Origin of the sequence: Kitasatospora sp. LaBMicrA B282 (assembly GCF_050325825.1) — a bacterium.
Taxonomy (GTDB): domain Bacteria; phylum Actinomycetota; class Actinomycetes; order Streptomycetales; family Streptomycetaceae; genus Kitasatospora.
Window position 1 is genome coordinate 1 of sequence record NZ_JBNQTI010000010.1, and the last position, 56031, is coordinate 56031.

General features: G+C 72.7%; 51 protein-coding genes and 1 riboswitch (1 of these 52 only partly in view). Of the genes, 15 read left to right on the top strand and 36 right to left on the bottom strand.

Going from position 1 to position 56031, the window contains the following annotated elements; genetic code table 11:
- Window positions 1-397: 397 nt before the first annotated feature.
- On the bottom strand, window positions 398-634 hold the full coding sequence (locus ACQRUO_RS05115) for a DUF397 domain-containing protein (RefSeq protein ID WP_428314502.1): 237 nt from the start codon (window positions 632-634) through the stop codon (window positions 398-400).
- Between the two features lie 504 nt (window positions 635-1138).
- Between ACQRUO_RS05115 and ACQRUO_RS05120 the strand changes: the two genes are divergently transcribed.
- The 3 genes from ACQRUO_RS05120 to ACQRUO_RS05130 all read left to right on the top strand — a co-directional run bounded on the left by ACQRUO_RS05120 (window position 1139) and on the right by ACQRUO_RS05130 (window position 4431).
- Window positions 1139-2119, top strand: a complete 981-nt coding sequence (locus ACQRUO_RS05120) for a hypothetical protein (protein WP_428314503.1) — start codon at window positions 1139-1141, stop codon at window positions 2117-2119.
- Between the two features lie 615 nt (window positions 2120-2734).
- Window positions 2735-2899, top strand: a riboswitch (cyclic di-AMP (ydaO/yuaA leader).
- Window positions 2900-2906: 7 nt separating this feature from the next.
- Window positions 2907-4061, top strand: a complete 1155-nt coding sequence (locus tag ACQRUO_RS05125; protein WP_428314504.1) for a transglycosylase family protein — start codon at window positions 2907-2909, stop codon at window positions 4059-4061.
- 169 nt (window positions 4062-4230) lie between these two features.
- Window positions 4231-4431: a hypothetical protein gene (locus ACQRUO_RS05130; protein WP_428314505.1), complete on the top strand. Its 201-nt coding sequence runs from the start codon at window positions 4231-4233 to the stop codon at window positions 4429-4431.
- Window positions 4432-4447: 16 nt separating this feature from the next.
- Here the strand turns inward: ACQRUO_RS05130 and ACQRUO_RS05135 are convergent, their stop codons facing one another.
- The 6 genes from ACQRUO_RS05135 to ACQRUO_RS05160 all read right to left on the bottom strand — a co-directional run bounded on the left by ACQRUO_RS05135 (window position 4448) and on the right by ACQRUO_RS05160 (window position 11161).
- Window positions 4448-4885: a hypothetical protein gene (locus tag ACQRUO_RS05135; protein ID WP_428314506.1), complete on the bottom strand. Its 438-nt coding sequence runs from the start codon at window positions 4883-4885 to the stop codon at window positions 4448-4450.
- A 139-nt stretch (window positions 4886-5024) separates the two neighbouring features.
- Window positions 5025-6068: a LacI family DNA-binding transcriptional regulator gene (locus tag ACQRUO_RS05140; RefSeq protein ID WP_428314507.1), complete on the bottom strand. Its 1044-nt coding sequence runs from the start codon at window positions 6066-6068 to the stop codon at window positions 5025-5027.
- Window position 6069: 1 nt separating this feature from the next.
- The gene (locus ACQRUO_RS05145) at window positions 6070-7749 is read right to left on the bottom strand and encodes a glycoside hydrolase family 13 protein (protein ID WP_428314508.1); all 1680 of its coding nucleotides are present in this window, start codon (window positions 7747-7749) and stop codon (window positions 6070-6072) included.
- 126 nt (window positions 7750-7875) lie between these two features.
- Window positions 7876-8787, bottom strand: a complete 912-nt coding sequence (locus tag ACQRUO_RS05150; RefSeq protein WP_428314509.1) for a sugar ABC transporter permease — start codon at window positions 8785-8787, stop codon at window positions 7876-7878.
- Between the two features lie 49 nt (window positions 8788-8836).
- Window positions 8837-9787 (bottom strand): carbohydrate ABC transporter permease, encoded by a 951-nt coding sequence (locus tag ACQRUO_RS05155; protein ID WP_428314510.1) that lies wholly within the window; start codon window positions 9785-9787, stop codon window positions 8837-8839.
- Window positions 9788-9883: 96 nt separating this feature from the next.
- Window positions 9884-11161, bottom strand: a complete 1278-nt coding sequence (locus ACQRUO_RS05160; RefSeq protein ID WP_428314511.1) for an extracellular solute-binding protein — start codon at window positions 11159-11161, stop codon at window positions 9884-9886.
- 366 nt (window positions 11162-11527) lie between these two features.
- Between ACQRUO_RS05160 and ACQRUO_RS05165 the strand changes: the two genes are divergently transcribed.
- The 3 genes from ACQRUO_RS05165 to ACQRUO_RS05175 all read left to right on the top strand — a co-directional run bounded on the left by ACQRUO_RS05165 (window position 11528) and on the right by ACQRUO_RS05175 (window position 14968).
- On the top strand, window positions 11528-12760 hold the full coding sequence (locus tag ACQRUO_RS05165; protein ID WP_428314512.1) for a homogentisate 1,2-dioxygenase: 1233 nt from the start codon (window positions 11528-11530) through the stop codon (window positions 12758-12760).
- Complete coding sequence (gene fahA, locus ACQRUO_RS05170; protein WP_428314513.1) at window positions 12757-13980, top strand: fumarylacetoacetase; 1224 nt, start codon at window positions 12757-12759, stop codon at window positions 13978-13980. The genes ACQRUO_RS05165 and fahA overlap by 4 nt, the downstream gene beginning before the upstream one ends.
- 217 nt (window positions 13981-14197) lie before the next feature.
- Entirely contained in the window at window positions 14198-14968 is a 771-nt protein-coding gene (locus tag ACQRUO_RS05175) for a G1 family glutamic endopeptidase (RefSeq protein ID WP_428314514.1), read from the top strand.
- A 65-nt stretch (window positions 14969-15033) separates the two neighbouring features.
- Here the strand turns inward: ACQRUO_RS05175 and ACQRUO_RS05180 are convergent, their stop codons facing one another.
- The 6 genes from ACQRUO_RS05180 to ACQRUO_RS05205 form a co-directional block, all read right to left on the bottom strand.
- Window positions 15034-15618 (bottom strand): GTP-binding protein, encoded by a 585-nt coding sequence (locus ACQRUO_RS05180; RefSeq protein WP_428314515.1) that lies wholly within the window; start codon window positions 15616-15618, stop codon window positions 15034-15036.
- Window positions 15619-16017: a DUF742 domain-containing protein gene (locus tag ACQRUO_RS05185; protein ID WP_428314516.1), complete on the bottom strand. Its 399-nt coding sequence runs from the start codon at window positions 16015-16017 to the stop codon at window positions 15619-15621.
- Complete coding sequence (locus ACQRUO_RS05190; RefSeq protein WP_428314517.1) at window positions 16014-16418, bottom strand: roadblock/LC7 domain-containing protein; 405 nt, start codon at window positions 16416-16418, stop codon at window positions 16014-16016. The genes ACQRUO_RS05185 and ACQRUO_RS05190 overlap by 4 nt, the downstream gene beginning before the upstream one ends.
- Window positions 16415-18799, bottom strand: coding sequence for a sensor histidine kinase (locus ACQRUO_RS05195; protein ID WP_428314518.1), 2385 nt, complete (start codon window positions 18797-18799; stop codon window positions 16415-16417). The genes ACQRUO_RS05190 and ACQRUO_RS05195 overlap by 4 nt, the downstream gene beginning before the upstream one ends.
- Before the next feature lie 127 nt (window positions 18800-18926).
- Entirely contained in the window at window positions 18927-20048 is a 1122-nt protein-coding gene (locus ACQRUO_RS05200) for an aldose epimerase family protein (RefSeq protein ID WP_428314519.1), read from the bottom strand.
- Between the two features lie 52 nt (window positions 20049-20100).
- Window positions 20101-22998 (bottom strand): ATP-binding protein, encoded by a 2898-nt coding sequence (locus ACQRUO_RS05205; protein WP_428314520.1) that lies wholly within the window; start codon window positions 22996-22998, stop codon window positions 20101-20103.
- Window positions 22999-23246: 248 nt separating this feature from the next.
- Here ACQRUO_RS05205 and ACQRUO_RS05210 point away from each other — a divergent pair, with 248 nt between their 5' ends.
- The 3 genes from ACQRUO_RS05210 to ACQRUO_RS05220 all read left to right on the top strand — a co-directional run bounded on the left by ACQRUO_RS05210 (window position 23247) and on the right by ACQRUO_RS05220 (window position 26193).
- Complete coding sequence (locus ACQRUO_RS05210; RefSeq protein WP_428314521.1) at window positions 23247-24197, top strand: terpene synthase family protein; 951 nt, start codon at window positions 23247-23249, stop codon at window positions 24195-24197.
- A gap of 110 nt (window positions 24198-24307) precedes the next feature.
- Window positions 24308-25813, top strand: coding sequence for an aldehyde dehydrogenase (gene adh / locus ACQRUO_RS05215; protein ID WP_428314522.1), 1506 nt, complete (start codon window positions 24308-24310; stop codon window positions 25811-25813).
- Entirely contained in the window at window positions 25813-26193 is a 381-nt protein-coding gene (locus tag ACQRUO_RS05220; RefSeq protein ID WP_428314523.1) for a DUF779 domain-containing protein, read from the top strand. Before adh ends, ACQRUO_RS05220 begins: the two co-directional genes overlap by 1 nt.
- 53 nt (window positions 26194-26246) lie before the next feature.
- On the opposite strand, the gene ACQRUO_RS05225 is transcribed toward ACQRUO_RS05220, so the two are convergent.
- Window positions 26247-27467, bottom strand: coding sequence for a serine hydrolase domain-containing protein (locus ACQRUO_RS05225; protein WP_428314524.1), 1221 nt, complete (start codon window positions 27465-27467; stop codon window positions 26247-26249).
- Between the two features lie 63 nt (window positions 27468-27530).
- Here ACQRUO_RS05225 and ACQRUO_RS05230 point away from each other — a divergent pair, with 63 nt between their 5' ends.
- Entirely contained in the window at window positions 27531-28052 is a 522-nt protein-coding gene (locus tag ACQRUO_RS05230) for an NUDIX hydrolase (RefSeq protein WP_428314525.1), read from the top strand.
- Window positions 28053-28060: 8 nt separating this feature from the next.
- On the opposite strand, the gene ACQRUO_RS05235 is transcribed toward ACQRUO_RS05230, so the two are convergent.
- Window positions 28061-28777, bottom strand: coding sequence for a cytochrome b/b6 domain-containing protein (locus tag ACQRUO_RS05235; RefSeq protein ID WP_428314526.1), 717 nt, complete (start codon window positions 28775-28777; stop codon window positions 28061-28063).
- Window positions 28761-29483: a molybdopterin-dependent oxidoreductase gene (locus tag ACQRUO_RS05240; RefSeq protein WP_428314527.1), complete on the bottom strand. Its 723-nt coding sequence runs from the start codon at window positions 29481-29483 to the stop codon at window positions 28761-28763. The genes ACQRUO_RS05235 and ACQRUO_RS05240 overlap by 17 nt, the downstream gene beginning before the upstream one ends.
- Before the next feature lie 93 nt (window positions 29484-29576).
- On the opposite strand from ACQRUO_RS05240, the gene ACQRUO_RS05245 reads away from it, so the two are divergent.
- Together ACQRUO_RS05245 and ACQRUO_RS05250 are read left to right on the top strand one after the other, a co-directional pair.
- Entirely contained in the window at window positions 29577-30506 is a 930-nt protein-coding gene (locus ACQRUO_RS05245) for a TetR/AcrR family transcriptional regulator (RefSeq protein ID WP_428314528.1), read from the top strand.
- 164 nt (window positions 30507-30670) lie between these two features.
- The gene (locus tag ACQRUO_RS05250) at window positions 30671-32506 is read left to right on the top strand and encodes a hypothetical protein (RefSeq protein WP_428314529.1); all 1836 of its coding nucleotides are present in this window, start codon (window positions 30671-30673) and stop codon (window positions 32504-32506) included.
- 91 nt (window positions 32507-32597) lie between these two features.
- Here ACQRUO_RS05250 and ACQRUO_RS05255 read toward each other — a convergent pair whose 3' ends face one another.
- The 4 genes from ACQRUO_RS05255 to ACQRUO_RS05270 all read right to left on the bottom strand — a co-directional run bounded on the left by ACQRUO_RS05255 (window position 32598) and on the right by ACQRUO_RS05270 (window position 35630).
- Window positions 32598-33656, bottom strand: coding sequence for a YeiH family protein (locus ACQRUO_RS05255; RefSeq protein ID WP_428314530.1), 1059 nt, complete (start codon window positions 33654-33656; stop codon window positions 32598-32600).
- Complete coding sequence (locus tag ACQRUO_RS05260) at window positions 33656-34228, bottom strand: cysteine dioxygenase (RefSeq protein ID WP_428314531.1); 573 nt, start codon at window positions 34226-34228, stop codon at window positions 33656-33658. Before ACQRUO_RS05260 ends, ACQRUO_RS05255 begins: the two co-directional genes overlap by 1 nt.
- A gap of 151 nt (window positions 34229-34379) precedes the next feature.
- Complete coding sequence (locus ACQRUO_RS05265) at window positions 34380-35285, bottom strand: LysR family transcriptional regulator (RefSeq protein WP_428314532.1); 906 nt, start codon at window positions 35283-35285, stop codon at window positions 34380-34382.
- Window positions 35286-35372: 87 nt separating this feature from the next.
- Window positions 35373-35630, bottom strand: a complete 258-nt coding sequence (locus ACQRUO_RS05270) for a LapA family protein (protein ID WP_428314533.1) — start codon at window positions 35628-35630, stop codon at window positions 35373-35375.
- 197 nt (window positions 35631-35827) lie between these two features.
- Here ACQRUO_RS05270 and ACQRUO_RS05275 point away from each other — a divergent pair, with 197 nt between their 5' ends.
- Entirely contained in the window at window positions 35828-36700 is an 873-nt protein-coding gene (locus ACQRUO_RS05275) for an aldo/keto reductase (protein WP_428314534.1), read from the top strand.
- Window positions 36701-36940: 240 nt separating this feature from the next.
- On the opposite strand, the gene ACQRUO_RS05280 is transcribed toward ACQRUO_RS05275, so the two are convergent.
- Entirely contained in the window at window positions 36941-37738 is a 798-nt protein-coding gene (locus ACQRUO_RS05280; RefSeq protein ID WP_428314535.1) for a MarR family winged helix-turn-helix transcriptional regulator, read from the bottom strand.
- Between the two features lie 472 nt (window positions 37739-38210).
- On the opposite strand from ACQRUO_RS05280, the gene fabG reads away from it, so the two are divergent.
- On the top strand, window positions 38211-38978 hold the full coding sequence (gene fabG / locus ACQRUO_RS05285; protein WP_428314536.1) for a 3-oxoacyl-ACP reductase FabG: 768 nt from the start codon (window positions 38211-38213) through the stop codon (window positions 38976-38978).
- Between the two features lie 201 nt (window positions 38979-39179).
- Here fabG and ACQRUO_RS05290 read toward each other — a convergent pair whose 3' ends face one another.
- Window positions 39180-39386, bottom strand: a complete 207-nt coding sequence (locus ACQRUO_RS05290) for a hypothetical protein (protein WP_428314537.1) — start codon at window positions 39384-39386, stop codon at window positions 39180-39182.
- An 83-nt stretch (window positions 39387-39469) separates the two neighbouring features.
- On the bottom strand, window positions 39470-39718 hold the full coding sequence (locus ACQRUO_RS05295) for a hypothetical protein (RefSeq protein ID WP_428314538.1): 249 nt from the start codon (window positions 39716-39718) through the stop codon (window positions 39470-39472).
- A gap of 123 nt (window positions 39719-39841) precedes the next feature.
- Between ACQRUO_RS05295 and ACQRUO_RS05300 the strand changes: the two genes are divergently transcribed.
- Window positions 39842-40063, top strand: coding sequence for a DUF6343 family protein (locus ACQRUO_RS05300; protein WP_428314539.1), 222 nt, complete (start codon window positions 39842-39844; stop codon window positions 40061-40063).
- Between the two features lie 34 nt (window positions 40064-40097).
- On the opposite strand, the gene ACQRUO_RS05305 is transcribed toward ACQRUO_RS05300, so the two are convergent.
- From ACQRUO_RS05305 to ACQRUO_RS05365, 13 genes are all read right to left on the bottom strand, one after another.
- A complete protein-coding gene (locus ACQRUO_RS05305; protein WP_428314540.1) occupies window positions 40098-41504 on the bottom strand; it encodes an aspartate aminotransferase family protein in 1407 nt (468 codons plus the stop codon).
- Window positions 41494-43416, bottom strand: coding sequence for a 1-deoxy-D-xylulose-5-phosphate synthase (dxs, locus tag ACQRUO_RS05310; protein ID WP_428314541.1), 1923 nt, complete (start codon window positions 43414-43416; stop codon window positions 41494-41496). The genes ACQRUO_RS05305 and dxs overlap by 11 nt, the downstream gene beginning before the upstream one ends.
- 47 nt (window positions 43417-43463) lie before the next feature.
- Window positions 43464-44624 carry a flavodoxin-dependent (E)-4-hydroxy-3-methylbut-2-enyl-diphosphate synthase gene (ispG, locus tag ACQRUO_RS05315; protein ID WP_428314581.1) on the bottom strand — a complete coding sequence of 387 codons (1161 nt, stop codon included), beginning with the start codon at window positions 44622-44624 and terminating at the stop codon, window positions 43464-43466.
- Window positions 44625-44712: 88 nt separating this feature from the next.
- Window positions 44713-45735 carry an adenosyl-hopene transferase HpnH gene (gene hpnH, locus ACQRUO_RS05320; protein WP_428314542.1) on the bottom strand — a complete coding sequence of 341 codons (1023 nt, stop codon included), beginning with the start codon at window positions 45733-45735 and terminating at the stop codon, window positions 44713-44715.
- Window positions 45736-45737: 2 nt separating this feature from the next.
- Window positions 45738-46436 (bottom strand): 1-hydroxy-2-methyl-2-butenyl 4-diphosphate reductase, encoded by a 699-nt coding sequence (locus ACQRUO_RS05325; protein ID WP_428314543.1) that lies wholly within the window; start codon window positions 46434-46436, stop codon window positions 45738-45740.
- Entirely contained in the window at window positions 46433-48379 is a 1947-nt protein-coding gene (gene shc / locus ACQRUO_RS05330; RefSeq protein WP_428314582.1) for a squalene--hopene cyclase, read from the bottom strand. Before shc ends, ACQRUO_RS05325 begins: the two co-directional genes overlap by 4 nt.
- Window positions 48380-48575: 196 nt before the next feature.
- Window positions 48576-49664 (bottom strand): polyprenyl synthetase family protein, encoded by a 1089-nt coding sequence (locus tag ACQRUO_RS05335; protein WP_428314544.1) that lies wholly within the window; start codon window positions 49662-49664, stop codon window positions 48576-48578.
- A 119-nt stretch (window positions 49665-49783) separates the two neighbouring features.
- Window positions 49784-51214 carry a hydroxysqualene dehydroxylase HpnE gene (hpnE, locus tag ACQRUO_RS05340; RefSeq protein ID WP_428314545.1) on the bottom strand — a complete coding sequence of 477 codons (1431 nt, stop codon included), beginning with the start codon at window positions 51212-51214 and terminating at the stop codon, window positions 49784-49786.
- A gap of 268 nt (window positions 51215-51482) precedes the next feature.
- Window positions 51483-52340: a presqualene diphosphate synthase HpnD gene (hpnD, locus tag ACQRUO_RS05345; protein ID WP_428314583.1), complete on the bottom strand. Its 858-nt coding sequence runs from the start codon at window positions 52338-52340 to the stop codon at window positions 51483-51485.
- Between the two features lie 41 nt (window positions 52341-52381).
- Entirely contained in the window at window positions 52382-53353 is a 972-nt protein-coding gene (gene hpnC, locus ACQRUO_RS05350; RefSeq protein ID WP_428314546.1) for a squalene synthase HpnC, read from the bottom strand.
- Window positions 53354-53900: 547 nt separating this feature from the next.
- Window positions 53901-54677 carry an ABC transporter ATP-binding protein gene (locus tag ACQRUO_RS05355; RefSeq protein ID WP_428314584.1) on the bottom strand — a complete coding sequence of 259 codons (777 nt, stop codon included), beginning with the start codon at window positions 54675-54677 and terminating at the stop codon, window positions 53901-53903.
- Between the two features lie 49 nt (window positions 54678-54726).
- Entirely contained in the window at window positions 54727-55665 is a 939-nt protein-coding gene (locus ACQRUO_RS05360; RefSeq protein ID WP_428314547.1) for an ABC transporter permease, read from the bottom strand.
- A 139-nt stretch (window positions 55666-55804) separates the two neighbouring features.
- Window positions 55805-56031: the end of a glycosyltransferase family 2 protein gene (locus tag ACQRUO_RS05365; protein WP_428314585.1), read on the bottom strand. It continues 619 nt past the right edge of the window; 227 of the gene's 846 nt are visible here — the last part of the coding sequence; its start codon lies beyond the right edge, outside the window — the gene reads right to left on this strand; it ends in the stop codon at window positions 55805-55807.

The following is a 56031-nucleotide window of genomic DNA, read 5'->3' on the forward strand; positions in this document are numbered from 1 at the left end:
CCAGCACCCGCGCCACCGCCCGTCCCGGCGGCCGACGCGCCGCCGCCGGTCGCCCGGGGCCGCCCGCTGCACTCCGAGCCGGGTCCCCGGCTCCCCCGCCGGTCCGGCCGCAGGGCCGCTCGCACCGGCCTCGAACCCCGTCGCAGAGCACGGCGAGCCCGACCCGGGCCCGGGCAGAGCGCGGGTCGGGGAGCGCGCCGCTCACACCCGGGCCCGCACCACTCACACCCGAGCCGCCGCTCGCCCCCGCCGACCTGCCGACCGCAGCCCGGCCGCCGGCCGCAGCCGACCGGTCGACCGCACTCCGGGAACACCGAACGCCGCCGCGGCACCTGGCCCCACGACGGCGTCCACCACTGCACCGGGCGCCGAGCGCACCGGGCACCACCCTGCGGCGTCAGGCCACCAGGTGGTCGAACTCCCCGTCCTTCGCGCCGAGCAGCATCGCCGCGATCTCGTCGCGGGTGTAGATCAGCGCCGGTCCGTCCGGGAAGCGCGAGTTGCGCATCGCCACCGCACCGTCCGGGAGGGCGGCGAACTCCACGCAGTTCCCCTTGGAGTTGCTGTACTGGCTCTTCTGCCAGACCACGCCTTCGAGGTCCGCAGCCGCCATGCCGTTGTACGTGTGGTGCATAGAAATCTCCCAAGAGCCTGGAGTGCTCGTACTACTCGACGCCCGACCGCGCTCCGGCCGCCGGCCGCCTCCGGCTCGTACGGGCAGGGCTGATGCCTTACTAGTCGTAATAATAACGCTAATGCACGTGCATCGGCATGTGATTTTGCGCGTGCAGAAGCCTGTACAAGAGGTGACCAAACCGGTCACCAAGCCCACCTGAGCGGCCGGGGAAACCGACATCGGGTAACAAATCGGCCAATGATCCGTGACCAGGCGTCGGCTGCGCGGTGAGCAAGGCTGACCGGTTCGGTCATTGACACCCCCGACAAATGATCAACTTCGCAGCCACTTCCTCACGCACCGTCACATCAGCCCCGGCTCGGCAGGGTTTTTGCCGCGGCTTGTCCGAGTTGCCCCGCTCGCCCCCGTCGGCCGGCCGCCGGCGCACCGCTCCCTCCTTGACGCGGCGAAGGGCCCGGCCGGATGCCGGACGACCACGTCCATGTCCTACGATCTGCTGCCATGAGCACTGCAGCCATCCCGGGCGCACCACTGCCCGTCCGCACGCCAGGCTCCCGCGCGCGGGGGCGCCACCGTCGGCCCGAACGGCCCCAGGTGCCGGTCAACGCGCCGGCGCTCGTGCTCGCCATACCCGCCGAGGCGACGCCCGCGGGGCTCACGCTGGTGGAGGAGCTGGTCTCGGCGATCCGCGGCGAGCAGCCCGGCATCGAGATCGCGGCCGGCTGGCTGCCGAGCGCCCTCGCCCCGCAGGCCGAGCACCTCGACGGCGCCGAGTCGGCGGACGGGGAGGGCCTCCCGCAGGCCGTCGAGCAGCCGACCCCGACGGTCGAGCAGCTGATCGGCGCCGCGCTGGCGGCCGGCATGCCGGCCCCGGTGCTGCTGCCGCTGCTGCCCGGCCCGCACGCCTACCTGACGGAGCTGCACGCCCTGGCCGCCGAGACCGGCGCCCTGGTCACCGACCCGCTCGGCCCGCACCCGCTGCTGGCCGAGGCGGTGCACGTCCGCCTCTCCGAGGCCGGGCTGGCCCGGGCCGACCGCGCCCGGCTGTTCGCCATCACCACGGCGGCCGACGGCGTGGTGCTGACCACCATCGGCGGTGCGGAGGCGGCCGACGCGGCGGGGATCACCGGCGTGCTGCTCGCCGCCCGCCTCGCGGTGCCGGTGGTGGCGGCCGCGCTGGACGTGCCGGGCTCGGTGGCCGCCGCGGTCGAGCACCTGCGGGCCACCGGCTCGCAGCGCCCGGCCCTGGCCCCGCTGGTCTTCGGCCCGGAGGCGCCGGAGGAGCTGCTGCTGGCCGCCGCCGAGGAGACCGGCTGCCCGAGCGCGGCCGTGCTGGGCGCCTACCCGACGCTCGGTCAGCTGATCGCCTCGGCGTACCTGGCCGTGCTGCCGGAGCCGACGGAGGCTCCGGTCGGGGAGCCCGTCGTCGAGGGCCCGCTCGCCGAGGCCCCCTCGGTCGAGGAGGCCGGCGCGGGCGAGTGACGCCCCGGCGCCAGCCCTAGGACGTCCGCCAGGACGTCCACCGACGGCCAACACCGGCCCGGTTCCCAGCCCTTGCGCTGGGGGCCGGGCCGGCGGCGTTCCCGGGCCCGGGCGGGCGGCGGCCGCAGGCGCCGGAGGCGGGACCGCGCGAGCATTGGTACGAGTACGACCGAACGACCAGTCGGTTCGCCAGTGCACCGTCGGCCGCGCCGGACTGACGAAGTAACAGAAGGTACAAAACGGACATTCAGTCGAGCTCGAAGATTGCTGCGTATCCGTACCATCGACCCGGCGACCGGCTCTCGCGCCACCTTTTCCGGCCCCGCCTCCCCCAAGATCACCGAACGCCGGAACCGATGCACCATCAGCCCCAACTCGGCTGAACCACCGGCACCTTCCACCGCACCGGGCCGAGTTGACGACCCGTTGTCCGGCGGATCCCCGACGGCCGTTCAGCTGGGCGGTGACCTCGATCTTGAAGCTTTGGTGCAGCCTGTGTGACCGCCATCACAGCTGTTTGCGGATTCAACTTAACTCTGTCTAACGTGCTCCCCGTTCGTAGCCACACGGACCCAGCGCAGCCGGACGCCTAGTCCTGCCACCGGACGCGCTGGCAGCGCGAAATCGCAGCCACGGCAGGAGCGGGGGAACCAGGTAAGCCGCCCCGGGCGCCGGTCCACGGACCGACGACCAGGGCTAGGGGTGAAGCCGCGCAGCAGCGCGGCCGGGCAACTCCAGTCCGAATCCGACAGCTCACCTCGCAGGCGTAGGAGAGGATCGCGACTTCATGCTGCCCACGACCGGCACCACCCGTCCGTCCCGCAACGCCCGCCGGGTGATCGCCGCCACCGGTTTGATCGGCCTCGGTCTGTCCCTGCCGTGCATCACCGCCGGCACCGCCTCCGCCGCCCCGGTCTCCACGTGGGACAAGGTCGCGCAGTGCGAGAGCTCCGGTGACTGGAGCATCAACACCGGCAACGGCTACTACGGCGGCCTGCAGTTCAGCGCCTCCACCTGGGCCGCCTACGGTGGTACCCAGTACGCGCCGCAGGCCGACCAGGCCACCAAGGACCAGCAGATCGCCGTCGCCGAGAAGGTGCTGGCCGACCAGGGCCCCGGCGCCTGGCCCGTCTGCTCGATCCAGGCCGGCCTGACCGCCGGTGGCGCCCCCGCCTCCGTCGACACCTCCGCCCCGGCCGCCCAGACCCCGGCCCCGGCCGCCCCCGCCCAGCAGAGCCAGCCGGCCCAGCAGACCCAGCAGGGCGGCCACACCTGGCAGGGCAGCCACTGGCAGAACCACACCTGGCACCACGACGGCGGCAGCTACACCGTCAAGCCCGGTGACTGGCTCTCCACCATCGCCAACAGCCAGCACGTGCAGGGCGGCTGGCAGGCGCTCTACCAGCTCAACAAGGCCGAGCTGACCCACGGCCCGGACGTGCTCTACCCGGGCCAGCACCTGAAGCTGGGCAACGGCGAGCAGGGCGCTCCGACCCAGGACGCCACCACCTCGGCCCCCGCCACCCCGGCGCCCGCGGTCAACGCCCAGACCACCGCCGCCACCAGCGCCCCGGCCGCGACCGGCGCGATGGCCAGCGCGATCAGCTTCGCCGAGTCCCAGGTCGGCCAGCCCTACATCTGGGGCGGCACCGGCAACGGCGGCTGGGACTGCTCCGGCCTGACCCAGGCCGCGATGGCCAAGGCCGGCATCTCGATCCCGCGGGTCGCCGCCGACCAGGCCGCCGCCTCCACCCCGGTGTCGATGAACAGCCTGCAGCCGGGCGACCTGCTCTTCTGGTCGAACAACGGCCAGGACTCGGGCGTTTACCACGTGGCCATCTACGTGGGCAACGGCCAGTTCGTCGAGGCCGCCAACCCGAGCTCGGGCGTGAAGTACGAGACCATCGCGAACTACGCCCCGGACTTCGCCGGCCGGGTCTGACCCGCACGGCACCGCTCCGCGCCGGACCTGTGAGGGGTCCGGCCGGGGTCTTCCGCAGGACAGCCATGAGGGCCGTCTCCCCCACCTCTCCGGGGGAGACGGCCCTCGGGCGTGCCGGGCCGCGGTTGGGGCATGCTGGTGGCCGACGATCCGTACGGAGGGGGAAGCCATGGCCAAGGTCACCGTCAGCCTGGACGCCGACGTCGCCATCGACCTGATGCTGCGGTGCGGCACCCGCAGCCCGCAGGACGCGGTGGAGTTGGTGGTCCGCGACTACCTGGCGAACGACCGCCGCACCGAGGCCCGGACCGGCGATCCGGACGACTCGGCGCGGCTGCTCCGGGAGTACCGGCGCGACACCGAGGGCTGAGCCGCGGTGCCGCCGGTCAGCGCTGCGGCTGCTTGGGGCGCCGGTAGATCAGCCAGAGCATCACCGCGAAGACCGCCGCCGCCACCAGCGCACCGGCCAGGCTGGCCCCGCGGAACCAGGGGGCGTTGACGTCCATCGTCCGCTGGCCGGCGTGCGCCGCGCTGCCGCTGCCCGCCACCACGCCGAGCGTCCAGAGGTTGGGCAGCGCGAGCACCAGCGCGGCCACGATCCAGGCCAGCGCGACCTTCCAGGTGCGTCGCCGGCGCAGCCCGAACCAGAGCACCAGCAGCGGCAGCAGGGTGCAGGTGATGCCGGTCAGCAGGCCGAGCACCAGGCCGGCCGAGAGCCTGCCGTGCACCGCGCTGCCGACCTGCTGCGACCACCACCGCGGGATGGTGGCGGCGAGCAGGAAGTAGAGGCCGACCAGCAGCAGCACCCCGACGCCGCCGAGCACGAGTCGGCGCCGCCCGCCCGCCTACTCCCCCTGGTGCAATCCGGTCCCCCGCCGCCGGGTCGCGGTGCGGCGTCGGTCCCGGCGGGCTGGCAGTCCCCGTGCGCTGCCGGTCCCAGTGCACTGTCAGCCCCAGTGAGCGTCAGTCCCGGTGGGCTCCGGTCGAGCCGCGCACCACCAGCTCGGGCTGGAACATGAACTCGGCGCGCTGGGCCGGCTGGCCGCCGACCTCCTCCAGCAGCGCGTCCACCGCGGCGGTGGCCATCGCCTCGACCGGCTGGCGGATGGTGGTCAGCGGCGGCTCGGTGAAGGCCATCAGCGGCGAGTCGTCGAAGCCGACCACCGAGACGTCGCCGGGCACCGAGAGCCCGCGCTGGCGCACCGCGCGGATCGCGCCGAGCGCCATCAGGTCGCTGCCGCAGACGATCGCGGTGCAGCCGCGCTCCAGCAGGACCCCGGCCGCGGCGTGGCCGCCCTCGACCGTGAAGAGGGTGTGGTGCACCAGCTCGGCGGCCTCCTCGGCCGGGACGCCGAGCACCGAGTGCAGCGCCGAGGTGAAGCCCTCGATCTTGCGCAGCACCGGGACGAAGCGGCGCTGACCGACCGCCAGGCCGATCCTGCGGTGGCCGAGCCCGGCCAGGTGCTGCACCGCCATGGTCATCGCGGCCCGGTCGTCGGGCGAGATGAAGGGCGCGGCGATCTTCTCGCTGTAGCCGTTGATCAGCACGAACGGCACCTGGCGGCCGGTCAGCTTGGCGTACCGGTCGTGGTCGGCGGTGGAGTCGGCGTGCAGCCCGGAGACGAAGACGATGCCCGCCACTCCGCGCTCGACCAGCATCTCCACCAGTTCGTCCTCGGTGGACCCGCCCGGGGTCTGGGTGCAGAGCACCGGCGTGAAGCCGTGCCGGCTGAGCACCTGCTCGATCACCTGGGCCAGCGCGGGGAAGATCGGGTTGCCCAGCTCGGGCGTGATCAGCCCGATCAGACCGGCGCTGCGCTGGCGCAGCCGGGTCGGCCGCTCGTAGCCGAGCACGTCCAGCGCCGCCAGCACGCTCTGCCGGGTCGCCGCGGAGACGCCCGCCTTGCCGTTGAGGACGCGGCTGACGGTGGCCTCGCTGACCCCCGCCTGCGCCGCGATGTCCGAGAGTCGCGCCGTAGTCACGAGCCCAGAGCCTATTGCAACCATGTCAGACCGCCCACCAGCTGGTGCTGTCCGGAGCGAGCAGGCCCGGCTCGACCGGCCCGGAGCCGAGCAGCAGCCGGCCCTCGGTCGGGTGGGCGACCGGCTCTCCGGTGGTGTTCACCAGGCAGACGAGGGAGCCGCGGCGGAAGGCCAACACCCCGGCGGGGGCCGGCAGCCACTCGAGCTCGTCGCCGGCGCCGAGCGCGGACAGCTCGCGGCGGATCCGCAGTGCGCTGCGGTAGAGCTCGAGGGTGGAGGCCGGGTCGCCGCTCTGCGCCGCGACGCTCAGCCCGGCCCACTCGGCGGGCTGCGGCAGCCAGCTCGGGCCGCCCTCGTGCGGGCCGAAGCCGTAGGGCGCGGCGGTGCCGGACCACGGGATCGGCACCCGGCAGCCGTCGCGGAAGCCGTCCTGGCCGCTGGCGCGGAAGAAGGAGGGGTCCTGGCGGACCTCGTCCGGCAGGTCGGTGACCTCGGGCAGGCCGAGCTCCTCGCCCTGGTAGACGTAGGCCGAGCCGGGCAGCGCGAGCATCAGCAGGGTGGCGGCGCGGGCCCGGCGCAGGCCCAGCTCGCGGTCGCCGGGGCTGCGCATCTGGGTGCCCTGGCCGGGCGGGTTGGCGAACCGGGTGACGTGCCGGGTGACGTCGTGGTTGGAGAGCACCCAGGTGGCCGGCGCACCGACCGGGCGCATCGCGGCGAGCGAGGAGTCGATCACCGTGCGCAGCTCGGCGGCGTCCCAGTAGGTGCCCAGGTACTGGAAGTTGAAGGCCTGGTGCAGCTCGTCGGGGCGGACGTAGTGGGCGGTGCGCTCGACCGTGGGGGTCCAGGCCTCGGCGACCGCGATCCGCTGCCCGGGGTACTCGTCGAGGATCCGCCGCCAGGCGCGGTAGATCTGGTGCACGCCGTCCTGGTCGAAGAACGGCATCACGTCGCTGCCGAGCAGCTTGAGCTGGTCGCCGGTGCCGAGGTCGGGCAGGCCGGGGGCCTTGACCAGGCCGTGCGCCACGTCGATCCGGAAGCCGTCGACGCCCATGTCCAGCCAGAACCGCAGGATCGAACGGAACTCGTCGGCGACCGCGGGGCTGTCCCAGTTGAAGTCGGGCTGCTCGGGGGCGAACAGGTGCAGGTACCAGTCGCCCGGGGTGCCGTCCGGGTCGGTGGTGCGGGTCCAGGCCGGGCCGCCGAAGATCGACTCCCAGTCGTTGGGCGGGAGCTCGCCCTGCTCGCCCTTGCCGGGCCGGAAGTGGTAGCGCTCCCGCAGCGGCGAGCCGGGGCCCTCGCGCAGCGCCCGCTGGAACCACTCGTGCTGGTCGGAGGAGTGGTTGGGGACCAGGTCGACGATGATCCGCAGGCCCAGTTCGTGGGCGTCGCGGATCAGCGCGTCGGCGTCCAGCAGGGTGCCGAACATCGGGTCCACCGCGCGGTAGTCCGCCACGTCGTAGCCGGCGTCGGCCTGCGGGGAGGCGTAGAACGGGGAGAGCCAGACCGCGTCCACGCCCAGGTCCCGCAGGTAGGGCAGCCGGCTGCGGACGCCGGGCAGGTCGCCCATGCCGTCGCCGTTGGCGTCGGCGAAACTGCGCGGGTACACCTGGTAGATGACCGCGTCCCGCCACCAGCCTCTGCCCGCGCCGGCAGGGGTGGCGACGGCGGCGGTCGGCCGGGCGGTGCCGGCCAGGTTCTGGGTCATCAGGCGGATCCCTCGGGGACTAGGCAAGGTTCCGGAAGGTCACGGGAGCGAACCTCCGGCGCACGAGCAACAGGCACAATACTGGTAGGAGTTGAGTGTCCGTCAGGACTTTCGGTAGGCAGCCCGTCAGGACTTCGCGGCGCCCGCGGTCAGACCGGTCACCAGGTTCTTCTGGACCAGGTAGAACAGCCCGGTGACGGGGATGGCGATCAGCACCGCGGTGGCGGCCATCAGGTTCCACTGGCTCTCGTACTGCGAGACGAAGGTGGTCAGCCCCACGGCCAGGGTGTACTTGTCCGAGCTGAGCATGAAGGTGGAGGCGAACGGCACCTCGGCCCAGGCGGTCAGGAAGGCGTAGAAGCCTGCCACCGCCAGTCCCGGGCGGGCCAGCGGCAGGATCAGCCGCCAGAAGGTGCCGAACGGGGAGAGCCCGTCGACCCGGCCGGCCTCGTCGATCTCCACCGGGATGGTGTCGAAGTAGCCCTTCAGCAGCCAGGCGCAGTACGGCACGATGGTGCTGGAGTTGACCAGGATCAGGCCGCTGTAGCTGTCCAGCAGGTTGAGGTTGGCCAGGATGTAGTACATGGGCACGATCAGCACGGCCACCGGGAACATCTGGGTGATCAGCAGCGACCACATCAGCGGGCGCATCCCGGGGAACTTCATCCGGGAGACGGCGTAGCCGGTGCTGGCCGAGATCAGCACGCCGATCAGCGCGGTGCCGGTGGAGACGATCAGCGAGTTGCCGAACCAGGTGAGGAAGTCGGTCTGGTCGAGCACCTTGGAGAAGTTCGCCAGGGTGGCCTTGCCGGCGATGGCGCCCGGGTGCAGGTAGTCCATCTTGTCCGGGCCGAGCGCGATGTAGAAGATCCACAGCACCGGGAAGACCGCGACCAGGGCGGCCAGACCCAGCGTGAGGTGCATCAGCAGCCTGGCCCCGGCGCTGCGCTCGCCGCGCCCGCGGACCTTCGCGGGGCGGGCGGTGGCGGGGCGGGGTGCCGGGCGGGCGGCTGCGGGCTGGTCGGTGACGGTGCTCATCGGAGCCTTCCTCGGGGTCGCTGGCGGTGGGCGGACGGACGGACCGTCGTCAGATGGCGGTCTGGTCGTTGCGCTTGAGCCAGCGCTGGTAGAAGGACGTGAAGACGATCAGGATCGACAGCAGCACGATCCCGTAGGTGGCCGACTGGGCGTAGTCCCGCGGCAGTTGGCCGAAGCCCAGCTGGTAGGCCCAGGTGACCAGGATCTGCACGTCGGGCGCGTTGGTCTTGCCGAAGAGCAGGAAGATGATGGTGAACTGGTTGAAGGTCCAGATCACGCCGAGCAGCACCACGGTGGCGCTGACCGGGCGCAGGCCGGGCAGCGTCACGTGCCGGAACCGCTGCCAGGCAGTGGCGCCGTCCATCTCGGCCGCCTCGTACAGCTCGCCCGGGATCGCCTGCAGGCCGCCGAGCAGCGAGATCATGATGAACGGCACGCCGCACCAGGTGTTGACCAGGATCGCGGCCGCCTTCTGCGCCAGCGGGTCCTCCAACCAGCTGGGCTGCGGCAGGTGGAGGGTGCTGAGCAGGGTGTTCACCAGGCCGCCGTCGGCGAGCAGCAGTCGCCAGGAGAAGACCGTCACGAAGCTCGGCACCGCCCACGGCACCACCAGCAGCAGCCGGTAGAGGGTGCGGCCGCGCATCTTCTCGTTGAGCAGCAGCGCGAGGCCCAGGCCCAGGCCGTAGGTGAGGGTGACGCAGGTGACGGTCCAGATCACGGTCCACAGGAAGTGGGACCAGAACCGGTCGTAGGAGTCGGGCCCGAAGAGCACGTCGGCGTAGTTGTGCAGGCCGACGTAGCTGAAGCTGTCGGGGATGTGGTTGACCCCGATGGTGCGCCCCACGTTGAGGCTGGTCGCGTCGGTCAGCGTCAGGTAGATGCCGCGGCCGAGCGGGTAGGCGACCAGCACCCCCAGCACGATCACCACGGGCGCGGCCATCGCGTAGGCGTACCAGTACGTGCTGTACGAGCGCTTGGCGCGCTGCACCAGGGCTGTCATGCGGGTCAACACCTTCTCCGGGTCGGTACCTAGCGGCCGTCCGGTCGACCCGCGCCCCCGGGGGACGTGGGTCGACCGGACGGCCGCGCTGGGCTCTTACTTGGCGAAGTCCGGCAGGAGCTTGGCGTAGTCCTGCGCGGTGGCGTCCAGGCCGGGCTGGATGCCCTGCTGGCCGGTCGCGATCTTGCCGAGGTTGGTGCTCAGCGAGGTGTAGAGCGAGGAGTACTCGGGCAGCGCCGGGCGCGGCTGGGCCACGCTCAGGATCTGCTGGAAGCCGGCGATGCCCGGGTCGGACTTGACGTCGGCGGTGAAGGCGTCGGGGCGGGTCGGCAGGGTGGAGTTCTTCTGCGCGATGAAGGACTCGCTGTCGGCCGAGGTCATGAAGGCGGCGAACTTCTCGGCGGCGGCCTGGTGGGCGGCGTCCGAGCCGGCGTAGACGCAGATGTTGTGGCCACCGGTGGGGGCGCCGGCCTTGCCGGTGGAGCCGGCCGGGACCGGGGCGATGCCCAGGTTGGTGTGGTCGGTGAAGGAGGAGCCCTTGTAGATGTTGGTGATCTCCCAGGGACCGTTGATGATCGCCGCGACCTTGCCGCCGTTGAAGGCGTCCATCATGTGCGCGTAGGAGTCGGTGGTGATGTCGGCCTTGACCGTGCCGGGCGAGTTGAACAGCGACTGGTAGGTCGTGATCGCCTTGACCGCGTCGGGCGAGTTGACGGTGATCTTCTTGTTGGCGGCGTCCACCATGTCGGTGCCCTCGCCGTAGAAGAGCGGCATCGCGTAGTAGCCGTCGCCGGCCCGCATCTCGAAGCCGTCCACGCCGGTCTTGGTCTTGATGGTGGCGGCGTCGGCCTTCAGCTCGTCCCAGGTGGTGGGCGGGGTGGTGATGCCCGCCTGGGTGAAGAGCGCCTTGTTGTAGAGCAGGCCGAGGGTGTCGGTGACCAGCGGGACGCCGTAGGTCTTCCCCTGGTACTGGGCCTGCTTGATCAGGCTGGGCTGGTAGGCGCTGGGGTCGCTCAGCGCGGGGGTGCCGTCCAGCGGGGTGAGGAAGCCGGCCTTGGCGAAGGCGGCGGTCCAGCCGACGTCGGAGCGGAAGACGTCCGGGGCGCCCTTGCTGCCCATCGCGGTCTGCAGCTTGTCCTGCGCCTGGTCGAACGGCACGTTGACGAAGTTGACCTTGATGTTCGGGTTGGCGGCCTCGAACTTCTGCACCACGGCCTGGTAGTTCGGCATCTCGTTGGTGGCGTTGGAGGTGTCCCAGTAGGTGATGGTCACCGGACCGGAGGCCGAGGAGGTGCCGGAGCCACTGCTGCCACAGGCTGCGAGGGTAGCCGCGAGGGCTGCAACGAGGGCGGAGGCCGCGATGCCACGCCGCATGAGAACTCCTAGGAGGAAGGGTGGTGGGGGTGGGGGGTGCCCGGGGTCCGACCGGGGGCGCATACTTGCTCCCGGACCGGCCTTCGAGGTGTCGACACCGACCGCACTGGGTGTCGGGCACCGGGCTTGACCTGGAACGTAGCAGCGGCGCAAGTCGGTTTGAAAGTTCTTGCAGCAAGTTTCTGCAAGAACCGGGGGATCGTTACATCCGCGTGTCCGGAGAGTTGCTGTCACGCGTCTTGACGAGGCCGGCAGTCCTTGACATCACCAGGTCACTGGCCGTGGGATTGGTCTGGGCCGCCCCCACCCCCGGGCGGTGCCGCCCTGGCCGGCGCAGTCCAGGGCTCGGTCGCTCAGGAGGCGCAGATGGCGTACTACCGCACCGTAGGCACGGTGCCGCCCAAGAGGCACACGCAGCACCGCAACGAGGCCGGCGGCCTCTACTACGAGGAGCTGATGGGCGAGGAGGGCTTCTCCTCGGACTCCTCGCTGCTCTACCACCGCGCCATCCCGTCCGCCCTGGTGGACAGCCGGGTCTGGGCGCTGCCGGAGGGCAAGCCGGAGCCGAACCACCCGCTCAAGCCGTTCCACTTCAAGCTGCACGACCTCTTCCCCGGCGAGGAGTGGCGGCAGACCGACGCGGTGCGCGGGCGCCGGGTGGTGCTCTCCAACGCCGACGTGCGGATCGCCTACGTGGCCTGCGGCCAGGCCTCGCCGCTCTACCGCAACGCGATAGGCGACGAGTGCGTCTACGTGGAGTCCGGCAGCGGCACCGTGGAGACCGTCTTCGGCAGCCTCGCGGTCGGCCAGGGCGACTACGTGATCATGCCCCGGGCCACCACCCACCGCTGGCTGCCGGCCGGCGACGAGCCGCTGCGGCTGTACGCGATCGAGGCCAACAGCCACATCACCCCCGCCAAGCGCTACCTGTCGAAGTACGGCCAGCTGCTGGAGCACGCGCCGTTCTGCGAGCGCGACCTGCGCGGCCCGGTGGGCCCGCTGCTGGCCGAGCCGGGCGAGGCGGAGCAGGACACCGAGATCTACGTCAAGCACCGCGGCAACGGCTCCTCCGGGATCGCCGGCACCGTCTTCGTCACCCCGAGCCACCCGTTCGACGTGGTCGGCTGGGACGGCTGCCTCTACCCGTACGCCTTCAACATCAGCGACTACGAGCCGATCACCGGCCGGATCCACCAGCCGCCGCCGGCCCACCAGGTCTTCGAGGGCAACAACTTCGTGATCTGCAACTTCGTGCCGCGCAAGGTGGACTACCACCCGCTCTCCATCCCGGTGCCGTACTACCACTCCAACGTGGACAGCGACGAGGTGATGTTCTACTGCGGCGGGGACTACGAGGCGCGCAAGGGCTCCGGCATCGGCCAGGGCTCGATCTCGCTGCACCCCGGCGGCCACACCCACGGCCCGCAGCCGGGCGCCTACGAGCGCTCGATCGGCGCCGAGTTCTTCGACGAGCTCGCGGTGATGGTGGACACCTTCCGCCCGCTGGAGGTCGCCGAGGGCGGCCGGGCGAGCGACGACGGCACGTACGCGTGGAGCTGGAGCGGGCGCGGCCCGCAGGACGGTGGCAACGAGAAGTGACCGAGCAGACGACCCCGACCCGCACGAGCTGGGTTCCGGTCCCCGAGGACTCCGACTTCCCGGTGCAGAACCTGCCCTACGGCGTCTTCACCCCGCGCGGCTCGAGCGAGCCGCGGGTCGGCGTGGCGATCGGCGAGTTCGTGCTCGACCTCTCGGCGATCTGGGCCGGCACCCCGCTCGGCGCCGATCTGGCCACCGGCTCGCTCAACCGCTTCATGCGGCGCGGCCCGCGCGAGTGGGCCTACGTGCGCGAGCGGGTCACCGGCCTGCTCACCACCGAGGACGAGCGCGCCCTGGTGGAGGCCAACCTGCACCGGATCGACCAGGTGCAGCTGCACCTGCCGGTCGAGGTCGCCGACTACGTCGACTTCTACGCCTCGGAGCAGCACGCCACCAACCTGGGCCGGATCTTCCGGCCGGACGGCGCGGCGCTGCTGCCCAACTGGAAGCACCTGCCGGTCGGCTACCACGGGCGCGCGGGCACCGTGGTGGTCTCCGGCACCGACATCCGCCGCCCGAGCGGCCAGCGCAAGGGTCCGAACGACCCGGCGCCGGTCTTCGGCGCCACGGTGCGCCTGGACATCGAGGCCGAGCTGGGCTTCGTGGTCGGCGCCGGCTCCGCCCTGGGCGAGCCGGTGGACGTGGACGACTTCGCCCAGCACGTGTTCGGCGTGGTGCTGCTCAACGACTGGAGCGCGCGCGACGTCCAGGCCTGGGAGTACGTGCCGCTCGGCCCGTTCCTCGGCAAGTCCTTCGCCACCTCGATCTCCCCCTGGGTGGTGCCGCTGGCGGCACTGGAGGCGGCCCGCACCGCCACCCCGGTGCAGGACCCGCAGCCGCTGCCCTACCTGGTGGAGAAGGAGCCGTGGGGCCTGGACGTGCAGCTGGAGGTGAAGCTGAACGAGGCCGTGGTCTCCCGCCCGCCGTACGCCGGGATGTACTGGTCGCCGGCCCAGATGCTGGCGCACACCACGGTCAACGGCGCCTCGCTGCGCACCGGTGACCTGTACGGCTCGGGCACCATCTCCGGCCCCGAGGCCGACCAGCGCGGCTCGCTGATCGAGCTGACCTGGAACGGCCGCGACCCGATCGAGCTGCCGGACGGCTCCACCCGCACCTTCCTGGCCGACGGCGACACCGTGACCATGACCGCCTCGGCCACCGGGGCGGACGGCGTGCGGATCGGCTTCGGCGAGGTCACCGGCACGATCACCGGCTGACCCGACCCGGCGCACGAGCGGCCGGCTGCCCCTGTGGGGCGGCCGGCCGCTGTCGCATGCTTCCGGGAACTCTGATGGCCGTCGAACGCCAGGGCGTATCCACTCACCCGATGGGGTGAGGATCTGAGCATCAGTCACATCACCGGACCTTTTGACGGGCATGGCTCATCTCGGCATCTCGCCTGTCAGCACACGATCAATCACCGGTGGAGTACCCATGCCTGCCCCTCGTCGCCGCGCCCTCACCGCTGCCGCCGCCGTCGCCGCCCTGCTCGCCCCCGCGACCCCGGCCGTGGCGGACGCCGCAGCCGGCAACGCCCCGATGATCGCCCTCTCCCCCCACCACCTCGGCCCGCACGGCCTGATCAGCCACGGCACCAGCGCCAACTGGTCCGGCTACGCGGCCACGTCGACCAACGGCGAGAAGTTCACCAGCGTCAGCGCCGAGTGGAACGAGCCGACCGGCCTCTGCACCGACCAGGACACCTACTCCAGTTTCTGGGTGGGCCTGGACGGCGACGGCAGCAACTCGGTCGAACAGACCGGCAGCGAGGTCGACTGCTCCAACGGGCAACCCCAGTACTACTCCTGGTACGAGATGTACCCGGCCTACCCGAAGAACTTCAGCGACCCGGTGGCCGCCGGTGACCACTTCGTCGCCTCCGTCACCAGCAACGGCAGCGGCACGTTCCTCCTGGACCTCGCCGACACCACCCAGGGCTGGCACCACTCGGTCAGGAAGACCCTGCGCAGCGCCCGGTTGGCCTCCGTCGAGGTGATCGCCGAGGCGCCGTCCACCCTCGCCGGCCCGCTGCCGCTCACCGACTTCGGCACGGTGGACTTCACCGGCGCCACCGCCAACGGCCGCCCGATCGGCGACTTCAAGCCCGAGAAGATCGACATGGCGACGCGCACGCACACCGTGCTGGCCACCACCTCGCCGCTCGACGGGGGCAGTGACTTCTCGGTGACCTGGCAGCACAGCTGAGGAACGCCGGAGCGGCCGTACCGACCGGGACCCCGGTTCGGTACGGCCGCTCCGGCACGCGGACCTCAGACCAGCGCCGGCTGGTTGATCAGGTGGTCGACCAGGGCGAGCAGCACGTCCCGGCCGAAGGCCCTGGTGCGCACGTCGCCGATCAGCATCGGCACCTGCCGGTCCAGGTCGAGGGCGGCGCGGATCTCCTGCGGGGTCCGGGTGTTGACCCCGTCGAAGCAGTTGATCGCCACCACGAACGGGATCCCCCGGCTCTCGAAGAAGTCGATCGAGGCGAAGCTGGTGTCCAGGCGCCGGGTGTCGGCGATCACCACCCCGCCCAGTGCGCCGTTGACCAGGTCGTTCCACATGAACCAGAAGCGCTCCTGGCCCGGGGTGCCGAACAGGTAGACCACCAGCTCGGGGTTGACCGTGATCCGGCCGAAGTCGAGGGCGACGGTGGTGGTGTCCTTGGCGTCCACCCCGTCCAGGAAGTCGACCCCGACGCTGGCCCGGGTCAGGTACTCCTCGGTGCGCAGCGGGGTGACCTCGCTGACCGAGCCGACCAGGGTGGTCTTGCCGACGCCGAAGCCGCCGGCGATCAGGATCTTCACCGCGGCGGGGGCCGTCTGGTCGCCCGCGGGTGACTGATTGGTTGTCATCTAGAGCCTCCGGAGTCCCTCGCGTACGGCGTTCAACAGGCCGAGGTCCACCCCGCCGCTGGCGCGGGCCACCGCGATCGGCGCCCGGGCCACCAGCAGGCCCTGGGCGATCAGGTCGCCCAGCAGGATCTTGGTGACCGAGACCGGCAGGTCCAGGTCGGCCGCCAGTTCGGCGACCGCGGCCGGCTGCCGGGCGCACCGGGCCAGGATGGTCCGGTGCTCCGGCTGCAGCCGGCGGCCCTGCTCGCCGGAGCGCGGCACCACGGTCAGCACGGTGATGAGCGTCAGGTCGTCGCGCTCGGGCGAGGTGCGGCCCCGGGTGATGGTGTACGGGCGCACCATCGACTCGGCGCCGTCGTCGCCGACCTGCTGCTCCAGCTCGCTCCAGTGCGGGCTCACCCGACACCCCGGATGGGTGTGCTGAGCTTCTGCCCGACCTGTTGCACCAGGGTGTGCATGGCCAGCGACATGACCTCGGCGTCCACCTCCTGGGAGGCGATCACCGCGAGGTGGGTGCCCTGGCCGGCCGCGGTGATGAAGAGCCACAGGTCGGTCAGCTCGACTATGACCTGGTGCACCGAGCCGCCGCCGAACAGCGTGCCGACCCCGCGGGCCAGGCTCTGCTGCCCGGTGGCCACCGCGGCCAGCCGCTCGGCGTCGGCCCGGTCGATGCCCCGGGAGTGGCTGACCACCAGGCCGTCGTCGGAGAGCAGTACCGCGTGTCTGGTCCCGGCCACGGAGTCGACCAACCCGTCCAGCAGCCAGTCAAGATCCTGATGCGTGGCGGTGGTGCGCGTCATGACGGGTCCTTCTCGGTCGGGATGGGGGTCAGTTCGGTGGTCTCGTCACCGAAGTCGTTGAAGCGGGCGGCCCGGGAGCGGCGCTGGAAGGCGCCGATCGCGGCTCCGGAGCGGATGGGGGCGGCGGGCGGCGTCTGGGCGGCGCCCGGGGCCTGCGGGACCTCCTCGGGGGGCGGGATGCGCAGCTCGGCGGCCAGGCTGGCCTGGCGAACCCGCTGGGGCAGCGGCGGCTGCACGTTCTCGGCGGTCCGTTCGTGGTCGCTGGCGGAGGCCGCCCAGGACGGGCGGGCGGTCGGGGCGGTCATCGACATCGGGTCGGCCATCGGCGCGGCACCCGTCATCGGGGCGGCGCCGGCCGGCAGCGGCTGGGCCGGCGGCAGGTGCGGCGCGAGCTGCGGCTCCTCGACGGGCAGGGTGCGGCCGCGCACCCGGGAGGGCAGCGGCATCGCCGGCTCGGCCGGGATCGGCTCCAGCAGCGCGCCGTCGTGGACCAGTTCGCCCGGGATCAGCACCACCGCGCGGGTGCCGCCGAAGGCCGAGGGGCGGAACTCCACCCGCAGGCCGAGCGAGTCGGCGATCCGGGAGACCACGTAGAGGCCGAGCCGGACGTCGTCGGCCTGGGCCAGCACGTCCATCCGCGGCGGGCGGCGCATCAGCGCGTTGGCCGCGTCGATCTGCTCCGGCTCCATGCCGAGGCCGCGGTCCTCGACCTCCACCGCGAGGCCCCGGCCGACCATGGCCGCGCGCACCTCGACCGGGGTGGGCGGCTTGGAGAAGGCGGCCGCGTTCTCCATCAGCTCGGCCAGCACGTGCACCACGGGGCCGACCGCGCGCTCGGAGAGCCAGGGCATGCCCTCGACGTCGATCAGGATCCGGCGGTAGTCCTGCACCTCGCCCTGCGCGGCGCGCAGCACGTCCAGCAGCGGGACCGGCTTGCGCCAGCGGCGCTGGGGCTGGCCGCCGGCCAGGATGACCAGGTTCTCCTCGTAGCGGCGCAGGCGGGCGGTCAGGTGGTCGAGGTCGAAGAGCCCCTCCAGCACCTCGGGGTCCTCGTGCCGGCGCTCCATCTCGTCCAGCGTCTTGAGCTGGAGGCCGATCAGCAGCTGGGTACGGCGGGCGATGCGCTGCAGCAGGCGCTCGAAGCCGCGGTGCTGCTCGGCCTGGGCGATGGCGGCGCCGACGGCGCTCTGCCGGGCCAGGTCGAGCGTCTGGCCGAGGCGGCTGAGCTCGTCGCCGTGGCCCTGGTCGGCCTCGAAGCGCGCACCCGGTTCCTCCACGCGCACCTGCTCGCCGCGGCCGAGCCGCTCGACCAGGTCGGGCAGGGTCCGCTCGAGCTCGCCGGCCCGGTCCTGCAGACCGACGATCCGGCGGCGCAGCGAGCGGGTCAGCCGCCACGAGGTGATGATCACCGCGATGACCGCGACCAGGCCGATGACGCTGGTCAGCACCACCCGCATGAGCAGGCTGGAGATGTTGTTCTTGCCGGTGGCGACCACCGAGTCGGTGCGGCTCTGCACCAGCGCGACCATCTGCGGGGTGATCTTGTCGATGGCGTCGCGCCACTGGGCCTGGGCCGCCGGCAGCGGGACGGTGCCGTCGGCGCCGGCCGCGGTGGGCGTGAGCAGCTTGCCCTCGATCAGCGTCTTCTCCTGCCACGCCGCGCTGTTGGTCAGCGCCTGCGCGGTGGCCGCCTCGTTCGGCGGCAGGTACGGCACGATCTGCTTGTTGAACAGGAAGACCTGACCACCGATGGCCTGCTGCAGGGACTGGTAGTCGTCCACCGAGAGCCGTCCGGTGGACCAGCCACCGGCCAGGATGGCGTCCTCGCGGGCGACCATCTCCTTGGCCCAGAACTCACTGACCAGGGTCTGGGTGAGGTAGCTGACCTGACCGTTGTCGACGTGGCCGAGCGAGGTGAACAGGCCCAGGTCCACGTTGATCAGGGTGCTGTAGTAGACGTACATGTCGTCCTGCTTGGCGGTCCCGGAGTCCACGGCCGCCCGGTGCTCGGGCAGCTGGCCGAGCGCCGTCCGGGCGGTGCCGACCGCGGCGCGCACGTCCGCGGGGGCGTGCGCGCTGGAGACGCTGGACTCGCTGAGGAAGGTGCGCACCGCGTCGTCGGTGGCCGCCCGCTGGCGGGCCAGTGCGTCGGTGACGCTGCCGGGCTGGGCCAGCTGCTGGGCGCTGAGCCGGCGCTCCTCCTGCAGGTTGTAGTACACGATGCTGGCCGGCTGACCTGCCTTCTGGGCCAGCAGCACCTGCGCCGCCTGCCGTTGGAAGTCGGAGAGCGTCTGACCCGTGGTCACGCCCCACAGGGCGGCGAGCGCGACACTGGGGACGATCGCCAGGACCATCAGTGCGGTCCGCAGGGTCAGGCGCATGCGCCCGATGCTCGGCTTCTTCTTACGCCTGGAGGCTCTACGCGCGCGCAGGGCAGTCTCCTCGAGAAGGGCGGCGCTTCAACGCGACACGCCGTCTGTAGTACGACCTTTGACGGAGTGATAGTAGTCATACCGTGTGACGAGATGAAAAACGCATGCCAAATCTCAAGACGGTGATCGACCGAAACTCGTCACCAGGGTGCAATTCGGTCGACGGGTAGGACGGCTGGTGCGGCGAGTCCGGGTGGTGCTGGGTCTCCAGGGCCACCCCGGCGTACGGCTGGTAGGCCACCCCGCGCGGCCCGCGCACCGCGCCGTGGAAGCCGTTGGCGGTGTACACCTGGATCCCCGGCTCGGTGGTGAGCACCTCCAGGGTGCGCCCGGAGACCGGGTCCTCCAGCAGCGCCGCGCGCACCGGCGGGCCGTCCTGCGGGCGCGGGCGCAGCACCCAGTTGTGGTCGTAGCCGCCCGGGCCGACCAGCTGCGGGTGCTTCTCCTCGATCCCCTCGCCGATCGGGCGGGCCGTGGTGAAGTCGAACGGGGTGCCCGCCACCGGCTCGAACGGGCCGAGCGGGACCTGCCGCTCGTCCACCGGGGTGTAGGCGTCGGCGTCCAGGGTCAGCAGGTGGCCGAGCACGTCGCCGTTGCCCTCGCCGGCCAGGTTGACGTAGGCGTGGTTGGTCAGGTTGAGCACCGTGGGGCGGGTGGTGACGGCCCGGTACTCGATCGCCAGCTCGCCGTCCGGGGCCAGCAGGTAGCTGACCCAGACGTCGAGGGCGCCCGGGAAGCCCTGGTCGCCGTCCGGGCTGTGCAGGTGCAGCCGCACCCCGGCGCGGTCGCCGTCGCCCACCTGCTCGGCGGCCCAGGTCCGGTCGGCGAAGCCGTCCGGACCGCCGTGCAGGGTGACCCCGTTGCCGGTGGGGGCCAGCCGGTACTCGGTGCCGTCCAGGGTGATCCGGCTGTCCGCGATCCGGTTGGCGTACCGGCCCACGGTGGCGCCGTAGTGCCGGCCCGGGCCGAGGATCTCGGCCAGGTGCTCCGAGCCGAGCAGCACCTGCTCCACCGTGCCGTGGCGGTCCGGGACCCGCACCCCGTGCAGCGTGGCACCCAGGGTGAGCACCTGGACCTCCACCGGGCCGGCCCGCAGCGTCCACCGCTCGATCGCGGCGCCCGCCCCGGACGGCTCCAGCGGGGCGCGCGTGACCGTGACCTGCGGGTCGGACCGGTGCTGCTCGGGGGTGGGCGCCATCTGCTGCTCCTTCGGTCTGCGTGGGCACACGGGCGACTCGGCCGGAGTCAGCCTAGGGGGTGTCAGCCTCCTTGTCGGACTGCCGTCCTGACAGCCCGAGCGCGGCGGCCAGCCCCTCCCGGCTGCTGCCGGTCTTGCGGTGCACGGCCGCCAGCCGACGGTTGATCAGGCTCACCGCGACGTCCAGCCGCTCGGCGATCTCCACCGGCGACATCCCCTCCACGGTCAGCTCGGCCACCCGCCACTCGGCCTGGCTGAGCGCGTCCCGCCCGGTGCTGCGCAGCCGGTTCGGCGGCAGCCCGGAGGCCTTGAGCTCCTCGCGGGCCCGGGTCATCAGGCCGTCCGCGTTGCACTCCACCGCCAGCTCCATGCCCTGGTGCAGCTGCTCGGTGGCCTCGGCCAGCCGCCCGGCCTTGCGCAGCGCGGCCCCCAACTCGACCACCGCGGCGGCCTGCCGCAGTGCGGCGCCCACCGCGGAGGCGGCGCCGAAGCCACGGGCCCGCACCAGCGACTCGTTGGCCAGCTCGCGGGCCCGCTCCGGGTCCTCCGGGAGCACCGCGACGGCCAGGTTGCCCAGCCAGGGTGCCCAGATGGTGTTGTGCCAGCCGCGCCGCTCCAGTCGCTCGCCGACCTCGGTGAAGACCTCGGCGGCGCCGGCGTGGTCGCGTTGGGCGAGCAGCAGCTTGCCGTACAGGGTGGCCGCGTCCGGCAGCACCATCGCGGTGGGGTGGTAGGGCGGCGCGAAGGCGTGGTCGGCGGCCAGCTTCCAGGCCTCGTCCTGCTTGCCGCGGGCCAGCAGGGTGTCGGCCAGCACGCCCACCGCGTCCCACTGCAGCGGCAGGCTCGGGCCCAGCGAGCGGCCGATCCGCAGCGCCCGGCGCAGGAACTCCTCGGCCTCGGCCAGCGAGCCGCGGCGGAACCGGACCAGGCCCATCAGGAAGTAGGCGAAGCCCAGGTGGCCGCCGCCCCAACCGGCCACCTCGAAGGTGGTGATCGCGTCCTCGAAGAGCTTCTCGGCGCGGTCCAGCCGGTCGGCGTAGACGTAGGTCAGGCCGATGATGCCGGGCAGCTCCAGGCCCCACGGGTTGGTGGTCCAGCCGAGCCCCTCGGGCAACCGGCCGTCCGGGGTGACCGCCGAGTCGACCAGGCGCAGCACCTCGGCCACGTCGGCGCCCTGCAGGGTCAGGTCCCAGGCGCGCAGCGCGCGCACCGCCCGGGCGTACAGGTCGTCGCCGGGCAGTTCGGCGCAGAGCGCGGCCAGCCGGGCCGAGCGTTCGGGCCCGTCCTCCTCGTCGCGCTGGAAGGCGGCCCAGATGAAGTGCGCCACCTGGAGCCGCAGTCGCCCTTCGCCGGGTGCGGTCCGCTCGGCCTCGGTCAGCGTGATCTCGGCGGCCTCGACCAGCCGGCCGCTGTGCGCCAGCACCTCGGAGAGCCGGAAGGTGGCGTCCGCCCGCAGCTCGGGGCGCAGGCCCGGGGTGTCCAGGGCCAGCCGCAGCTGGTTGACCGTGCTGACCGGGTCGGTGAGCAGCGTGGCGCAGCCCAGTTCGTAGATCACCTCGGCCCGGTCCTCGTCCTCCGGCGGCTCGGCCAGGGCGCGGTCCAGGCAGCGCACCGCGGCGTCCGGGGCGCCGACCGACAGGTGCTCGCGGGCGGCCCGGCGCAGCTTGGTCACCACGTCGGGGTCGCCCTCGGCGTGGGTCTCCAGCAGGTGCCGGGAGGACTCCACCAGCGGCCGCCCGGCGTTCTCCAGCTCGACCGCGGCCTTGCCGTGCATCGCGGTGCGCATGCCGGGGCGGATCGACTTGTAGAGCGCGGTGGCGAGCAGCGGGTGGACGAACTCCAGCGGGCCCTCGGCCGGGCCGGTCAGCACCTGGTGGCGGCGCAGCTCGGCGATCGCCTCGGCCGCGCCGGTCGGGGCCATGCCGGCGATCCGGGTGGCCACCGGGATGGCGATCTGGGTGCCGAGCATCGCGGCGGCCTGGGCGAAGTTGAAGGTGTTGACGCTGAGCCGGGTGAGCCAGTAGTCGCGGTCCATGCCCTGCGCCTCGGCGGCCAGGTCGTGCAGCAGCGGCACGTTCTCGTGGACCGGCTCGATGCCGCTCTCGCGGATCTTGGCGAGCAGCGCGTTGATCAGGAACGGGTTGCCGTTGGTGACCGCCCACACCTGGCGGCAGAACGAGTCCTCGGCGTCCGCGAAGGCGGCGTGCACCAGGTCGGCGGTGGCGGCCGGTTGCAGGCCCTGGAACTCCATGTGGCGGTGCGAGTTGGCGGCCACCAGGGCGCGGAAGGCCTGCGCCTGCTCGGGCAGCTCGTTGTTGCGCCAGGCGATGGCGAGCAGCACCGGCAGTTCGGGGCAGCGCTGCGCGAAGGACTCCAGCCAGCCGAGCGACTCCCGGTCGGCCCACTGCAGGTCGTCCACCAGCATGACCAGCGGGGCGTGCCGGATGGCCAGTTGGGTGACCACGTTGTCCAGGCCGGAGCGCACGCTCTGCGGGTCGGCGGCCTCGCCGCTGGGCGGCAGCAGGCCGATCGCCGGGCCGGCGATGGACCACCAGTGGCCGAGCACCTCGCGCTGCTTCTCCGCGCCGAGCCGCAGCAGCACCGGCAGCAGCAACTGGCGCAGCAGGTAGAAGGGTTCGTTGACGCGCTGCTCGCCGGCCCGGCCGCTGAGCACGGTCAGCCCCTCGCGCCGGGCCAGCATCCGGACCTGTTGCAGCATGCTGGTCTTGCCGAGGCCGGCGGTGCCGCTGTAGAGCAGCACCGAGCCGAGCTCGATGCCGCCGGCCGCGAACTGCCGGCGGAGCCGGTCGATCGCCAGCTGGGCCGCGGCGATCGCGCTCTCCCGTTCGTAGAGCGGGGGAACGGTGGACCCGTCGTCCGCCCCGCGCTCGCCGGACCGCGGGGCGTTCGACGTCTCGTCCGCTCCGCGCCCGCTCCCCTGTTCGGTCACCCTGGGTCCCCTCCGCTTCGCCGCTGCGTGATCCTGGGGTGAGGCTATCGCCGTCGCGACCGCGATGCCGACGCTTTGTGCAGGTAGGGCCACTGTCCATGGTTCAACTAGAAATGCCATGGGCAATTGCTGCGACAGTCGGGCGATCCGACTGTCCGATCGGATACCCTGCGGGCCGGCCGGGCCCAGGGGATCATGCTAGACCGTGGCACCACCCGTACGACCGGCCCTCACCTCCCGGGAGTCCGATGTCCGCTGCAACGACGCTCGAAGTCCCCTATCCGTACCGGCGCAACCCGCACCGCTCCGCGGCCGAGGCACGCCACCACCACTGGCTGAGCGTGCACCGGATGCTCGGCAGTGCGCTCACGCCCGAGGCCTACGCCCGCTGGGACGTGCCGGACCTGGCGGCCCTGAGCTATCCCGACTGCACGGCGGAGGAGTTGGCGCTGGCCGCCGACCTGATGGGGTTCTACTTCCTGTTCGACGACCAGTTCGACGGTCCGCTCGGTCGACGCCCCGCCGAGGTGGCCCGGCTGTGCGACCGGCTCACGGGTGTGCTGCACGGCACCCCGGCGCCCGCGGACACTCCGTGCGCCCTCGCTTTCGAGGACCTGTGGGAGCGGATCAGCCGCGGCATGTCACCGCGCTGGAAGGCGCGGGCCAAGTACAACTGGGAGTGCTACTTCGCCAGCCACCCGGCCGAGGCCGCGGGGCGGCGCGGCGGCCAACCGCCGGACCGCGAGACCTACCTGATCCTGCGCCGGGGCACCGCGGCCATGGAGTCGGTGCTCGACATGGTGGAACGGCTCGGCAGGTTCGAGGTCGCCCCCGCGGCCTTCCACAGCCCGCCGTTGAAGCAGCTGCGCCAACTGGCCGCCGACATCCCGTCCCTGAGCAACGACATCCGCTCCTACCCGCAGGAGGCGCCTCGCGGCGACGTGAACAACCTGGTCATGATCGTGCAGCGGGAACGCGGCTGCTCCCTGGAGGAGGCCGGCTCCGTGGTGCTCGCCGAGGCCCAGCGGATGGTCGACCGCTACGCCCGACTGGTCGACGAACTGCCGCGCACCTACCGGGAGCTGGAGCTGGGACCGGACCAGAGCCGGACCGCGCAGCGCTACGCGGACGGGCTGACCGCCTGGCTGTCCGGCTACCTCAGCTGGGAGAGCGGCACCGGCCGGTATCAGCCGGAATGACGTCGTGGTGACTGGTTCGGCACCCACGGTAGCCGAGGGGCGCCGGCACGGCTAGGGTGCGCAGAGCACGTCCACCGTCGGCCCACCGCTTCGCCGAGGAGAACCCGGACTTGACGATCTACCAGCCACCCACCAGCTTCAAGTCCCGCTACCAGAACTGGATCGGCGGCGCCTGGGTGCCGCCGGTGCGCGGCCAGTACTTCACCGACCCGACCCCGGTCACCGGCCAGGTGATCTGCGAGGTGCCGCGCTCCACCGCCGAGGACGTCGAACTCGCGCTGGACGCGGCACACGCCGCCGCGCCCGCCTTCGGGCGCACCTCGCCCGCCGAGCGCGCCCAGCTGCTGCACTCGATAGCCGACCGGATGCAGGCCAACCTGGAGCTGCTGGCGGTCGCCGAGAGCTGGGAGAACGGCAAGCCGGTGCGCGAGGCGCTGGCCGCCGACATCCCGCTGGCCATCGACCACCTGCGCTACTTCGCCGGCGCGATCCGGGCCCAGGAGGGCGGGCTCTCGCAGATCGACGACGACACCGTGGCCTACCACTTCCACGAGCCGCTGGGCGTGGTCGGCCAGATCATCCCGTGGAACTTCCCGATCCTGATGGCGATCTGGAAGCTCGCCCCGGCGCTGGCGGCCGGCAACACGGTGGTGCTCAAGCCCGCCGAGCAGACCCCCGCCTCGATCCTGGTGCTGATCGAGCTGATCGCCGACCTGCTGCCGGCCGGCGTGGTGAACGTGGTCAACGGGTTCGGCGTGGAGGCCGGCAAGCCGCTCGCCTCGAGCAGCCGGATCCGCAAGATCGCCTTCACCGGCGAGACCACCACCGGCCGCCTGATCATGCAGTACGCCAGCGCCAACCTGATCCCGGTCACCCTGGAGCTGGGCGGCAAGAGCCCCAACCTGTTCTTCGCCGACGTGGCCGCCGAGCGGGACGCCTTCTACGACAAGGCACTCGAGGGCTTCACCATGTTCGCGCTGAACCAGGGCGAGGTGTGCACCTGCCCGAGCCGGGCGCTGATCCAGTCCTCGATCTACGACCGCTTCCTGGGCGACGGACTGGAGCGGGTGCGGGCGATCAAGCAGGGCAACCCGCTGGACACCGAGACCATGGTCGGCGCGCAGGCCAGCAACGACCAGTTGGAGAAGATCCTCTCCTACATCGAGATCGGGCAGGCCGAGGGCGCCAAGGTGCTGGCCGGCGGCGAGCGGGTGGACCTGGGCGGCGAGCTGTCCGGCGGCTACTACGTGGCGCCGACCGTCTTCGAGGGCGACAACTCGATGCGGATCTTCCAGGAGGAGATCTTCGGACCGGTGGTCGCGGTGACCCGGTTCGACGGTTTCGAGGACGCCGTCGAGATCGCCAACGACACCCTCTACGGGCTGGGTGCGGGGGTCTGGAGCCGTGACGGCTCGACCGCCTACCGGGCCGGGCGGGCGATCCAGGCGGGCCGGGTGTGGACCAACTCCTACCACCTGTACCCCGCGCACGCGGCCTTCGGTGGCTACAAGAACTCCGGGATCGGCCGGGAGACCCACAAGATGATGCTGGAGCACTACCAGCAGACCAAGAACCTGCTGGTCAGCTACTCGCCCCAGGCGCTGGGCTTCTTCTGATGCCCAGGGTCGCGGTGACCGCGGCGGCCGCCGAGCTGCTGCGCGACCTGGCCGGGACGCACGGGCCGCTGATGTTCCACCAGTCCGGTGGCTGCTGCGACGGCTCGGCGCCGATGTGCTACCCCGCCGGGGAGTTCCTCACCTCGGCGAGCGACGTGCTGCTCGGCGAGCTCCGGGTGACCGGGCTCGCCGAGCCGGTGGGGGTCTGGATGGCGCGCGACCAGTTCGCCTACTGGTCGCACACCCACCTGACCATCGACGTGGTGCCCGGCCGGGGCAGCGGCTTCTCGCTGGAGGCCCCGACCGGGCAGCGCTTCCTCACCCGGTCCCGGTTGCTCACCGACGCCGAACTGGCCGAGGCCGGCGAACCGGGCGGGTAGGCGGACCGGACGGGTCGGTGTCGCACCACTGCCGTCGCACCACTGCCGTCGCGCTACTGGCGGGCCAGGCACTCCCGGACCGCCGCGATCAGCCCCCGGGAGCGGGCGTCGCCGGTCACCCCCGGCTGCATGCCGCAGGTGACGTAGCCGAAGCCGAGCCCGAGCTCGGGGTCGGCGAACCCGAGCGCACCGCCCCGCCCGGGGTGCCCGAAGGCGGCCGGGGAGCTCATCGGCGAGGTCGGGCTGTGCCGGAAGAAGCCGTGCCCGAACCGGGAGTTGACGACCAGCACCCGGTCCGGGCCATCGGCGGCCGGCCCCATCGCCTCGGCCAGCGTCGCCGGCGTGAACAGCGCCGGCAGCGGCCCACCGGCCGGACCGCCGGGCCGGTCGGCCGCGCCGATCAGCGCCGCGTAGAACCGGGCCACCGAGCGCGCGGTGCCGATCCCGTTCGCCCCGGGCACCTCGGCGGCCTGCACCGCTGGGTCGTTGAGGTCCAGGGTCGGACGGACCGAGCCGAAGGCGCGCGCGGTCAGCGAGGTCGGGTCCTGGTAGGCGTCGGTCACCGCGCGCTTGGGGCGCAGCCGCAGCGCACCGGACGGGGCCGCAGCCGGCGGGGCGGGCAGGTCGACCAGCCTGCCCACCCGGGGGCCGGCCCCGGCCGGCAGCCCGATCCACAGGTCCAGGCCGAGCGGCCGGGCGAGCTCCTCGGCGAGGTACTGCCCCACGGTGCGCCCGCAGGCCCGTCGCACCACCTCGCCGACCAGCCAGCCGAAGGTGTAGGGGTGGTAGCCGTGCGCGGTGCCCGGCTCCCAGGCCGGCGCCTGGGCGGCGACCGCGGCCACCGCCGGCTCCCAGGCGATCACGTCCTCGACCCGCAGCGGCCGGTCCAGCGCCGGCAGCCCGGCCCGGTGCGAGAGCAGCCAGCGCACCGGGATCCGCTCCTTGCCGGCCGCCTTGAACTCCGGCCAGTACGCGGCCACCGGTGCGTCCAGGTCCAGCTGCCCGTCCTGGGCCAGCAACAGCGCGACCGCCGCGGTGACGCCCTTGGTCACCGAGCGCAGCACCTGCGCGGTGTCCGCGCTCCAGGCCACCGCCGGCGCGGGGCGGCCGCCGACCTCGGGCCGGGCGTCACCGCCCCACAGGTCGACCACCTTGCGGCCGTCCAGGTAGAGCGCGACCGCGCCGCCCAGTTCGCCGTAGTCCCGGAAGTTGCGGGCGAACGCCTCCCGGACCGGCTCGAAGCCCGCCGCCGTCTCGCCCCAGATCTCCACCACCGCGCGCCGCCTCCGCTGCTGAATCCACCGTTCCGCTCTCCCCCGAAGACTAGTCTGATCATCATGAGCAACCCTGGTGAGGAACTGCTGGACGTCGTCGACGAGCACGACCGGGTCCTGCGGGTGGCTCCCCGCAGCGAGATCTACCGCGACGGGCTCACCCACCGCTGCGCGATGGTGCTGGTCCGGGACGAGGAGGGGCGGATCTTCACGCACCGCCGCACCCCGACCAAGCTCTTCGCCCCCGGCGCCTACGACCTCTTCGTCGGCGGCGTGGTCGGCACCGGCGAGAGCTACGCCGACGCCGCCGTCCGGGAGGCCGAGGAGGAGCTCGGCGTGCGGGGCATCCGCACCGAGCCGCTGTTCCGCTTCCTCTTCCGCTACCAGGACTCGCCCGGCGCCTGGTTCTGCGACGTGCACCAGGCACGCTGGACCGGCCCGGTCGCACCGCAGGTCGAGGAGGTCGCCTGGCACGGCTGGCTCACCGAGGCCGAGGTCGCCGAACGGCTCGGCGGGGCGGGCGGCTGGGAGTTCGTGCCGGACGGCCGCGAGGCCTACCGGCGGTACCTGGCGCACCGGGGCTGAGCCCGGGCTCAGTCCTCCGCTGCGGGCAGCGGGTCGCCCTCCTCCGCGGTCGGCTCCCACTCCGGGTGCTCGATCCGCGCCCACTCCGGGTCGACCCACCCGGTGCGCATGCCGTGCCGGGCCTCCGGGTCGCCCAGCGCCTTGTAGAGGTGCCCGGCCACCACGACCCCGACCGCCAGCGCCAGCCAGTCGTGCACGAAGCTCGCCCCGGTCCGCCAGGCCAGCGGGGCCAGGTCGGTGAACCACATCAGCAGCCCGGTGCCGAGCAGCACCAGGACCGCCCCGGCGATCCAGCCCGCGTACAGCTTCTGCCCGGCGTTGAACTTGCCCGCGGTGCGCCGGTAGGAGCGGCGCAGCACGGCCCGCAGCCAGGCCCGGTCGTAGGGCTGGAAGCGGTTCAGCCGGCCGAGGTCGCGGCGCAGCGCCCGGGAGCCGAGGCCGAGCAGCAACGGCACCGGCAGCGCCAGCCCGCACCACTCGTGCACCACCACCAGCAGCCGGCGCCGGCCCACCAGTTCGGCCAGCTGCGGCAGGTAGAGGCAGGCCGCGGTGGCGATGCAGACCAGCATCAGCGCCGCGGTGACCCGGTGCACCCAGCGTTCGGCGCGGGTGAAGCGGGGCAGCCGGCCGTCCGGCGCGGTGGGCGCGGCGGTGGCGGTGTCAGCGGTCGTGGCGGTGCCGGCGGTGGTGGCGCGCCGGGCGCCGGGCTCAGCTGGTCGGCGCATCGTCGCGTCCGTTGGACTTGCCGACCCAGGCGTCGACGTCATATCCGTACTGCTCCCAGTAGCCGGGCTGGACGGTGGGGGTGACGGTGATCCCGGAGAGCCACTTGGCCGACTTGTAGAAGTACATCGGGGCGACGTAGAGCCGCACCGGGCCGCCGTGGTCGTGGGTCACCGGCTTGTCCTGCATCTTCAGGGCCAGCAGCACGTCGTCGCGCCGGGCCTGGTCCAGGGTGAGGCTCTCGGTGTACGCGCCGTCGAAGCAGCTGAAGTGCACCGCGCCGGCCTGCTGCTGCACGCCGGCGGCGTCCAGCAGGTCGGCCAGCCGCACCCCCTCGAACGGGGTGTGCGGCACCCGCCAGCCGGTCACGCACTGCACGTCGTGCACGATCCGCACCTGCGGCAGCGCCTGCAGCTGGGGCAGCGTGTAGCTGCCCGGCCGGTCCACCAGACCGTCCACGGTCAGCCGGTAGTCGGCCGCCGACCTGGCCGGCACCGCACCGGTCACCGAGTAGTACTGGAAGTTGCCGGAGTCGGGCAGCAGCCCGGTCAGCCCGGTGGGGTCCTTCGCCGCGACGCTGGACACCACCGAGCCGACCGCCTGCGAGAGCGCGGGCCCGGCCGCCACCCCGGCGGCGCCGAGACCCAGCATGCCGAGCACCACCCGGCGGCCGACCGGCGTGCCGCGGCCTGGAGCGTGGTCGTTCATGCGCCCCATTGTCCCGGCCCGTCGGGGCAGGTGAACCGGCCGAGCCCGATTGCCAGACTCTCGTAAGGTTTACGAGTGGGTAGGGTGACGCGCATGTCCCCCTCCTCAGCGAAGGCGAAGGCGAAGCCGACGACCAAGGCGGCGCCGGCGGCGGCCGAGTCGACGGCGAAGGCCAGGTCGGCGGCGAAGGCCGGCTCGACGGCGAAGGCGAAGCCGGCAGCGCGGGCCAAGTCGGCGGCCGACGCCCCGCCGCGGCGCCGGCTCAGCGTGGACGAGCGGCGCGAGCAGCTGATCGCCGTCGCACTGGAGCTCTTCAGCGCCCGCCCGCCGGAGGAGGTGTCGATCGACGACATCGCCGCGGCGGCCGGCGCCTCGCGGCCGCTGGTCTACCACTACTTCCCCGGCAAGCAGGCGATCTACGAGGAGTCGCTGCGCCGGGCCGGCCAGGAGCTGGCCGGCCGCTTCGAGGAACCCGCCGTCGGCCCGCTCTCCGCCCGGCTGGCCCGGGTGATGGACCGTTACCTGGGCTTCGTGGCCGAGCACGGCCCCGGCTTCGCCGCCCTGCTGCGCGGCGGCTCGGTGGCCGCCAGCCCCGGGACCAACGCGGTGATCGACGAGGTCCGGCGGGCCGCGCACGACCAGATCCTGACCCACCTCGCGCTGCCCGACCCCAGCCCGGGCCTGCGCCTCACCGTGCGGGCCTGGATCGCCAACGCCGAGATCACCGCCCTCGCCTGGCTGGCCGACGACCTTCGCCCGCCGCTGTCCGAGGTCCGGCAACGCCTGGTCCAGGACTTCGTCGCCGCCCTGGTGGTCACCGCCACCCGGGAGCCGGCCCTGGCCGCCGTGCTGGCCGACTACCTCGCCGACGAGCGCCCCGACACCCCCACCGGCGCCCTGGTCCACTCCCTGGCCGGCCTCCTCACCGTGCCCCGCCTCGGCGAAGCCCTGCTCACCCTCGCCGCCGCCCCACCGGCCACACCGGGCGAGAGCGGGGGCGAGGGCGGCCCGGAGAGCTGCTGACCCGGCACCGGGCGCGGCTGCCCATAGCCGACGGCGCTCCCGCCCCCTCCCCCGCCCTCGCTGCCCGTGGCCGGGCGCTGACTGACGGGCGGCCACGGCCGGTCTGATACAACAGCTGAGCGGACAAACCAGCACAGCGCATCATCGAACGGGGGCTGCGGAGCATGACGCAGGACGGCCACGGGGGCATCGGCGGAGCAGCAGTGGCAGCGCCGGCCGAGCGGATTTCCGCCTCGCTCGACTCGCTCGCCGAGGGGCTGCTCGGTCCGGGGGTCGCCCGGCACGCGCCTGCTGCGCTCTTCAGCGCGGCGGCTGCCCCCGGGGAGCTCGGGCTCTTCGACACCTGGCTCACCCGGACCGGGCCGGGGCGGCTGGCCCGGGCCGGCCGCGGGACCGTGGTCTCCTGCACCCTGCCGGCCGCGCCCGGCGGTGCGGCCGGCACCGTCGAGCGGCTGCACGCGCACTACGGCCCGCAGCCGGTGCGCGGTGTGCCGGTGGCCGAGTCCGCGCGGCCGGGCGCCTTCCAGCTCCCGGTCAGCGCGGAACCGTCCGCCGCCCGGCTGCGGCCGGCCTTCGCCGCGCCGCTGGCCGAGCTCGCGGCGGGCCGCCGGCTGTTGCTCCCGGCGGAGTTGCCGACGGGTTCGGGGGTCGAGGTCCGGTTCACCGTGCCGCCGGCCTTCCACGCGCTGACCGTGCGCGGCGACGATGCGGCGGCGGCCGAGCAGTTGGGCGAGGTCGCCGAGGAGCTGTTCGCCGCCGGCAGCGCGGCCGAGCGGCGCGACTGGGCGGTGCTGACCGCCGCCCTGCTCGACGAGAGCACCGCCGCGGGCGTGCGGTTCGCCGCGGTGGCCGCGGTCGAGCTGGACGGCCGGCCGAGCAACGCCACGCTGGTGGCGGCGCTGCACCAGGACCGCACGCCGATCGCCGAGCTCGCCGCCGAACTGGCCACCTCGCGCCCGCACGCGGAGGTGTGGACGGTGATCCTGCCCTCCGGCCCGGCGGTGGTGCTGGTCCAGGGGCGGACCGGGGCGGTCCCGGGGGCGTTGGCGGCGGACGGCAACCGGCGCTGGGTGGTCTCCTCGGTGGTGCAGGCGTTCCTGTCGCTGCCGGACGGCGCCACCCTGCTGAGCCTCCAGCTGGGCACGGCGCACGGCGAGGACTGGGAGCTGTACGCGACGGTCTTCGCCGAGCTGCTGCGCAGCGTGGAGTTCGGCTGGGACGGGGTGCCCGCCCCGGCGGACGCACCGCGCCCGGTCACGGTCACCCCGGTCGCCGTCGCCCCGATCCCGACCCCGACCGCACCCCCGGTCCCAGTACCCGCACCCGCCACCCCGCCCGCCGGCACCCCGCTCCCGCCCGTGCCGCCGATGCCGCCCGCACCTCCAGCGGTCCCCCCGGCAGTCCCCCCGGCCGCCCCGCCGGCACCGCCCACCACCCTCGAGACCCCGGCGCCGCAGGACGCCCCCAAGGGCACCAAGGTCGACATCCCCCCGCCGGACTTCGACCCCTTCGCCCCCCAGGAACCCGTCACCCCGGCAACCCCCGCGGCACCCGCAGCACCCGCGACGCCCCAGGAAGCCCTCGCCCCCACGCCGGCCCCGCAGCCGCTGGACCCCTTCGGCACGGTGATGAACAACCAGCCGCAGGACCCCTTCGGCACCGTCACCCGCACCCCGGCCACCACCATCCCCGCCACCACCACCGCCCCGACGCCGCCCGCGCCGTCGGTGACCGCGCCCCCCACCGAGCCGGCCGCGGCCACCGACGCACCGCCGAAGAAGGGCACCAAGGTCAACATCCCCCCGCCGGACTTCGACCCCTTCGCCCCTCAGGAGCCCGTCACCCCGGCGACCCAGGACGCCCCCAAGGGCACCAAGGTCGACATCCCCCCGCCGGACTTCGACCCCTTCGCCCCCCAGGAACCCGTCACCCCGGCGACCCAGGCCACCACCGCAACCCCGGCCGACCCCTTCGCCAAGCCGGACCCGTTCGCCCTCTGACCCACCGGCAGCCCCGGCGACCACCCGTCAGCACCGGCGAGCCCCCCGTCAGCCCGTCCCGCCCGCAGGCTGCCGGGGGCCACCACCGCCCTCAGGTGGTCAGCAGCACCCCGGCGTACGACACCCCGGCCACCACCACCCACGACGCCAGCCCGAGCAGCGCCATCCGGCCGCCGGTGCGCACCATGGTGCGCAGGTTGACCGCCGCGCCGAGCCCGAAGAGCGCGGCCGCCAGCACCAGTTGCTGCAGCTGGTCGGCGCCGTTCAGCACGCCGGTGCCGAGCAGACCGGTGCTGCGCAGCGCGATCATCGCGAGGAAGCCGGCCACGAAGAGCGGCAGCACCGGGACCTTCTTGCCGGCGCCGACCGCCTGACCGCGGCTGCGCCGGACGGCGATGCCGACGCCGGCGACCAGCGGGGCCAGCAGCGCCACCCGCATCAGCTTGACCAGCACCGCCTCGCGCAGCGCCTCCGGTCCGGCGGTCTGCGCGGTGGCCACCACCTGGCCGACGTCGTGCACGCTGGCGCCGACCCAGCGGCCGAACTGCAGGCCGTCCAGGCCGAGCGGGCCGTGCAGCATCGGCAGCACGGCGATCGCCAGCGTGCCGCAGAGGGTGACCAGCGCGACCGAGCCGGCGACGTCCTCCTCCTCGCTGCCGCTCACCTGGCTGACGGCGCCGATCGCGGAGGCACCGCAGATCGAGTAGCCGGTGGCGACCAGCAGCGGCTGGTCGCCGGGCAGGCCCATCCGGCGGCCCAGCCAGTAGGTGCCGGCGAAGGTGGCGGCGACCACGGTGAGCACCATCGCCACGGTGGCCCAGCCGAGGCCGGCCACGTCGGAGAGGCTGAGCTTGAGGCCGAGCAGCACCACGCCGACCCGCATCAGCCGCTTGCCGGCCAGCGCCAGGCCGGACTTGGCGGTGCCCTGCACCAGGGTGCGGGTGCCGGGCAGGTGGGCGGCGGCGATGCCGAGCAGCACGGCCGCGGTGAGCATCGGCACCGCCGGCAGCACCCGGTGGATGCCGTTCGCCAGCAGCACGCCGGCGGCGGCCATGGCCAGGCCGGGCACGCTGCCGCTGGGGCGCAGCCGGCCCAGGGCCGGCGGGACGAGCGGGCCGGCCGCACTGCCGGACGGTCTGGTCAGTGCCATCAGCCGCGCTCGCCTTCCGGGCGCGGGTAGACGCGGCGGATGCTGGTGCCCAGCCGCAGCACGTCGGCGCCGTAGATGTGGACCGAGATCGCGGTGCCGGTACAGGAGTTGCGGACCTCGTGGATGTCGCCGGGCGGGGCGAAGCCGCACACCGAGCCGAGCGGGTTCACCACGTCCTCGGTGGGCGCCAGGTGGGCGGCGTCGCCCTCGGGGACCAGCCGGTAGCGCCGCTCGCTCTCCTCGCCCTGGTGGACGCCGGCCACGCACCAGGAGACGTGGTCGTGGATCGGGGTGCGCTGGCCGGGCAGCCAGACCAGGGCCACCACCGAGAAGCTGCCGTCCTCCTCGGCGTGCAGCACGTGCTGGCGGTAGCGGTCGGGGTCTCCCTCGCACTGGTCGAGGGTGAGCAGGTCGGCGTTGCCGAGGTAGCTGCGCAGCGTCTCGGCGGCCAGGTAGGCCGTCAGTTCCGGGGTCAGGCCGCGCGCCACCACGGCGCGGACCTCGGCGATCAGGGCCGCCGCCAGCGGGGTGATGCGCGCGCCCGAGGTGCGGGCCGTGGTGGTCACTGTCATGTCCGGCAGCTTCCGGCCACCGGACGGGCCGCGTCCAAGGAGCAGGGGTTGGCTTTCCCCTACCTCCGCTTATTGATCGCGTCGAAACCGCCGATCACCGACCGCCCGAGCCCCCGGGCCGCGCCCCGCTGAGCCCCGGGCACCGCCGCGCTCAGCACCCCACCCGGACGGCGGCGGCGGAGCGCAGGCTGTCCAGCACGAGTTCGGTGGCGGGCAGCGGCAGGTGCTCGCGCAGCACGTAGGCGCAGACCTGCCGGCGGACGTGCGGCTCGAGCGCGCGTCCGGTCACCTTGCGGTGGTTGAGGAAGGAGAGTACCAGCGCGGGCGCCACCGCGAGCCCCACGCCGGCGGCCACCAGGCTCTGCAGGGCGAGGTTGTCGTCGGTGGTGACCACGATGTCCGGGTCGAAGCCCTCCTCCGCGCAGATGTGCAGGAAGTTGGCCCGGCAGCGCGGGCAGCCGGCGATCCAGCGGGCCTGGGCCAGTTCGGCCAGCCGCACCGCGTGCCGGCGGGCCAGTGGGTGGCCGACCGGCAGCAGCACCGTGAGCAGGTCCTCCATCAGCCGGATCTCCACCAGCTCGGGCGGCAGCTCGGCGCGCAGCCCGGGGTAGCTGAAGGAGAGCGCGATGTCGCACTCGCCGCTGAGCAGCTTGTGCAGCGACTCGGGCGGCTCGGCCTCCAGCAGTTCCACCCGCACCGTGGGGTGGTCGGCCAGCAGGCCGGCCATCGCCTCCGGGATCAGCGTGGCGTTGGCGCTGGGGAAGGCGCAGACCCGCACCCGGCCGGCCCGCAGCCGGGCCAGTGCCTGGAGCTGCTGCTGGGCCGCGCCCAGGTTGCCGAGGATCACCGAGGCGTGCCGGGCGAGGGTCTCGCCGGCCTCGGTGAGCTTCATCCGCCGCCCGTCGCGGGTGAACAGCGGCAGGCCGGCCTCCCGCTCCAGCGCGCGGATCTGCTGGGTGACGGCGGGTTGGGTGTAGCCGAGGGAGCGCGCGGCCGCGGTGAACGAGCCGGTGCTGACCACCTCGTGGAAGGTCCGGATGTGACGGGAGTCCAGCATCCCAGAATCATAAGCAGAAGTTGGGCAAGAGTTATCTGCGCGTAGCTGGGGTGATTACTCGACTCTCGTTCACCCCGCGCCCCCGGGCTACCGGTTGTCCCGCCGTCCCTTGAACAGGTACCCGAGCACCATCCCGATCAACAGGGTCGCGGCGAGCGCGATCCAGAGCGGCGCGGTGACCGTGAAGACCCAGAACTGGATCTTGACGGTGTTCAGGTTGGCCAGCAGGAACCAGAGCGCCAGCACGAGCAGCGCGGCGCCGGCGATCACCCGGGTCGGGATCCCGCCGATCTCGCTCTGCTTGGTCTTCTGGCCGGCGAACGGGCGCTGCGAGTTCCTGGTCACAGGGGCAGTCTGCGCGCCGCACCCGCGGCGACCACCGCGCGCCGCCGCCGGCTGCCCCGGACGGCCCATCAGCTGTCCGCCGCCCGGGTGGCCGCACCCGCCACCGAACCGGATCCGCCACCTGCGGGAACACGGGTGACCTGCCGTTGGTTGTCCCACCGGCAGCATCGGACGACTCGAAGGGCACACCACCTCTCGTGAGCACCATCCCCACCATCACCCTCAACAACGGCGTCGCCCCCGGCAGCAGCGTCGCCATCCCGCAGCTCGGCTTCGGCGTCTGGCAGGTTCCGGACGACGGGGCGGCCGCCGCCGTGCGCACCGCCATCGAGACCGGGTACCGCAGCATCGACACCGCCGCGATCTACGAGAACGAGGAGGGCACCGGCCTCGGCATCCGGCAGGCGGGCGTCCCGCGCGAGGAGCTGTTCATCACCACCAAGCTGTGGAACAGCGGCCTGCGCGACTGGTCCGGCCAGGCCGGCCGGGACGCGGTGCGGGCCGAGTTTGACGCCTCGCTGGCCAAGCTCGGGCTGGACTACCTCGACCTGTACCTGATCCACTGGCCGCGCCCGATGCACGGCAGCTACGACAACGTCTGGCAGGCCGTGGCGGAGCTGCTCGACTCCGGGCGGGTCAAGGCGGTCGGCGTCTCCAACTTCGGCACCGCCGAGCTGACCCGGCTGTTCGAGACCAGCTCCGTCGTGCCGGCGCTCAACCAGGTCGAGCTGCACCCGCACTTCCCGCAGACCGAGCTGCGCGCCTTCCACGCCGAGCACGGCATCGCCACCGAGGCGTGGAGCCCGCTGGGCCAGGGCAAGGGCCTGCTGACCGACCCGGCGCTGGCGAAGATCGCCGCCAAGCACGGCCGGACCGTCGCCCAGGTGGTGCTCCGCTGGCACCTGCAGAGCGGTGTGATCGCGATCCCGAAGTCCGTCACCCCGTCCCGGATCGCGGAGAACTTCGAGGTCACCGGCTTCGAGCTGGACGGCGAGGACCTCGCGGCGATCGCCGGCGTCGAGACCGGCGAGCGGCTCGGCCCGGACCCGGTGACCTTCGACTGGAACTGAGCCGTCCCCCGACCCGGTCCGCACCGCGGCCGTTCGGAACCGTGACCGTTCCGCTGCCTCCGGTCGGCAGCGAAGAAGGGACGTCCGCAATCCGAACGCACGACTGGACCGCAGTCAATTCGTGACCGGTGCACCGTCGGCTCCCGCGAGCGGGAGCCGACGGATTTGTCCGACTAACCGCGGACTATGCAGATCGCCCGGGAATTCCCAGCAAATTGCCAGGAATTCCCGGGCGAATCGTTACGCCACCGGAGCGAGTCGCGCCGCCTTCGCGAGCAGGGTCAACACCTGGCTTCGCTCGGCTTCCGCCAGCGGTTCGAGCAGCAACTCCTCCACCCGCGCCACCCCGGCGGCGGCGCTGTGCAACAGCTCCTGACCGGTGGGCGAGAGCGAGAGCAGGTTGCGGCGGCCGTCCGAGGGGTCCCGGCGGCGCAGCACCAGGCCGCGCCGGACCAGCCGGCTGACCATCTCGGCCATGGTCGCCTTGTCCAGCGAGGCCAGTTCGCCGACCGTCCGCTGGTCGGCCCCCGGCTCGCTCTCCAAGGCGTCCAACACCGCGAACTGAGGCGCCGTCAGCTCGGATCCCACGTACTCGGACCAGAGCTTGGTATGGACCTGCTGGCCGACCCTGATCAGGTAGCCGACCGCTCGCTGGGCATCCAGCAGGGGGCGGGCGTCGGTCAGCGCGGCCACCGCGGCCGGCTCCAACTTGGCTATCTTGGCCAGGACTCGGACCAGGTCCAGCTGCTCCTCCGCGTTCAGCGGCTCGAACAGGGTGCGCTGGACGCGCACCACACCACCGGTGGCCTCACGGACCGCCTGTGCGCCGCCCTGCGAGAGGGCGAGCAGTTTGCGCCGGCCATCTGCCGGATCGCGTCGGCGCAGCACCAGGCCACGCCGTACCAGCCGAGCGACCATCTCGGCCATCGTCGCCTTGTCGAGTGAGGCCCGCTCGCCCACCGTGCGCTGGTCAGCGCCCGGTTCGAGGGCAAGTGCGAGCAACACCGCGAACTGAGGAGCCGTCAGTTCGGCTCCCACGTGTTCGGACCACAGCCGGGTATGCACCTGCTGGGCCACGCGGATGAGGTGACCGGGCGACTGCTGCAGTCGTCCGGGCACGCGGGTCGTCGGGATCTCCCCCAGCACCATGAATCCGTCCTGATGTCACACCCGGCGTGCTGTGGGACACCCGGGCGGGGCAGTAGCGGCGTGCTGGCCTCCCCCGGCGCGAATCGGAATCAACCGCAGTGATTTCGATCCGGATCGAGGGGAGCTCCGCCGTGCAGCCGACGGCTGCTGGCGCACACTATACAAACGGAGTCCGTGGTGCGGCAGGCAGGGGCAGATAGTAGACGGATGTTCACCATACTTGTGGTATTTCGTCCCGCGCGGCCGAGTTGCCCTCTCACCCGCGTACGCACCCTGGTCCCATCATCTACTCGCCGGTAGGGTAATCGCACAGCGCTCTCCCCCGCATTTTTCCTCGTACCGAGAGAGACGAGTAATACGTATGACCGAGCAGAACAGCACCCCCCGGGTCGCGATCGTCACCGGCGCCGCCCGGGGCATCGGCGCCGCCACCGCGCAGCGGCTGGCGGCCGACGGCTACGCCGTGGCCGTGGTCGACCTGACCGCCGAGGCCGCCCAGGAGACCGCGGAGAAGATCGTCGCGGCCGGCGGCCGGGCCCTCGCCGTGGGCGCGGACGTCTCCGACGAGACCCAGGTCCAGGCGGCCGTCGAGCGGATCGCGACCGAGCTGGGCGCACCGGTGGTGCTGGTCAACAACGCCGGGGTGCTGCGGGACAACCTGCTCTTCAAGATGTCCCAGTCGGACTGGGACACGGTGATGAACGTCCACCTGCGCGGCGCCTTCCTGATGACCCGGGCCACCCAGAAGTACATGGTGGACGCCGGCTTCGGGCGGATCGTCAACCTCTCCTCCTCCTCGGCCCAGGGCAACCGCGGCCAGGCCAACTACTCCGCGGCCAAGGCCGGCCTGCAGGGCTTCACCAAGACCCTGGCGATCGAGCTCGGCAAGTTCGGCATCACCGCCAACGCGGTGGCCCCCGGCTTCATCGCCACCGACATGACCGCCGCCACCGCCGCTCGGGTCGGCATGGAGTTCGAGGACTTCAAGAAGGCGGCCGCCACGCAGATCCCGGTCCAGCGGGTCGGGGTGCCCGAGGACATCGCGCACACCATCTCGTTCCTGACCAGCGAGGGCGCCGGGTTCGTCAGTGGTCAGGTGATATACGTCGCCGGTGGTCCGCTCGACTAGTCAGTTCGACGTAGCGCCGCTAGTCACCGCGTCCACCGGGTGACTGGCGGCGTCGCCGCATTTTCGGTCGTACCCGTCGGATCGGCCGCCGCCGAACGGGGCACCGGGCAGCCACCGGCCGCCGGCCGGGCAGGGGCTGCGAACGAGGGGCGGAGCACGGCGGCGAGCGGCGGCGGTCCGCCTGGTCCCGGGTGCCGCTCGCTACTGGAGCTGCTGGAGCGCGCGCAGGCGCGCGGCCTCGGCCACCATCGCGGCGCGCTCGGCCCGGCGCGCCTTGCGCGCGTCGTCCGCGCCGAGCGGCTCCACCACGTGGAAACAGGCCCCGCAGACGTAGCCGCCTTCCGGACCCTCCGAGACCGGGGTGCCGCAGTGCGCGCAGTACCGGGAGTACGTGACGGTGGCGACCATGGCGGACCTCTCGCATCGGTTACGAAGCGTGGATCCACGGTAGCGGCTCGACCCGACCGCAGAAAGAGCGAACTGATGCCCGATCAGAGCTCGGCGGGCTGGCCCCCGGGGATCGATCCGGTGCCGTCGCAGGTCCGGCAGGGCTCCTCGCGGTAGGCCTGCTTGCTGCCGTCCGCCGACACCCGGTACCGGGTGTAGGTGCCGCTGCCGGTGCACAGGAAGCAGTTGCCGCCACCGTCCCGCTCGGTGGTGCCGGTGCCCTTGCAGGTCCGGCACTGCAGGCCGGCCAGCCGCCCGGTCCCGGTGCAGATGGTGCACACCGCGATGCTCACGCCGGTCCCTCCGTTCCTGGTGCTGACCCCGGCAGCCGCCCGACTTCCCGAGGTCTGACGAGCCTACCGCCGGAATAACCCGGGCGTGCCCGGGTACCCCGATCCGGACGGAGGTGAGCTGCCATGCGCTATGCCACCACACCGCGCCGCTGGCGCAGCGGGACCGAGCCCCGGTTCGCCCGCAGCGACCTGAAGCTGCGGTTCCTGCTCTCGGTGATCTTCACGCCGGTGTTCGCCCTGATGACGGCCGCCTTCGCGGTCTTCGCCGCGGTCTGCTTCGCGCTGACCGTCTTCGCCGCGGTCGACCTCTACATCGTGATCCGGCGCCGCCGGGTCGAGCTCTAGTTCTGCATCTGCCGGGGCCGGGCGGCCGCCCGGCTCAGCGGCTGCCGCTGCCCACCGCCTGCTTCACCAGGGTCTTGCCGAAGTCCCACATCAGCCCGCTGCCGCGGTGGGCGTCGTCCATCACCTCGCAGAAGGCGTCGACGAACCGGTCCACGTCACGCTCGGTGATGATCAGCGGCGGGATCAGCTTGATCACCTCCAGGTGGTCCCCGGAGACCTGGGTCAGGATCCGGTGCCGCTGGAGCAGCGGGACCACCACCATCTGCGCGAACAGCCCCTTGCGGGCGGCCTGCAACGCCGTCCACCCGGTGCGCAGCTTGAGCGAGCGCGGCCGGCCGAACTCGATCCCGATCATCAGCCCGCGCCCGCGCACCTCGGCGAGCAGTTCGTACTTCTCGGTCAGCGCGGCCAGCCGGCCGCGGAACAGGTCGCCGACCCGGCGGGCGTTGGCCACCACCTGCTCGTCCCGCATCACCTGCAGCACGGCCAGGCCGGCCGCCATCGCCTGCGCGTTGGAGCCGAAGCTGGCCGAGTGCACCAGCACCCGGTCCATCGAGGAGTAGACCTTCTCGAAGATCCAGTTCTTGCCCAGGGTGGCGCCGATCGGCACGTACCCGCCGGAGAGCGCCTTGGCGGCGCAGACCAGGTCGGGCTGCACGCCCTCCTCGTCCTGGTAGGCGAAGAAGGTGCCGGTGCGGCCGATCCCGGTCTGCACCTCGTCGCAGATCAGCAGCGCCTTGTTCTCGTGCAGCAGGTCCTGGGCGGCCCGCAGCCAGCCGGGCGGCGCGGCGTGCACGCCCTTGCCCTGGATCGGCTCCACGATCAGCGCGGCCACGTCGCCCTTGCGCAGCTCGCGCTGGAGCGCGGCCAGGTCGCCGAGCGGGATCGCGGTGTCCGGCAGCAGCGGGCCGAAGCCCTTGCGGAAGCCGCCCTCGCCGTTGATCGAGAGCGAGCCGGTGGTCAGCCCGTGGAAGGCGTGGTCGCAGTAGAGGATCCGGCCGCGCCCGGTGGCGTACCGGGCGAACTTGATCGCGGTCTCCACCGCCTCGGTCCCGCTGTTGCCGAAGAAGACCCGGTCCAGCCCCGGCGCCTCGGCCAGCAGCCGCTCGGCCAGCAGACCGGGCAGCGGCGGGCAGTCGAAGCGGGTCAGGTCCGGCAGGTCGAGCTCCATCACCTGCCGGATCGCGTCCCGCACCACCGGGTGGTGGCGCCCGAGCGCGAAGATGCCGAAGCCGGCCAGCATGTCGAGGTACTCGTTGCCCTCGGCGTCGTAGAAGTACGGGCCGCGCGCACGGTCGTAGGTCTTGTCGAAGCCGATGGTGTGCAGCATCCGCGGCAACTGCGGGTTGAGGTACCGGGCGTGCAGGTCGTACCGCTCGCCGCCGCGCTCGGCGAGCAGGGCGGCGAGGTCGAGGGCGCCCTCGGGGCGGTCAGCTGGCACGGGGTTCGTTCACTCCTCGGTTCGGTAGCAGGTGCTTGGCGAAGGCGGCGGTCTGCGCGGCGATCCCGGTGCCGGTCAGGCCGGTCTCCTCCATGATCTCGCCGCGTCCGGCGTGCTGCAGGAACTCCTGCGGGATGCCCAGGTCGCGCAGCGGGGTGTCGACGTCGGCGTCGCGCAGCGCCTGGGCGATCGCCGCACCCACCCCGCCGACCCGGCCGTTGTCCTCGACGGTGACCACCAGCTTGTGCCGGGCGGCGAGTTGGACCAGCGCCGGGTCGACCGGCTTGACCCAGCGGGGGTCGACCACGGTGGTGGCCAGGCCGTCCGCGGTGAGCAGGGCGGCGGCGTCCAGGCAGGCCAGGGCCATCGCGCCGACCGAGACCAGCAGCACGTCCGGCTCGCTGCGCCCGGCCACCTGGGTGCGCTGCAGCACGTCCACCCCGCCGATCCGTTCGACGGCCGGCCGCACCGGGGCCACCTCGCCCTTGGGGAAGCGGACCACGGTGGGTGCGTCGGTGACCTCGACCGCCTCGCGCAGCTGGGCCTTGAGCTGTTCGGCGTCGCGCGGCGCGGCCAGCCGCAGGCCGGGCACCACCTGGAGCACCGACATGTCCCACATGCCGTTGTGCGAGGCGCCGTCGTTGCCGGTGACGCCGGCCCGGTCCAGCACGAAGGTGACGCCGAGCCGGTGCAGCGCGACGTCCATCAGCACCTGGTCGAAGGCCCGGTTCAGGAAGGTCGCGTAGACCGCGACCACCGGGTGCAGCCCGGCGGTGGCCAGGCCGGCGGCGCTGGCGACGGCGTGCTGCTCGGCGATGCCGACGTCGAAGGTGCGCTCCGGGTAGGCCTTGGCGAAGTCGGTCAGGCCCACCGGCTGGAGCATCGCGGCGGTGATGGCGACCAGGTCCGGCCGCTGGGCGCCCAGCTCGACCATCTCCTCGCCGAAGACCGAGGTCCAGGAGACGCCGCCGGCCGGCGAGATCGGCAGGCAGGTGTAGGGGTCCATGGCGCCGACCGCGTGGAAGCGGTCCGCCTCGTCCAGCTCGGCCGGGCGGTAGCCGCGGCCCTTGACGGTCAGGCAGTGCACGATCACCGGCCCGCCGAAGCCGGCCGCCCGGCGCAGGGCCGACTCCACCGCGGCGATGTCGTGGCCGTCGATCGGGCCGACGTACTTCAGCCCCAGGTCCTCGAACATGCCCTGTGGGGCGAAGGAGTCCTTGAAGCCCTTCTTCGCGCCGTGCAGCGCCTCGAAGATCGGCTGGCCGACCACGGGGGTGCGCTGCAGCGCCTCCTTCCCCCAGGCCAGGAAGCGCTCGTAGCCCTGGGTGGTGCGCAGCGTGGCCAGGTGGTTGGCCAGGCCGCCGATGGTCTTGGCGTAGGAGCGCTCGTTGTCGTTGACCACGATCACCATCGGCCGGTCCTCGGCCTCGGCGATGTTGTTCAGCGCCTCCCAGGCCAGCCCGCCGGTGAGCGCGCCGTCGCCGATCACCGCGACCACGTGCCGGTCCTGGCGCCCCTGCAGTTGGTGGGCCTTGGCGATGCCGTCGGCGTAGCCGAGCACCGTGGAGGCGTGCGAGTTCTCGATGACGTCGTGCTCGGACTCGGCGCGGGAGGGATAACCGGACAGGCCGCCCTTGGCGCGCAGCCGGCTGAAGTCCTGCCGGCCGGTGAGCAGCTTGTGCACGTAGGCCTGGTGCCCGGTGTCCCACAGGACCCGGTCGCGCGGGGAGTCGAAGACCCGGTGCAGGGCGATGGTCAGCTCGACCACGCCGAGGTTGGGGCCCAGGTGGCCGCCGGTGCGGGAGACGGCCTCGATCAGGAAGTCCCGGATCTCCTGGGCCAGCTGCGGCATCCGGTTGGCCGGCAGCCGCCGCAGGTCGGCCGGTCCGTGGATTGAGGACAGGAGTGACATGGCTCTGCACCTCTTCGCTGTGGATTCTTGACGGGACGTCCGGACCATCAGCCTGCCGCGATCACCGCGGGTACGCCTGCCGGGCCGCCCTCGGCCTGCATCTGCTCGGCGAGCAGCATGGCCTCCTCGATCAGGGTCTCCACGATCTTCGACTCCGGCACGGTCTTGATCACCTGGCCCTTGACGAAGATCTGCCCCTTGCCGTTGCCCGAGGCCACCCCGAGGTCCGCCTCGCGCGCCTCACCCGGCCCGTTCACCACACACCCCATGACGGCCACCCGCAGCGGCACCTCCATCCCCTCCAGGCCCGCCGTGACCTCCTCCGCCAACTTGTACACATCCACCTGGGCCCGCCCGCACGACGGGCAGGAGACGATCTCCAGCCCCCGCTGGCGCAGGTTCAACGACTCCAGGATCTGGATGCCGACCTTGACCTCCTCCACCGGCGGCGCCGACAGCGAGACCCGGATCGTGTCCCCGATCCCCTCCGCCAGCAGCGCACCGAACGCCACCGCCGACTTGATCGTCCCCTGGAACGCCGGACCCGCCTCCGTCACCCCCAGGTGCAGCGGATAGTCACACGCCGCCGCCAGCTGCCGGTAGGCGTTGATCATCACCACCGGGTCGTTGTGCTTCACCGAGATCTTGATGTCCCGGAACCCGTGCTCCTCGAACAGCGAGCACTCCCACAACGCCGACTCCACCAGCGCCTCCGGAGTCGCCTTCCCGTACTTCTCCAGCAGCCGCTTGTCCAGCGAGCCCGCGTTCACCCCGATCCGGATCGGGGTACCCGCCGCGGAAGCCGCCTTCGCGATCTCCCCCACCTTGTCGTCGAACGCCTTGATGTTGCCCGGGTTCACCCGAACCGCCGCACACCCCGCCTCGATCGCCGCGAACACGTACTTCGGCTGGAAGTGGATGTCCGCGATCACCGGGATCTGCGACTTCCTCGCGATCAACGGCAACGCGTCCGCATCGTCCTGCGAGGGCACCGCCACCCGCACGATCTGACACCCCGACGCCGTCAACTGCGCGATCTGCTGCAGCGTCGCGTTCACATCCGAGGTCAACGTCGTGGTCATCGACTGCACCGACACCGGCGCATCACCACCGACCGGAACAGTGCCGACCATGATCTGCCGCGAGACGCGACGCTTCGCAAGTGGCTTCGGAGGCAGCGACGGGGTACCGAGCGAGATCGCGGTCATGGCTGTTCGCACATCCTTGCTGTGATTCGGTCTTGGTGTCATGGTCGGGCCCGGCACGCCGTTCCGCACGCGCGCCGGGCCCGCCGCCTCAGCGGGTGCCGCCCACGGTCTCCCGCGCCGCCCGCAGCGACTCCTTGAGCGAGCCCATGGTGGCCAGCACCGCCGTCGGCTCGTAGCCGCAGTGCGCCATGCAGTTCTCGCACCTCGGGTCCTTGCCGCGGCCGTACTTGGACCAGTCGGTCTTCTCGATCAGCTCGCGGTAGGTGGGCACGTACCCGTCGGACATCAGGTAGCAGGGGCGCTGCCACCCGAAGAGCGAGTAGTTGGGGATGCCCCAGGCGGTGCACTCGAAGTCGACCTTGCCCTCCAGGAAGTCCAGGAAGAGCGGGCTGTGGTTCAGCCGCCAGCGGCGTCGGTTGCCGCCGGCGAAGGCCTTGCGGAAGAGCTCGCGGGTCTGTTCGACGCCCAGGAAGTGCTCCTGGTCGGGGGCCTTCTCGTAGGCGTAGGCCGGCGAGATCATCATCTCGTCGACCTTCAGGTCGTCATTGAGGTAGTCCAGCACCTCGATGATCGTCTGCGGGGTGTCCGTGTTGAAGAACGTGCTGTTCGTCGTCACCCGGAAGCCCCGCCGCTTGGCCTCCTTGATGGCGGCCACCGCCTCGTCGAACGTCCCCTCCTTGGCGACCGACTCATCGTGCCGCTCGCGCAGCCCGTCGATGTGAACGGTGAAGGTGAAGTACGGCGAAGGAGTGAACTTGTCCAGCTTCTTGCGCAGCAGGAGCGCGTTTGTGCACAGGAAGACGTACTTGCGCCGTTCGACCAGCTGGCGCACGATCTCGTCGATCTGCGGGTGCATCAACGGCTCGCCACCCGCGATGGAGACCATCGGGGCACCGGACTCCAGCACGGCACCGACCGCCTGGGCGACCGGCATCCGCTGCTTGAGCACGCCGGCCGGGTGCTGGATCTTGCCGCAGCCCTCGCAGGCGAGGTTGCAGGCGAAGAGCGGCTCCAGCTCGACGATGAGCGGGAACTTCTCCCGCCGCTTGATCAACTTCTGCTGCAAGAGGTAGGAACTGACCCGCAAGGTCTGGCGCAACGGCATGGCCATGGCTAGCTCGCCTCCTGAGGGAGTATCGGCAGGGAAGGGTGGGTCAACGGGGGCAGAGCGGGCTGTGCCGGGTCGGGGCCGGGGCGCGCCGCCCCGACCACCTCGCGGTGCCAGCCGAGCAGGGCGGGCACCAGGGCCCGCAGGACGCGGAACGCGCGCAGGCCGGCCGGCAGGGTGCCCGGTCGGAGCAGTTCGCGCTCGGGGGTGTCGACCACCACCCGGACCGCCGCCACCGGCAGTCCGGCGGGCAGCCGGTCGAAGACCGCGGCGGACTCCATGTCCACCGCGAGCAGGCCGCGGCGGTGCAGCATCCGGCGCTGGTGGCCGCGCACCACCCGGTCGGCGGTGAAGAGCGGGCCGGTGCGCACCGGCAGGCCCAGACCGGTCAGCTTCCCGGCGAGTACCGCCGGAAGATCGGTCGTCAGCGAACGGCCCGAGGCGCAGTGCACGCTGTCGGCAACAACCACCTCCCCGGGACTTGTTCCCGGGGCGAGAGCGGCGCAGAATCCGGTCATCAGCACCGCGCCGTAGCCCTGTGGGGCGGCCGCCAGCAGGGTGCTGACGGCCTGCCCGGCCCGGGCCGGGCCCATCCCGGTGCGCGCCAGCACCGGCGGGCCGCCGAGCGCGTTCGCCCAGTCGCCGCCGCGCAGCGCCCACTCCTCGGGGCGCAGCGCGCAGAGCGCGAGCAGGGGGGCGGTCATGTCGACCTCCCGAGCAGCGGGTTGCCGTACAGGTAGCGGCCGAGCGCGGTGACCGGGAAGACCAGCCGGTAGAGGTGGTAGTTGATCGAGAAGTCCCACGGGAACCCGGTCCCGGTGAACTGCGGCTCGTCCCAACTGCCCTCGGCCAACTGGGTGGCCGCCAGCCAGCGCACCCCGAGCTCGACCGCCGCGCTGCCCTGGCCGGGCGCCGGGGCGTACCGCCCGTCGGGGCCCTCGCCGGCCGCCAGCAGCGCCATCAGCGCCCAGGCGGTCTGCGAGGCGGTGGACTCGCCGCGACCGGACCAGGTGGCCGGGTCGTCGTAGGAGCGCATGTCCTCGCCCCAGCCGCCGTCCGGGTTCTGCCGCTCCTCCAGCCAGCGCACCGCGCGCCGGATCGACGGGTCCGACTCCGGCACCCCGGCGGCCACCAGGGCGGGCAGCACCGAGCCGGTGCCGTAGATGTAGTTGGTGCCCCAGCGGCCGAACCAGGAGCCCTCGGCCTCCTGGTTGCGCAGCAGCCACTCCACCCCGCGCCGGGTGCGCGGGTCGTCCGCCTTGCCGACCTCGGCCAGCATCTCCACCACGTGGGCGGTGACGTCGGCCGACGGCGGGTCGACCACCTCGCCGAAGTCGCAGAACGGCAGCTTGTTCGGCAGCGTGCTGGTGTTGTCCACGTCGAAGGCGCCCCAGGCACCGTTCTTGGACTGCATGCCGAGGTTCCACTCCACCCCGCGGTGCACCGCGCCGGCCACCCGCTCCGGCTCGGGGTGGCGCACCCGGCGCAGCGCCAGCACCACCTCGGCGGTGTCGTCGATGTCGGGGTAGGTGTCGTTGTGGAACTCGAAGGCCCAGCCGCCGGGCGCCAGCTGGGGGCGCTGCACCGACCAGTCGCCCCGGGTGGTGATCTCCTCGCCGAGCATCCAGTCGGTGGCCTTGACCACCGCGGGGTGGTCGGCCGGCAGCCCGGCGTCGACCAGCGCGATGGTGGCCAGGCAGGTGTCCCAGACCGGGGACTGGCAGGCCTCCAGCCAGCGCTTGCCGTCCTGGGTGTGCACCGTGAAGCGTTCGAAGGCGGCCAGGCCGGCCTGCATCACCGGGTGGTCCAGCTCGTAGCCGAGCAGGTGCAGGGCGATCAGCGAGTAGACGGCGGGCGGTTGGATCCCGCCCCAGCAGCCGTCCGCCTCCTGGCGCTCGACGATCCAGCGGCCGGCCTGGGTGAGCGCGAGCCGGCGCAGCGGGCGCACGGCCCGCTTGTGGTAGGCGTGCAGCACCAGGTCCAGCCGCTCGAAGAGGCCGTCCCAGCTGGCGGGCGGGGCGAGCGGGCGCAGCGGGAAGGGGTTGTCCGGGTCGGTGTGCAGCTCGGTCAGCGCGAAGGGCGCGGGCCGCACCGGACGGTGGGCGGAGACCACGGTGAGCGGCACGATGGTCTGCCGGGCCCAGCAGCCGAAGGCGTAGATGTTCAGTGGCAGCCACTTGGGCAGGAACATGATCTCGGGGGGCATCTCGGGCAAACGCTCCCACGGCCACCAGCCGAAGAGGGCGAGCCAGATCCGGGTGAAGACCCGGGACGCCGCGATGCCGCCCTGCTCGCGCACGTACTCGGCGGCGGCGCGCATGTGCGGCGCGTCCACCGGGTCGCCCGCCAGGCGCAGTGCGACGTAGGCCTCGACGGTGGTGGACAGTTCCGGCGGGCCGCCGTGGAAGGTTCCCCAGGTGCCGTCCGCGCGTTGTTGCGAGCGGATCCACTCGGCGGTGGCCGCGGTCTGCTCCACGGTTCTGATGCCCAGGAACTGGCGCAGTAAGAGGTCCTCGGCGTCCATGGTGACGTTGGTCTCCAGGTCGCCCTTCCACCAGCCCTCGTCGTCCTGCAGGGCGAGCAGGTGCTCGGTCGCCCGGCGCAGGCTCGCCTCCAGCTCCGGGCGGCCCAGCGAGGCGAGGTCCAGGGGTTCGGGTCCGGCCGGTGCACCCGGTCCGGCGTGTGCGCCGGGCTCGGCGAGCGGTACCCCGAGGGTGGCCGTGCCCTCGCCGGCGAGTTGCCACGGGCCGTCGGCAGCTGCCGCCGGCCGCTCGTCCACCGCGACCGGCTCGGAATCGTACTCAGGGTCGAGCCGGCCGTCCGCGGTTGCTGTCAACTTGATGTCACCTCTCTCGTACCACGACGAACTCGGCGAGGGCGACGAACCGCTCGCGCACCTCATGGGACATCGCGACCTCGTCCAGCGCGGCGAGGGCGGTGGTGTGCTGGCGGCGGGCCTCGTCCTGGGTCCAGGCCCGGCCGCCGGCCTGCTCGATCAGTGCGGCCCGGCCGGCCAGCACCTCCTCGGACTCCTCGCCACGGCCCCGCGGGTCGGCGAGCAGCTCGGCCAGCCGGCGGGAGGCGGCGCCGCCCTCGGCCAGCGCGGCGGCGACCGGCAGCGACTTCTTGCGCTGGCGCAGGTCGCCCCAGTGCGGCTTGCCGGTGACCTCGGTGGCGCCCCAGATGCCGAGCAGGTCGTCCACCGCCTGGAAGGCCAGGCCGAGGTGGTGGCCGTAGCGCTCCAGGGCGTCGGCGGTGCGGTCGTCGGCACCGGCCAGCACCGCGCCGACGGCGGCGGCCGCGGCCAGCAGGGCGCCGGTCTTGTTCCCCTCCATCACCAGGCACTCCTCGACCGTGACGGCGTCGCGGTGCTCGAAGGAGAGGTCCTGGGCCTGACCGTCGATCAGCTTGCGGGTCGCGGTGGTGAGCAGCCGGACGGCGCGGGCGGCGTCGGTCTGGGTGGTGGCGCCGCTGCGCCCGGCCTCCAGCAGGACCTCGGTGCCGAGGGTGGCCAGCGCGTCGCCGACCAGGATCGCCTGGGCCGGACCGAAGACGGTCCAGGCGGTGGCCCGGTGCCTGCGGGTCTCGTCACCGTCCATCAGATCATCATGCAGGAGGGAAAAGTTGTGCACCAGCTCAACGGCCACGCCACCGGGGACACCGGCGCTCGCGTCGGCGCCCGCGGCCTCCGCCGAGAGCAGGGCGAGCGCCGGGCGCACCGCCTTGCCGCTGTCGCCGGCGGTCGGGTTGCCGGCCCGGTCGGTCCAGCCGAAGTGGTAGGCCGCCACCGCGTCCATCGGTGGGGCCAACCGGGCGATCGCCGCGCGCAGCGGCGGGGTGCAGAGCGTGCGGCCTCTGGCCAGCAGCTCCGGTACCGAGACGGGCTCGGCCTGGGCCGTCGCTCCCGCGGCCGTACTCGGGCGTGCCTCCACGTGTGTTCCCTCTCCGTGGGCCGGTGTGCTGGGTTCGGTGCTGGCGGGACTGGCCGGGGGACGGTCGGCCTGGGGACGCTCGGGGACGGACGGGGAGCGGTCGTTGCGCTGCGGTGGTCTCATCGCGGCCACCGCCCGTCGCCGCGGTCCACCGGGACGCGGGCGCCGGTGGCGCGCAGGGCGGCGTCGGCGGCGGCGTGACCGCTGCGGACGGCGCTCTCCATGGTCGCGGGCCAGCCGGTGGCGGTCCACGAGCCGGCCAGCAGCAGGCCGGGGATCCGGGTCGCGGCCGCCGGACGGAGCGGCGCGGTGCCCGGGGCGGGGTCGAAGGTGGCGGTGCGCTCGCGGGTGACGAAGAAGTCGAGCACCTCGGCACCGCGGGCGGCCGGCAGCAGGCGCTCCAGCTCCGGCAGGTAGCGGGCGCGCAGCTCGGAGACCGGCAGGTCGATCTCGTCCCGCACCGCGGACTGGGAGAGCGCCAGGTACTGGGCGCCGGGCCGGGTGGCGGCCAGGCCGGAGTGCGGGGTGCGGTCGAAGACCCACTGGACCGGCGAGTCCAGTGCGGCGAAGAACGGGCGGCGCAGCACCTTGCGGTCGTAGACCACGTGCACGTTGAGGATGGGCGCGTAGCCGAGCTCGGTCAGCCGGTGCTGGTCGGCGATCGCGTCCGGCGGCAGCAGCGCGGCGGCCGCGTCCTGGGCGCCGGCGAGCACCACCACGTCGGCGCTGAGCTGCTCGCCGCCCTCCAGCAGCACCGCGTGCGGCCGGGCCGACCCGCCGGGGGTCGCCGAGACCGACTTCAGCTCCACCGCCTTGGTCCGCAGCCGCACCGCGACCCCGGCCGCGGCCAGCTCCTGCTGGGCCGCGTCGTGGTGCAGCGCGCCGAGCGGGACGGCGGCGGTGCCGATGTCACTGGCGCCGGGGTCGGTGAGCAGGCCGGTCTTGAAGACCATCGCGGCCAGCGCGAGCGAGACCTCGTCGGCCGTGGCGTTCAGGGTGGCCACCCCGACCAGGTCCCAGAGCGCGGCCAGGGTGCGCTCGCTCTGCCCGTGGGCGCGCAGCCAGGCACCGAAGGAGATCCGGTCCAGCGCCGGGTCGGCGAGGTCCAGCCGCTGCAGCGCGAGGGCGCCGCGCACCACCCGCAGCCGGTCCAGCGGCGACAGGTGCGGGTAGCCGGCCAGCGAGGCGGCCAGGTGCAGCGGCACCGGCAGCTCGGCGCGGGAGAGCCGGCCCAGGCGGTGCCGGTCGCCGCGCACCGCGAGGACCGGGACCTCCAGGCGCGGCTGCACCTCGACCCGGTCACCCGCGCCGAGGCGCTCGATCAGCCCGCGGTAGGCGGTGCAGCAGCGCAGGAAGACGTGCTGGCCGTTGTCCACGGTGAGCTCGCCGCGGCGGAAGGAGAACGCCAGCCCGCCCAGCCGGGGCCGGGCCTCCAGCAGGGTGACCCGGTAGTCGGCCTCGGCCAGCCGGAGCGCGGCGGTCAGACCGGCCAACCCGCCGCCGACCACCACCGCCGTGCGCCGCGCCGTCTCCTCGGTGTGCCCGCTCATCGCACCTCCCCGTCACTCGACGTGCCAACCCTGCCCACCAGACCTGCCCCGAACCTCTCCGTGTACTCCCGATGCTCCCGTCGCGCCCGTACCGCCCGTCCCACCGGTGACCTACGCCACAACGTGGCCGGCCCCTGCGGTGATTCCCCGTCGCCGGTCGGTGACGCAGCGCCGACCCACAGGCCGGCAGCGACCCGCAGGCCGGCACCGACCCGTGACGGGTCGGCCCGCCGAGCGTGGGGCGGGCCGACCGGTGACGGGGAGGGGTTCAAGAACGTCCTCCGGCCAGGCCGGAGAGCGCGACGTAGGCCTTCTCCCAGCCGGGCAGCGAGACCCGGCCGCGCAGCACCGACTCCGGCTCGGCGGCGATCCGCCCCAGCAGCCGGTGGTAGATGCCCGCCATGGCCGCGGTGCAGGCCCGGCTGCGGCGGTCCAGCATCGGCAGCAGCCGCAGGCCCTCCTCGAAGTAGCCCTGGGCCCGCCGGGCCTCGAAGGCCACCAGACCGGTGAAGTCCGCGCCCGCCGGCGGGGCCGGGGCGGCGAAGCCCTGCTCGCAGCCGAACCGGGCCAGGTCCTCGGCGGGCAGGTAGGTGCGGCCGTTGACCGCGTCCTCCCGCAGGTCCCGCAGGATGTTGGTGAGCTGCAGGGCCAGGCCCAGGGTGTCCGCGTACTCGGCGCCGCGCTTGGGGTCCGAGCAGCCGTAGACGCCCAGCGAGAGCCGGCCGATCGAGCCGGCCACGCAGCGGCAGTACACCTTGAGGTCCTCGAAGGTGCGGTACTCCTCGCCGCGCAGGTCCATCTCGACGCCGTCGATCAGCTCGTCGAAGGCGTCCAGCGGCACCGGGAAGCGCCGGGCGGCGTCCGCCAGCGCGACCTTGATCGGGTCGGTGTCCTCCTCCGCGACCTCGCCGGCCCGGATCTCGTCCAGCAGGGCGCGGGTGGCGAGCAGCTGCTCCTGCTTGCGCTCGGCCGACAGCTCGCCGTCGCCGATGTCGTCGACCCGGCGGGCGAGCGCGTACAGCGCGGACATGGCCAGCCGCTTCGGCTCCGGGAGCAGTCTGATCCCGTAGCTGAAGTTGCGCGCCTGCAGGGCGGTGACCGCCTCGCAGTAGCGGTACGCCGCCATGACCGGTGCCGACGCCAGTGGTGATGCCGCCACTCGGGCGTTCACCTTCCCTTCGCGAAGATGGCCGCCGCCTTCAGCGCGAGGCGGCGCTTGTCGGGCTTCGCCTGGTGGGCCAGCACGTCGTACCCGGCGCCCTCGATGGCCGCCAGGGCCGCGTACCCGCCCGCGGTGAATCCCGCCAGGAGGAGTCGAAGCCTTCCCCGAACCGTACCCACCAGCGGCGCGCCGTGATCGAGCAGGGTCCGCGCCCGGGCCGCCTCGAAGGCGATCAGTTCGCGCACCTGCCCATCCGCCGTGGCGGCGCCCAGCGCGACCTCCTCGACGCCGAACCGGGCGAGGTCCTCGGTGGGCAGGTAGATCCGGCCGCGGGCGTGGTCCTCGGCCACGTCCTGGAGGTGTTCGATCACCTGCAGCGCGGTGCAGATCGCGTCCGAGCGCTCGATCCGCTCCGGCGTCGCGACGTCGGCGAGCGCGAGCACCAGGCGGCCGACCGGGTCGGCGGAGAGCGTGCAGTAGCCGACCAGGTCCTCGAAGGTCCGGTAGCGGGTGGTGGTCTGGTCCACCCGGTTGGCCTCGATCAACCGGCGGAACGGCTCGGGGGTGACCGCGTGCCGGCCGATCAGCGGCACCAGCGCGCCGAGCAGCGGGTGGCGGGGCGGTTCGCCGGGCGAGCTGTCCGCGGGCTGCGCGAGGGCGGCTTCGAAGGCGCGGTCCAGGTCGCGTTCGAGCGCGTCCAGCAGGCCCAGCCGGAAGGCCGTCTCGTCACCGGTGTGCGCGGGCGCGCCGAGCAGCGCGGCGGTGCCGGCCGGGTCGGCCAGGTCGCCGTCGCCGGCGTCGTCGACCAGCCGGGCGTAGCCGTAGACGGCCATCAGGTCGTCACGCCAGGCGGCGGGCAGGAAGCCGGGCGCGACGGGGAAGTTCTCCCGGGCCGCCTTGCCGAGCGTCTCCCCCGGGTCGGGCTGCGCCGCGCCGCCGCCCCCCGCTGCTGCCGAGGACTGCGCCCAAGTCGTCACTGCCGTCACTCCCCCGTTCTACACCGGTGTTGACCATGGACCCGACTCGGACACGCTTTCCCCGCGCAGGCCGGGCCGCTCCCGGGCCCCAACCCTTTCACCTCCGGCGACCCGCCGAAAAGACCACCCCCCGGCGCGCCGACCCTGCTCACCCTCCCGGCGCACACGCGGGAGCGCACTGTGCTGACGTGCGCCGGTCGGGTCGTTACCGCCTGCTTGATCACCGGCACCAAGGATGCCATCGGGGCCGCCACGCGGCAGCCCGAACCGTAGACAAACACAACCACCCCTCGCCCCGCACGTCGTTTCGGCCCCACGGATACCCGCCCTACAGCCGCCGTCGAGCGGCGCTCCAGCCGCCCGCGGGAGACTATGAGCTTTACAACAGTTGAGTCACAAAACCTTCCAGCGAGCCCAGTGGGCACTCGCCGTGAGCCGGCGCCCGCCGGCTGTCACCCACGGTGAAGTCCCCCGCGCAGCAGAAGGCCGCTCGACTCCGACCGGATCGGAGTCGAGCGGCCTTCGGACCGCTGCGCCGGGGGCGGTACTACGGGCGCTCGCCGCGCTCGTACATGCCGACCACCTCGTCGGTGGGACCGTCCATGATCAGCTTGCCGGTCTCGATCCAGATGGTCCGCTCGCAGGTGTCCCGGATCGCGTTGTTGTTGTGGCTGACCAGGAAGACCGTACCGGCCTCCTTGCGCAGCTCGCGGATCCGGTCCTCGCTGCGGCGCTGGAAGGCCTGGTCACCGGTGGACAGCGCCTCGTCGATGAGCAGCACGTCGTGGGTCTTGGCCGCCGCGATGGAGAACCGCAGGCGGGCCGCCATGCCCGAGGAGTACGTGCGCATCGGCAGGTTGATGAACTCGCCCTTCTCGTTGATGCCCGAGAAGTCGACGATCTGCTGGTAGCGCTCCTTCACCTGGGCCGGGCTCATGCCCATCGCCAGGCAGCCGAGCACCACGTTGCGCTCGCCGGTCAGGTCGTCCATCAGCGCCGCGTTCACCCCGAGCAGCGAGGGCTGGCCGTTGGTGTAGATGCCGCCCTTCTCGGTCGGCAGCAGGCCGGCGATGGCGGAGAGCAGGGTCGACTTGCCCGAGCCGTTGGACCCGATCAGGCCGACCGCCTCACCCTTGTAGGCGGTGAAGCTGACCCCGCGCACCGCGTGCACCTCGGTGATCGCCGGGGACTTCTTGCGGGCGATCAGCCGGCTCAGCGCCGAGGTGGCGCTGCCCTTGCCGGCCGAGGCGCCGTGCACCTTGTAGACGATGTGCACGTCGTCGACGACCACGGTGGGGACCCGCGTCTGCTTGGCCGCCTCGATCGCCCGGGCGTCGCGGGTGCTCTCGTCGGTCTCGGTCTTGGTTGCCACATCAGCCACGGCCGTACTCCTCCTCAGCCTTCCAGAAGAAAACGTAGCCGATCACGAAGGCGACGACGGCCCAGCCGAGCGCCATCTCCCAGACGTGCGGCGGCAGCTTCTCGGCGTTGCCCCCGTAGTGCTTGCGGCTGTAGATGCTGGGGATCATCGCGTGCCGGAACAGCTCCATGTACACCGAGGCCGGGTTGGCCTGGGCGACGATCTGCACCCAGTGCGGCCACCTGTGGACGCGGTCCGCGATGCTGTACATCACGCCGGACAGGTACATCCAGGTCCGCAGCACGAACGGCATCAGCTGCGAGACGTCACTGGTCTTGGCACCGATCCGGGCCATGATCAGGGCCAGGCCGGTGTTGAACAGCGACAGCAGGAACATCGCCGGGAGCACCTGGAACCAGGTGATCCCCGGCATCAGGCCGTTGCTGAGCACGATCACGACCAGCACGACCATCGAGATCAGCAGCTGCTGCAGCTGGATCACGGTGAAGGCGATCGGCATGCAGGCGCGCGGGAAGTGCAGCGCCCGGATCAGGCCCAGGTTGTAGGAGATCGCCCCGGTGCCGGACTGGATGGCGCTCTGGATGAACTGGAAGATGAACACCCCGACGCAGAGCCACGGGATGTACTTCGGCACCGAGTTGCCGCTCAGGATGAGGCCGAAGACCAGGTAGAACACCGCACAGTTGAGCAGCGGCGTGACGACCTGCCACACCTGGCCCATCTTCGCCGTGGTGTACTGCGCCACCAGGCGGGCCGTGGCGAACGCGACGATGAAGTGTCGACGCCCCCAGAGCTGCTTGGTGTACGCGAGGAGCCCTGGCCTGGCGCCGCTGACGCTCAAGCCGTACTTGTCGGCGAGCTGCTTGGGGGTCAGCCCGGTGTCAACACCCCCGGGTAGGGAGAGGTTGATCGGTTCACTCACTGTCGACACATTCGTCCTTCACGGGATCGGAAGTCCGGCTGCTGGCCGGGGGCAGTCGCCGGGCTCTCGGCGGCGGGAGCGGGTCCCGCCGAAGATTCATGCGGATCACGGGGGGCCGGGCCGCGGGTGGTGTCCGCTGCCCGGGTGATCAGATGACCGGCGGTCTGCCCAACCTGGTCAATCGCCATACAGTACGCCACCGCATCGGCCGCCGCTCACCGCACGGTGTGCGCCAGCCGGCCCGGAAACCGCCCCACCAGGCCTTGCGTGCCTCCCGTGCGGGGCGGCGGGCCAGGGTGAGCAGCGTCCAGGTGCAGAGGTAGAGAGGCACCAGCGGGGCCGGGAGGTTCCGCCGGGCCAGCCAGACCCGGTTGC

Coding starts and splice junctions, on each gene's coding strand:
- hpnD (WP_428314583.1), bottom strand. CDS start 52,340: ATGGCGGCGTACCGCTACTGCGAGGCGGTCACCGCCCTGCAGGCGCGC.
- ACQRUO_RS05145 (WP_428314508.1), bottom strand. CDS start 7,749: ATGACCCAGAACCTGGCCGGCACCGCCCGGCCGACCGCCGCCGTCGCC.
- ACQRUO_RS05230 (WP_428314525.1), top strand. CDS start 27,531: ATGAGCAACCCTGGTGAGGAACTGCTGGACGTCGTCGACGAGCACGAC.
- ACQRUO_RS05175 (WP_428314514.1), top strand. CDS start 14,198: ATGCCTGCCCCTCGTCGCCGCGCCCTCACCGCTGCCGCCGCCGTCGCC.
- ACQRUO_RS05200 (WP_428314519.1), bottom strand. CDS start 20,048: ATGGCGCCCACCCCCGAGCAGCACCGGTCCGACCCGCAGGTCACGGTC.
- ACQRUO_RS05165 (WP_428314512.1), top strand. CDS start 11,528: ATGGCGTACTACCGCACCGTAGGCACGGTGCCGCCCAAGAGGCACACG.
- hpnH (WP_428314542.1), bottom strand. CDS start 45,735: ATGGCCATGCCGTTGCGCCAGACCTTGCGGGTCAGTTCCTACCTCTTG.
- hpnE (WP_428314545.1), bottom strand. CDS start 51,214: ATGAGCGGGCACACCGAGGAGACGGCGCGGCGCACGGCGGTGGTGGTC.
- ACQRUO_RS05155 (WP_428314510.1), bottom strand. CDS start 9,787: ATGACAGCCCTGGTGCAGCGCGCCAAGCGCTCGTACAGCACGTACTGG.
- ACQRUO_RS05265 (WP_428314532.1), bottom strand. CDS start 35,285: ATGCTGGACTCCCGTCACATCCGGACCTTCCACGAGGTGGTCAGCACC.
- ACQRUO_RS05120 (WP_428314503.1), top strand. CDS start 1,139: ATGAGCACTGCAGCCATCCCGGGCGCACCACTGCCCGTCCGCACGCCA.
- ACQRUO_RS05210 (WP_428314521.1), top strand. CDS start 23,247: ATGTCCGCTGCAACGACGCTCGAAGTCCCCTATCCGTACCGGCGCAAC.
- fabG (WP_428314536.1), top strand. CDS start 38,211: ATGACCGAGCAGAACAGCACCCCCCGGGTCGCGATCGTCACCGGCGCC.
- ACQRUO_RS05240 (WP_428314527.1), bottom strand. CDS start 29,483: ATGAACGACCACGCTCCAGGCCGCGGCACGCCGGTCGGCCGCCGGGTG.
- ACQRUO_RS05115 (WP_428314502.1), bottom strand. CDS start 634: ATGCACCACACGTACAACGGCATGGCGGCTGCGGACCTCGAAGGCGTG.
- ACQRUO_RS05125 (WP_428314504.1), top strand. CDS start 2,907: ATGCTGCCCACGACCGGCACCACCCGTCCGTCCCGCAACGCCCGCCGG.
- ACQRUO_RS05300 (WP_428314539.1), top strand. CDS start 39,842: ATGCGCTATGCCACCACACCGCGCCGCTGGCGCAGCGGGACCGAGCCC.
- ACQRUO_RS05220 (WP_428314523.1), top strand. CDS start 25,813: ATGCCCAGGGTCGCGGTGACCGCGGCGGCCGCCGAGCTGCTGCGCGAC.
- ACQRUO_RS05290 (WP_428314537.1), bottom strand. CDS start 39,386: ATGGTCGCCACCGTCACGTACTCCCGGTACTGCGCGCACTGCGGCACC.
- ACQRUO_RS05260 (WP_428314531.1), bottom strand. CDS start 34,228: ATGACAGTGACCACCACGGCCCGCACCTCGGGCGCGCGCATCACCCCG.
- ACQRUO_RS05160 (WP_428314511.1), bottom strand. CDS start 11,161: ATGCGGCGTGGCATCGCGGCCTCCGCCCTCGTTGCAGCCCTCGCGGCT.
- ACQRUO_RS05190 (WP_428314517.1), bottom strand. CDS start 16,418: ATGACGCGCACCACCGCCACGCATCAGGATCTTGACTGGCTGCTGGAC.
- ACQRUO_RS05255 (WP_428314530.1), bottom strand. CDS start 33,656: ATGGCACTGACCAGACCGTCCGGCAGTGCGGCCGGCCCGCTCGTCCCG.
- ispG (WP_428314581.1), bottom strand. CDS start 44,624: ATGACCGCGATCTCGCTCGGTACCCCGTCGCTGCCTCCGAAGCCACTT.
- ACQRUO_RS05130 (WP_428314505.1), top strand. CDS start 4,231: ATGGCCAAGGTCACCGTCAGCCTGGACGCCGACGTCGCCATCGACCTG.
- ACQRUO_RS05180 (WP_428314515.1), bottom strand. CDS start 15,618: ATGACAACCAATCAGTCACCCGCGGGCGACCAGACGGCCCCCGCCGCG.
- ACQRUO_RS05250 (WP_428314529.1), top strand. CDS start 30,671: ATGACGCAGGACGGCCACGGGGGCATCGGCGGAGCAGCAGTGGCAGCG.
- ACQRUO_RS05150 (WP_428314509.1), bottom strand. CDS start 8,787: ATGAGCACCGTCACCGACCAGCCCGCAGCCGCCCGCCCGGCACCCCGC.
- ACQRUO_RS05195 (WP_428314518.1), bottom strand. CDS start 18,799: ATGCGCCTGACCCTGCGGACCGCACTGATGGTCCTGGCGATCGTCCCC.
- dxs (WP_428314541.1), bottom strand. CDS start 43,416: ATGTCACTCCTGTCCTCAATCCACGGACCGGCCGACCTGCGGCGGCTG.
- ACQRUO_RS05140 (WP_428314507.1), bottom strand. CDS start 6,068: ATGGTTGCAATAGGCTCTGGGCTCGTGACTACGGCGCGACTCTCGGAC.
- ACQRUO_RS05325 (WP_428314543.1), bottom strand. CDS start 46,436: ATGACCGCCCCCCTGCTCGCGCTCTGCGCGCTGCGCCCCGAGGAGTGG.
- ACQRUO_RS05235 (WP_428314526.1), bottom strand. CDS start 28,777: ATGCGCCGACCAGCTGAGCCCGGCGCCCGGCGCGCCACCACCGCCGGC.
- ACQRUO_RS05245 (WP_428314528.1), top strand. CDS start 29,577: ATGTCCCCCTCCTCAGCGAAGGCGAAGGCGAAGCCGACGACCAAGGCG.